Annotated in this window: 53 protein-coding genes and 2 pseudogenes (1 of these 55 only partly in view); 24 read left to right on the top strand and 31 right to left on the bottom strand. The window is 66.8% G+C overall.

Translation table 11 applies throughout. The features are described 5' to 3' along the window. Positions 1–677, bottom strand: partial view of a serine/threonine-protein kinase PknH/PknJ gene (locus tag A5745_RS25245; RefSeq protein ID WP_076116930.1) — the 5' portion only. It extends 1,051 nt beyond the left edge of the window; 677 of the gene's 1,728 nt are visible here — the first part of the coding sequence; the start codon lies at positions 675–677; its stop codon lies off the left edge, out of view. A 257-nt stretch (positions 678–934) separates the two neighbouring features. Between A5745_RS25245 and A5745_RS14860 the strand changes: the two genes are divergently transcribed. Genes A5745_RS14860 through A5745_RS14850 form a run of 3 tightly spaced genes read left to right on the top strand, consistent with a single transcriptional unit; the run spans position 935 to position 3,228 of the window. Beyond that, on the top strand, positions 935–1,384 hold the full coding sequence (locus A5745_RS14860; RefSeq protein WP_076064484.1) for an oxidoreductase: 450 nt from the start codon (positions 935–937) through the stop codon (positions 1,382–1,384). Between the two features lie 4 nt (positions 1,385–1,388). Next, positions 1,389–2,885, top strand: a complete 1,497-nt coding sequence (locus tag A5745_RS14855; RefSeq protein ID WP_076116928.1) for a molybdopterin-dependent oxidoreductase — start codon at positions 1,389–1,391, stop codon at positions 2,883–2,885. A gap of 1 nt (position 2,886) precedes the next feature. Then, a complete protein-coding gene (locus A5745_RS14850; protein ID WP_076116926.1) occupies positions 2,887–3,228 on the top strand; it encodes a hypothetical protein in 342 nt (113 codons plus the stop codon). Here A5745_RS14850 and A5745_RS14845 read toward each other — a convergent pair. Both A5745_RS14845 and A5745_RS14840 read right to left on the bottom strand, forming a co-directional pair. After that, on the bottom strand, positions 3,176–3,538 hold the full coding sequence (locus A5745_RS14845) for a hypothetical protein (protein WP_076116924.1): 363 nt from the start codon (positions 3,536–3,538) through the stop codon (positions 3,176–3,178). The genes A5745_RS14850 and A5745_RS14845 overlap by 53 nt on opposite strands. A 23-nt stretch (positions 3,539–3,561) precedes the next feature. Further along, on the bottom strand, positions 3,562–4,608 hold the full coding sequence (locus tag A5745_RS14840; protein WP_076116922.1) for a hypothetical protein: 1,047 nt from the start codon (positions 4,606–4,608) through the stop codon (positions 3,562–3,564). A gap of 145 nt (positions 4,609–4,753) precedes the next feature. Here A5745_RS14840 and A5745_RS14835 point away from each other — a divergent pair, with 145 nt between their 5' ends. Then, positions 4,754–5,314, top strand: a complete 561-nt coding sequence (locus A5745_RS14835) for a hemerythrin domain-containing protein (protein WP_076116920.1) — start codon at positions 4,754–4,756, stop codon at positions 5,312–5,314. Positions 5,315–5,429: 115 nt separating this feature from the next. Further along, positions 5,430–6,092: a UdgX family uracil-DNA binding protein gene (locus tag A5745_RS14830; protein WP_076064479.1), complete on the top strand. Its 663-nt coding sequence runs from the start codon at positions 5,430–5,432 to the stop codon at positions 6,090–6,092. On the opposite strand, the gene A5745_RS14825 is transcribed toward A5745_RS14830, so the two are convergent. The 6 genes from A5745_RS14825 to A5745_RS14800 form a co-directional block, all read right to left on the bottom strand. Beyond that, the gene (locus A5745_RS14825) at positions 6,042–8,969 is read right to left on the bottom strand and encodes an FAD-binding and (Fe-S)-binding domain-containing protein (RefSeq protein ID WP_076116918.1); all 2,928 of its coding nucleotides are present in this window, start codon (positions 8,967–8,969) and stop codon (positions 6,042–6,044) included. The genes A5745_RS14830 and A5745_RS14825 overlap by 51 nt on opposite strands. A gap of 3 nt (positions 8,970–8,972) precedes the next feature. Next, positions 8,973–10,766, bottom strand: a complete 1,794-nt coding sequence (locus A5745_RS14820) for a thiamine pyrophosphate-requiring protein (RefSeq protein WP_076116917.1) — start codon at positions 10,764–10,766, stop codon at positions 8,973–8,975. A gap of 40 nt (positions 10,767–10,806) precedes the next feature. Continuing rightward, on the bottom strand, positions 10,807–11,859 hold the full coding sequence (locus A5745_RS14815) for an SDR family oxidoreductase (RefSeq protein WP_076064476.1): 1,053 nt from the start codon (positions 11,857–11,859) through the stop codon (positions 10,807–10,809). A gap of 92 nt (positions 11,860–11,951) precedes the next feature. Next, positions 11,952–13,007 (bottom strand): DNA topoisomerase IB, encoded by a 1,056-nt coding sequence (locus A5745_RS14810; RefSeq protein WP_076064475.1) that lies wholly within the window; start codon positions 13,005–13,007, stop codon positions 11,952–11,954. 172 nt (positions 13,008–13,179) lie between these two features. Continuing rightward, on the bottom strand, positions 13,180–13,602 hold the full coding sequence (locus tag A5745_RS14805) for a heme-binding protein (protein ID WP_076116915.1): 423 nt from the start codon (positions 13,600–13,602) through the stop codon (positions 13,180–13,182). 295 nt (positions 13,603–13,897) lie between these two features. Beyond that, entirely contained in the window at positions 13,898–14,668 is a 771-nt protein-coding gene (locus A5745_RS14800; protein WP_076064545.1) for an SDR family oxidoreductase, read from the bottom strand. A 369-nt stretch (positions 14,669–15,037) separates the two neighbouring features. Between A5745_RS14800 and A5745_RS14795 the strand changes: the two genes are divergently transcribed. After that, positions 15,038–15,274 (top strand): CsbD family protein, encoded by a 237-nt coding sequence (locus A5745_RS14795; protein WP_076064473.1) that lies wholly within the window; start codon positions 15,038–15,040, stop codon positions 15,272–15,274. Between the two features lie 142 nt (positions 15,275–15,416). Then, the gene (locus tag A5745_RS14790) at positions 15,417–15,695 is read left to right on the top strand and encodes a DUF3349 domain-containing protein (RefSeq protein ID WP_076116994.1); all 279 of its coding nucleotides are present in this window, start codon (positions 15,417–15,419) and stop codon (positions 15,693–15,695) included. Between the two features lie 14 nt (positions 15,696–15,709). On the opposite strand, the gene A5745_RS14785 is transcribed toward A5745_RS14790, so the two are convergent. The 3 genes from A5745_RS14785 to A5745_RS14775 form a co-directional block, all read right to left on the bottom strand. Further along, on the bottom strand, positions 15,710–16,501 hold the full coding sequence (locus tag A5745_RS14785; protein ID WP_076116913.1) for an endonuclease/exonuclease/phosphatase family protein: 792 nt from the start codon (positions 16,499–16,501) through the stop codon (positions 15,710–15,712). A gap of 88 nt (positions 16,502–16,589) precedes the next feature. Beyond that, on the bottom strand, positions 16,590–17,363 hold the full coding sequence (locus A5745_RS14780; RefSeq protein ID WP_076116911.1) for a PIG-L deacetylase family protein: 774 nt from the start codon (positions 17,361–17,363) through the stop codon (positions 16,590–16,592). 31 nt (positions 17,364–17,394) lie between these two features. Then, on the bottom strand, positions 17,395–18,351 hold the full coding sequence (locus A5745_RS14775; protein WP_076116909.1) for an acyl-CoA dehydrogenase: 957 nt from the start codon (positions 18,349–18,351) through the stop codon (positions 17,395–17,397). A 142-nt stretch (positions 18,352–18,493) separates the two neighbouring features. Between A5745_RS14775 and A5745_RS14770 the strand changes: the two genes are divergently transcribed. After that, complete coding sequence (locus A5745_RS14770) at positions 18,494–19,069, top strand: nucleotidyltransferase (RefSeq protein WP_076064468.1); 576 nt, start codon at positions 18,494–18,496, stop codon at positions 19,067–19,069. Between the two features lie 13 nt (positions 19,070–19,082). On the opposite strand, the gene A5745_RS14765 is transcribed toward A5745_RS14770, so the two are convergent. Further along, a complete protein-coding gene (locus A5745_RS14765) occupies positions 19,083–19,340 on the bottom strand; it encodes a Rho termination factor N-terminal domain-containing protein (protein WP_076064467.1) in 258 nt (85 codons plus the stop codon). Positions 19,341–19,355: 15 nt separating this feature from the next. Continuing rightward, on the bottom strand, positions 19,356–21,488 hold the full coding sequence (locus tag A5745_RS14760) for a catalase (protein ID WP_076116907.1): 2,133 nt from the start codon (positions 21,486–21,488) through the stop codon (positions 19,356–19,358). 142 nt (positions 21,489–21,630) lie between these two features. Between A5745_RS14760 and A5745_RS14755 the strand changes: the two genes are divergently transcribed. From A5745_RS14755 to A5745_RS14745, 3 genes are read left to right on the top strand one after another with little or no spacing between them, the layout of a single operon-like run. Continuing rightward, positions 21,631–22,686, top strand: a complete 1,056-nt coding sequence (locus tag A5745_RS14755; RefSeq protein ID WP_139329622.1) for a chemotaxis protein CheB — start codon at positions 21,631–21,633, stop codon at positions 22,684–22,686. Then, a complete protein-coding gene (locus tag A5745_RS14750) occupies positions 22,670–23,437 on the top strand; it encodes an STAS domain-containing protein (protein WP_254848589.1) in 768 nt (255 codons plus the stop codon). The genes A5745_RS14755 and A5745_RS14750 overlap by 17 nt, the downstream gene beginning before the upstream one ends. Positions 23,438–23,487: 50 nt before the next feature. After that, the gene (locus tag A5745_RS14745; protein ID WP_076116901.1) at positions 23,488–25,329 is read left to right on the top strand and encodes a CheR family methyltransferase; all 1,842 of its coding nucleotides are present in this window, start codon (positions 23,488–23,490) and stop codon (positions 25,327–25,329) included. 51 nt (positions 25,330–25,380) lie between these two features. Here A5745_RS14745 and A5745_RS14740 read toward each other — a convergent pair whose 3' ends face one another. Continuing rightward, positions 25,381–26,247 (bottom strand): chemotaxis protein CheB, encoded by an 867-nt coding sequence (locus A5745_RS14740; RefSeq protein WP_254848588.1) that lies wholly within the window; start codon positions 26,245–26,247, stop codon positions 25,381–25,383. A 272-nt stretch (positions 26,248–26,519) separates the two neighbouring features. On the opposite strand from A5745_RS14740, the gene A5745_RS14735 reads away from it, so the two are divergent. From A5745_RS14735 to A5745_RS14720, 4 genes are all read left to right on the top strand, one after another. Then, positions 26,520–27,734 (top strand): glycosyltransferase, encoded by a 1,215-nt coding sequence (locus tag A5745_RS14735; RefSeq protein ID WP_076116897.1) that lies wholly within the window; start codon positions 26,520–26,522, stop codon positions 27,732–27,734. Between the two features lie 73 nt (positions 27,735–27,807). After that, entirely contained in the window at positions 27,808–28,893 is a 1,086-nt protein-coding gene (locus A5745_RS14730; protein WP_139329621.1) for a helix-turn-helix transcriptional regulator, read from the top strand. Positions 28,894–29,144: 251 nt separating this feature from the next. Beyond that, positions 29,145–29,549, top strand: coding sequence for an STAS domain-containing protein (locus A5745_RS14725; RefSeq protein WP_076116893.1), 405 nt, complete (start codon positions 29,145–29,147; stop codon positions 29,547–29,549). Positions 29,550–29,623: 74 nt separating this feature from the next. After that, positions 29,624–30,082 (top strand): SRPBCC family protein, encoded by a 459-nt coding sequence (locus tag A5745_RS14720; protein WP_076116992.1) that lies wholly within the window; start codon positions 29,624–29,626, stop codon positions 30,080–30,082. Positions 30,083–30,124: 42 nt separating this feature from the next. Here the strand turns inward: A5745_RS14720 and A5745_RS14715 are convergent, their stop codons facing one another. Then, positions 30,125–31,444 (bottom strand): NAD(P)/FAD-dependent oxidoreductase, encoded by a 1,320-nt coding sequence (locus tag A5745_RS14715; protein WP_256385479.1) that lies wholly within the window; start codon positions 31,442–31,444, stop codon positions 30,125–30,127. On the opposite strand from A5745_RS14715, the gene A5745_RS25070 reads away from it, so the two are divergent. Next, complete coding sequence (locus A5745_RS25070) at positions 31,377–31,532, top strand: hypothetical protein (RefSeq protein ID WP_254848586.1); 156 nt, start codon at positions 31,377–31,379, stop codon at positions 31,530–31,532. The two genes, A5745_RS14715 and A5745_RS25070, sit on opposite strands and share 68 nt — an antisense overlap. Before the next feature lie 142 nt (positions 31,533–31,674). Further along, positions 31,675–32,664: an alpha/beta fold hydrolase gene (locus A5745_RS14710; protein ID WP_076116890.1), complete on the top strand. Its 990-nt coding sequence runs from the start codon at positions 31,675–31,677 to the stop codon at positions 32,662–32,664. A 9-nt stretch (positions 32,665–32,673) separates the two neighbouring features. Here A5745_RS14710 and A5745_RS14705 read toward each other — a convergent pair whose 3' ends face one another. From A5745_RS14705 to A5745_RS14695, 3 genes are read right to left on the bottom strand one after another with little or no spacing between them, the layout of a single operon-like run. After that, entirely contained in the window at positions 32,674–34,023 is a 1,350-nt protein-coding gene (locus A5745_RS14705; protein WP_076116888.1) for a flavin monoamine oxidase family protein, read from the bottom strand. A 54-nt stretch (positions 34,024–34,077) separates the two neighbouring features. Further along, on the bottom strand, positions 34,078–35,193 hold the full coding sequence (locus tag A5745_RS14700) for a hypothetical protein (protein WP_076116887.1): 1,116 nt from the start codon (positions 35,191–35,193) through the stop codon (positions 34,078–34,080). Continuing rightward, complete coding sequence (locus tag A5745_RS14695; protein WP_371336955.1) at positions 35,193–36,380, bottom strand: phosphotransferase family protein; 1,188 nt, start codon at positions 36,378–36,380, stop codon at positions 35,193–35,195. The genes A5745_RS14700 and A5745_RS14695 overlap by 1 nt, the downstream gene beginning before the upstream one ends. Before the next feature lie 73 nt (positions 36,381–36,453). Here A5745_RS14695 and A5745_RS14690 point away from each other — a divergent pair, with 73 nt between their 5' ends. Together A5745_RS14690 and A5745_RS14685 are read left to right on the top strand one after the other, a co-directional pair. Continuing rightward, a complete protein-coding gene (locus A5745_RS14690; protein ID WP_076116884.1) occupies positions 36,454–37,056 on the top strand; it encodes a TetR/AcrR family transcriptional regulator in 603 nt (200 codons plus the stop codon). Then, a complete protein-coding gene (locus A5745_RS14685; RefSeq protein ID WP_076116882.1) occupies positions 37,053–37,931 on the top strand; it encodes an SDR family NAD(P)-dependent oxidoreductase in 879 nt (292 codons plus the stop codon). Before A5745_RS14690 ends, A5745_RS14685 begins: the two co-directional genes overlap by 4 nt. Here the strand turns inward: A5745_RS14685 and A5745_RS14680 are convergent. Next, a complete protein-coding gene (locus tag A5745_RS14680) occupies positions 37,928–39,340 on the bottom strand; it encodes a 13E12 repeat family protein (RefSeq protein ID WP_076116880.1) in 1,413 nt (470 codons plus the stop codon). The two genes, A5745_RS14685 and A5745_RS14680, sit on opposite strands and share 4 nt — an antisense overlap. Positions 39,341–39,527: 187 nt before the next feature. On the opposite strand from A5745_RS14680, the gene A5745_RS14675 reads away from it, so the two are divergent. From A5745_RS14675 to A5745_RS14655, 5 genes are read left to right on the top strand one after another with little or no spacing between them, the layout of a single operon-like run. Next, a complete protein-coding gene (locus A5745_RS14675) occupies positions 39,528–40,475 on the top strand; it encodes a DUF4129 domain-containing protein (protein ID WP_076116878.1) in 948 nt (315 codons plus the stop codon). Continuing rightward, positions 40,472–40,954 (top strand): hypothetical protein, encoded by a 483-nt coding sequence (locus A5745_RS14670; protein WP_076064450.1) that lies wholly within the window; start codon positions 40,472–40,474, stop codon positions 40,952–40,954. Before A5745_RS14675 ends, A5745_RS14670 begins: the two co-directional genes overlap by 4 nt. 56 nt (positions 40,955–41,010) lie before the next feature. After that, complete coding sequence (locus A5745_RS14665; RefSeq protein ID WP_076064449.1) at positions 41,011–41,982, top strand: MoxR family ATPase; 972 nt, start codon at positions 41,011–41,013, stop codon at positions 41,980–41,982. 19 nt (positions 41,983–42,001) lie between these two features. Then, positions 42,002–43,264 carry a DUF58 domain-containing protein gene (locus A5745_RS14660; RefSeq protein ID WP_076116876.1) on the top strand — a complete coding sequence of 421 codons (1,263 nt, stop codon included), beginning with the start codon at positions 42,002–42,004 and terminating at the stop codon, positions 43,262–43,264. 53 nt (positions 43,265–43,317) lie between these two features. Continuing rightward, the gene (locus A5745_RS14655; protein ID WP_076116874.1) at positions 43,318–43,722 is read left to right on the top strand and encodes a hypothetical protein; all 405 of its coding nucleotides are present in this window, start codon (positions 43,318–43,320) and stop codon (positions 43,720–43,722) included. Here the strand turns inward: A5745_RS14655 and nuoN are convergent. From nuoN to A5745_RS14600, 11 genes and pseudogenes are all read right to left on the bottom strand, one after another. Next, positions 43,719–45,353: an NADH-quinone oxidoreductase subunit NuoN gene (gene nuoN / locus A5745_RS14650; RefSeq protein WP_076116872.1), complete on the bottom strand. Its 1,635-nt coding sequence runs from the start codon at positions 45,351–45,353 to the stop codon at positions 43,719–43,721. The two genes, A5745_RS14655 and nuoN, sit on opposite strands and share 4 nt — an antisense overlap. Further along, the gene (locus tag A5745_RS14645) at positions 45,350–46,960 is read right to left on the bottom strand and encodes an NADH-quinone oxidoreductase subunit M (protein WP_076116988.1); all 1,611 of its coding nucleotides are present in this window, start codon (positions 46,958–46,960) and stop codon (positions 45,350–45,352) included. The genes nuoN and A5745_RS14645 overlap by 4 nt, the downstream gene beginning before the upstream one ends. Next, positions 46,957–48,858: an NADH-quinone oxidoreductase subunit L gene (gene nuoL, locus A5745_RS14640; protein ID WP_076116870.1), complete on the bottom strand. Its 1,902-nt coding sequence runs from the start codon at positions 48,856–48,858 to the stop codon at positions 46,957–46,959. The genes A5745_RS14645 and nuoL overlap by 4 nt, the downstream gene beginning before the upstream one ends. Positions 48,859–48,868: 10 nt before the next feature. Next, the gene (gene nuoK / locus A5745_RS14635; RefSeq protein WP_076064444.1) at positions 48,869–49,168 is read right to left on the bottom strand and encodes an NADH-quinone oxidoreductase subunit NuoK; all 300 of its coding nucleotides are present in this window, start codon (positions 49,166–49,168) and stop codon (positions 48,869–48,871) included. Then, a complete protein-coding gene (locus A5745_RS14630) occupies positions 49,165–49,917 on the bottom strand; it encodes an NADH-quinone oxidoreductase subunit J (RefSeq protein WP_076116986.1) in 753 nt (250 codons plus the stop codon). The genes nuoK and A5745_RS14630 overlap by 4 nt, the downstream gene beginning before the upstream one ends. Positions 49,918–49,985: 68 nt before the next feature. Further along, positions 49,986–50,555, bottom strand: a pseudogene (nuoI, locus tag A5745_RS14625) (NADH-quinone oxidoreductase subunit NuoI); the annotation flags it as partial. After that, positions 50,539–51,780, bottom strand: coding sequence for an NADH-quinone oxidoreductase subunit NuoH (gene nuoH, locus A5745_RS14620; protein WP_076116985.1), 1,242 nt, complete (start codon positions 51,778–51,780; stop codon positions 50,539–50,541). The gene nuoH and the pseudogene nuoI, both read right to left, overlap by 17 nt. A gap of 11 nt (positions 51,781–51,791) precedes the next feature. After that, complete coding sequence (locus A5745_RS14615) at positions 51,792–54,233, bottom strand: NADH-quinone oxidoreductase subunit G (RefSeq protein WP_076116868.1); 2,442 nt, start codon at positions 54,231–54,233, stop codon at positions 51,792–51,794. Further along, positions 54,230–55,567: an NADH-quinone oxidoreductase subunit NuoF gene (gene nuoF, locus A5745_RS14610; protein WP_076116866.1), complete on the bottom strand. Its 1,338-nt coding sequence runs from the start codon at positions 55,565–55,567 to the stop codon at positions 54,230–54,232. Before nuoF ends, A5745_RS14615 begins: the two co-directional genes overlap by 4 nt. Further along, a complete protein-coding gene (gene nuoE, locus A5745_RS14605) occupies positions 55,567–56,340 on the bottom strand; it encodes an NADH-quinone oxidoreductase subunit NuoE (protein WP_076064440.1) in 774 nt (257 codons plus the stop codon). Before nuoE ends, nuoF begins: the two co-directional genes overlap by 1 nt. Beyond that, positions 56,337–57,150, bottom strand: a pseudogene (locus A5745_RS14600) (NADH-quinone oxidoreductase subunit D); the annotation flags it as partial. The pseudogene A5745_RS14600 and the gene nuoE, both read right to left, overlap by 4 nt.

Here is a 57,150-nt window from a genome sequence, read left to right as displayed (position 1 = left end):
GCCGCCATCACGCCCGCCACCCCGTTGGTGTCCGGGAACGGCGTCTTGCCCGTCAGCAGCCGAAACATGGTGCAGCCCAGGGAGTAGATGTCGATCCGGCCGTCGATCGGCGAATTCGACAGTACTTCCGGGGCGGCGTAGGCGACGGTCGCCATCACCGAATTCGTCGCGGTCAGGCCGACGTCGTCGAGGGCGCGCGCCACGCCGAAATCGCCGAGCAGGACCCGTTCGCCGGGACCGATGGGCCCCGAAAGCAGAAAGTTCGCGGGCTTGACATCGCGGTGCACCACGTTGCGGGCATGCGCGAAGTCGAGCGCCTTGGCCACCTCAACGAGGATGTGCACGACGCGTTGCGGGCTCATGGTTCCCGCGTGCAGCGCGGCATCGGCGTCGGTGCCGTCGACGAACTGCATCGCAATCCACAGCTGGCCGTCCTCGGTCTGCCCGCGGTTGTACACCGACACGATCTGGGGGTGATCGAGGGCCGCCGCCATGTCGGCCTCCCGGATGAACCGCGCCCGGAAGTCGGGGTCGCGCGACAGCTGGGCCGAGAGCACCTTGAGCGCGATGTGGCGCGGAAGGCCGGGGTCGGCGGCCAGATAGACCGCACCCATCCCGCCCGTGCCCAGCACACGCTCAACGCGGTAGCCGCCCACCACGGATCCCACCGTCAGCATGCAAAACACCCTAAGGTCAACCCCGTTCCGCAGGGGCGTGTCCGGCAATGTTGCGGCAAAACCGGCAGATGGCCAAGTCACCCCGCCAACGCGCTCCCCTCGCCACCCGCCCTCGCCATCGGCCCGTCGGTGAAAAATCCACCGGCACAATGGCTCTCCGCGGCTGCTCAGCGCCGTTTGAGCCGGACGCGGCGGGGTACGCGCGAATCGTGGGCCTTCGTGTCGAGACATGGCCAGAAAGTTGGCATCAAAGCCGGATGTTTCGAGTGCTCAGCCTGGGCGGATATGTCGCTTTTGATTTGCCCAGGGCCGTAACGGGCTTGGGCGTCTTGTTGCTAGTCGGCATCGCCGCGATGCACATCTACGTGTGGACCAGCCAAGACGCGCTGCCGCCGTATTTTCAGGCTTACGCCGCTGTGGTGATCGCGCTGTGCCTGATGTTTGCCGGCAGCCTCGGATACGCACGGAATCCTCGTGTGGCACAGGCAGGTTGGTATTTCGGTAGCCTGCTCGCGTTCGCGGTTCTCGCCGTCGACGTCGGCACCCGGATGGCCAGCCTGCCCGGTCTGGTGGCCGTGACCGGAAGGTGGGACTTCGCGCCGGCGAGCCTGACGCTCGCCTTCGCGGGCGCCTTCATCGCGTTGCACGGATCGGTGCTGCTGGGCATCAACGTCGCCTATCCGCGTCGGCAGCACTGGGAGGACTGAGCGGATGACCGACACAGTGCTCGACTACCCGGCGTGGCTACGCATCGACCATTGGCTCAACGTCCTGTTTCTGACGTTGTTGCTGCGCAGCGGCATCGAGATCCTGTCCACCCATCCCAAGCTGTACTGGCGCGACGACAGCAAGCCCGGGACCGAATGGGCGCGCTTCACCACCAAGAAAATGCCGACCGACAAGCTCTACGACACCCTCGACGAGGAAGAGGACTACAGCTCACTGATCGCGCTGCCCGGCCACAAGAAGCTCGGCATGGGCCGCCATTGGCACTTCGTCTCGGTGATCGGGTGGATCTTGGTGGGGCTTTCCTACTACATCCTGCTGTTCGCCACCGGCCAATGGCACCGCTATTGGCCGTACTCGTGGTCGATTTTCGGGGAGGCGTGGAACGACGTCGTCGCCTATGTGACATTCAACCTGCCGTCGTTGCTGCCCGGCGAACCCCTGGACGCCATCCAGAAACTCACCTACGCCGGTGTCATCTTCCTGCTGGCGCCGTTCCAGATCCTCACGGGCGCGGCGCAATCCCCGGCCATCGAGGCTCGATTCCCCTGGTTCGTGCGGCTCCTCGGCGGACGGCAATGGGCGCGCAGTCTGCATTTCATCGGATTGGTCGCGTTCCTGATCTTCATCGCGGTACACCTGTCGATGATCTTTTTCTGGGGCTGGGGTCAACTCAACGCGGCGATGATCTTTGGTTCGGTACGCAATCTCATGCTGGCAGTCGTGTTGTCGTTCGTGATCATCGGCGTGATCGTCGCCATCCATGTCGCGGCGACGGTCTGGAGTCTGCGTAACCCCGTCCAGGTTCGTCGCATACTCGGCGGGGTGGTCACACGTGCCCGGCTCATCCTGCTGCGCCCGCTGGACTCGCGACAGAACTACCCGGAACGCATGCTGTCGCAGGAGCATCGAGTCAACGGCAAGCCGCCGTGTTCACCCGCCTACAAGGTGATGGCGGTGCACAACTTCGTGGACTGGCGGCTGCGGGTCGGCGGACTCGTCGAACGGCCGGTGACGTTGGACCTGGCCGCGCTGCGCGCCCTGGCCGAACCGGAACGTCAACGCGTGCTGCACAATTGCGTGCAGGGCTGGTCGAGCATCGGTGAGTGGACGGGGGTTTCGCTGGCCTCGGTCGCCGACTTGGTGCGGCCGCTTCCGCAGGCGCGGTACGTGTGTTGTCTGACGATGCAGGACACCGGCCGCGACGAGCCAAGCGCGGAGGGAGAGGGGCAGTTCTACGAGGTGATGGACCTCGAGCTGGCCTACAAGCCGCAAACCATCCTGGCGTATGAGATGAACGGAAAGCCGTTGCCCATCAAGCACGGTGCGCCCCTGCGGCTACGGGTGGAGACCCAGGTGGGCTTCAAGATGGCGAAATGGATCTACCAGATCGAGTTCATCGACGACCATCGCGGCATCGGCTACGGCTTGGGCGGCTGGCGCGAAGACAACGTCCATTACGACAAGGACGTGGAGATCTGACATGAGCACTCCTACGGAAAACGCGGGCGACGACGTTCCACCCGAGCACGTGCGCCCCGAGCTGTTTGCCCTGGACCGCGATTCCCGCGAGCGGGTGCTCGAACAGGTAGCGGCCAAGGGCGGTTATTGCGAATCCTGCGGCGAGAAGAAGTTCGACGTCGGCCACGCTTTGTATCTCGGCTTCCTGTTTCTCGATGAGGACTCCGATGCCTATATGGTTGCGCTGACCTGTCGGAACCCGGAGTGCGCCCAACCGCGAACCGGAATTGTCTTGCCCGAGAAGGGTTTTCTCAGCGAGACCGACGACCGAAGCGCTTGGCCGTTGCGGGCTCGGGCTCGGTGAAATTCGGGTGAGCGAGCCGGAATCGATCGATCAGATGCGATAGCGCGCGCAGCTCGTCGCACAACGCGCGGAATCTGCGCTCGTCGGCGTCGTCGAGCCGGCCCAGCGAACTGTAGTGCACCAGCCGGCGCAGCCGCCCCGCCAGCACCGTGCCCCACCTGATGCTGAAGTCGTAGCGCTGTCCTTCGCTTATCGCCTCTTCGTCGTCCTTTTTGCCGAGTTCCTTGAGCGCCTTGATCTGTCCGCTGATCAATTCGACGTCATCGTCGATCTCGACCGCCGTGCGAGTGGGATTTTGTGTTGCGCTCATCGGTATCTCCTCTACTCACCTACTCACAAATGCGGTTTGGCGATGCTGACCACATACGGCGCATCGGCCAGTGTGAGGTATACGCGGTGCGGCCCGATCGCCATGCCCGACAGGCGTGCCGACTGGACCGCGCCGCCGGGCAGGTGGGCCCGGTAGTCGATGACGCGGATCACGTGAATCTTTCCGTCAGGGAAGCCGGTGAAGCTCGCCGTCTCGAGCACCACCACCTCGTGGTCGGTAGCGGCATAGATCCGGCTGTCGTCGGTGCCGAGTTCTCGGATCGCCGACGGCAGCTTGGCGCTGGCGAGCACATCCAGCCCGTTCTCGCCGTGGCGCGCGTCGATCGCATAAAGCGTGCTGTCGTTGCGACCGGCGACATAGGTGCGTTCGGCGTTGGCGCCGTCGCCCGCCGAAACCGTGGCGTCCATCTGCAAGGAACCCTGTTCCTCGGGGGGTGACGAGGGGCCCTCGTAGTAACGGATTCCCGACGGACCATAGAGGTGGTAGTCGATCTCGCGCCCACGGTTGGCGCCGTCGATGGTGTCCGCGGGGTCGCCGGTGATGCCGGCGGTCGGTAGCTTGTGGTACCCATACTGGTCCACCGGCGTCACCGACTTCCCGTCTGCCGACAGGGCAAGCAAGACCCGCATGCCCGCGTCTTCGGCGAGGTAGGCCGGGGCCGGGCCGGCGTCGAAATCGTCGACTTGGCACAGACTTTCAAGATCGACCTCGGCGACCCGGCCGCGCTCCGGCTGAGGCACGAATACCATGCGGTCGTCTTTCTGACTGATCTGGAGATTGCGCCCCACCGTCATCGGCATGGACAACCGCGTCTTGGCGTCGTGGTCGTGGGCGCTCCCCGTGACCTCGGCCACCCGGTTGTCGTCCGTGAGCGCGACCATGGCGTGCGTCCGATACGACCACACCGGTTGGTGCAACATGGCGCCGACCGACCACAGCAGGACCTCGGGAGCGCTCTCCAGTGTCGTGCCCGGCGTCGAACAACCGGACGCGATCAGCGCCGCGCCGGCGACGGCCAAGCGTCGGAGCAGGCACCTGCGATCGCCCATGTCGATCAAATACCCCGCCTCCGCGCCGCTACACGCCATGACCTGGGACAAGTTTGGTGAATGTGTCGTGGGGTAGCCGCTGAAAGGCGCGCAAACAGCCCGCGCGCCCCAACACGATGATCGGGACGATCAAGGGGAGGACACTATGGCTCCGACTGCCATCACGTCGCCCACCGACGTGGTCGAATTTCTTACCAGCCAACACGAGCGGATCATGTCGCTCTTCGCCAAAACGCTTGCCGCGTCGGGCGAGGCGCGGGAGAAGGCGTTCGTCGAACTCCGTCAACTGCTCGCCGTACACGAAACCGCCGAGGAGGAAATCGTTCATCCCCGGGCGAAACGCAAGATGGCCGACGGGGAGTCGGTGGTCGGCGAGCGGCTGGAGGAAGAGCACGAAGCCAAGACGGTGCTGCAGAAGCTGGAGAAGCTCGACGTGGACAGCGAGGAATTCACCCGCGAGCTCACGGAGCTCCGCGACTCCGTCCTCGAGCACGCGAACCATGAGGAGAACGACGAGTTCGCCAAGCTGGGCGAGGAATTGAGCAGTCGCGAGCTCGAAGCCATGGGCCGTGCCGCCAAGCTCGCCGAGGCGATCGCACCCACCCGGCCGCACGCCGGGGTCGAGTCGCGGGTGGCCAACTTGGTCGCCGGTCCGTTCGCGGCGATGCTGGACCGGGCTCGCGACGCCATCGTCGGTAAGGGCTAGTCGGTAAGGGCTAGTCGGTAAGGGCTAGCCGGGAGTTTTCGGGCGGTCCCGCAGGGGTATGCCCAGGGGCATGACGTCCCTGGGCTACCTCCTGTCCTGCGGCGCTTGAGGCCCAATGAGTACCACGAAGACGACGAGCGCGGCGCGCTACCTGCCCGAGGACCGTCGCCTCGATTCGTTGAAGTCGGCGGCCGAACATTGCCGGGGTTGCACGCTTTTCCAGGACGCGACGCAAACCGTCTTCGGTCACGGGCCCCCCGGAGCGCCGATCATGTTGGTCGGTGAGCAACCGGGCGACCAGGAGGATCGTGCGGGTTTGCCGTTCGTCGGTCCGGCCGGGCGATTGCTCGCCCGGGCGCTCGACGAGGCCGACATCGATCCGGGGATGACATACCAGACCAATGCGGTGAAGCATTTCAAGTTCACCCGCAAGGACGGCAAGCGGCGGATACACCAGAAACCCAGTCGCACCGAGGTTGTCGCGTGCCGACCATGGCTCATCGCGGAGATAGAGGCGCTGGGTCCCCAGATAATCCTGTGTCTCGGGGCGACCGCCGCGCAGGCGCTGATGGGACCGTCGTTTCGGGTCTCCACCGAGCGCGGCCACGTGGTGGCACTTCCCTCGGAGGGTGACCTGGAGTTCGACCCCGAGCCGAGCGTGGTTGCGACCGTGCACCCGTCGGCGGTGCTGCGTGATCGCAGTGACCGGCGCGATGAGGCGTATCGACTATTCGTCGACGATTTGCGCAGCGCGCGGGCCGCTCTCGTGGGCGGCTAGCGCCGCGGCGATGACCTGCGCGAGGTGCATCGGCTTGCGGTCGCTGTCGAGTTCGCGAATCTGGGTGCGGCAACTGAACCCGTCGGCCAGCACCAGCGTTTCGGGATCGGCGTCGCGCAGCGCGGGCATCAGTTTGTCTTCGGCGCACGCGACCGACACGTCGTAGTGACCTTTTTCGAAGCCGAAATTGCCTGCCAGGCCACAACATCCGGCGTCGAGCACGTCGGTGTCCACTCCGGCATCGACGAGCAGCTGCTTGTCGTGGCTGTAACCCAGTATCGCGTGCTGATGGCAGTGCTGCTGAACCACCGCCTGGGCACCGATCTGGGGTGGCTCCCAGTCCGGCGCCTTGCGGGCCAAAAGCTCACCGAGAGTATAGGTTTGCTTAGCCAGCCGGTGCGCATCCTCGTCGCCGAAAAGGAGCTCCGGCAGGTCGGAGCGGAACACCGCGGCGCAGCTGGGTTCCAGCACCACCACCGGTGTGCTCGTCCGCAGCGCCGGCCGTAGTGCCGTAAGAGTCCGGCGCAGAACGCGTTTGGCGATCTTCAGCTGACCCGTGGAGATCCAGGTCAGGCCGCAGCACACGGTTCGCTGCGGAACGTCGACGGTGAAGCCCGCCGATTCCAGCACCGCGACGGCGGCCTGTCCCACCTCGGGTTCGAAGTTGTTGACGAAGCTGTCCGGCCAGAGCACCACCCGTCCGCGTGGCGGCTCACCGGCGCCCGACCGGCGGCGGGAGAACCAACGGGTGAACCTCTCGTCGGCGAAGCGCGGCAGCTCGCGATGCGGGTCGATGCCGCCGGCCTTCTTGACCAGTGTCGAGAGCCCGCGCGCGTGTGTCACGGCATTGAGCGGGCCGGGCGCGGTCGCGGCCAGCCGGGCCCACAGCGGGATCCAACCCATCGAGTAGTGCGCCATCGGCCGCAGCCGACGTCGATAGTGGTGGAACAGGAACTCCGCTTTGTAGGTGGCCATGTCGACGTCGACCGGGCAGTCGCTGCGACAACCCTTACAGGCCAGGCAGAGATCGAGCGCGTCGTGCACCGCGGTGGAGCGCCAGCCGTCGGTGATGATGTCACCCTGCACCATCTCGAACAGCAGCCGGGCCCGGCCGCGGGTGGAGTGCTCCTCCTCCTGGGTCGCACGGTAGCTCGGGCACATCACGCCCGATTCGTGGCCGCGGCACTTGCCGACGCCCACACAGCGCGCGGCGGCGCGGGAGAATCGGTGGTCGTCGTCCGGGTAGGCGAACATGACATCCGGCTCGGCGGGGCGGTAATCGACTCCGAAGCGCAGGTTTTCGTCGAGTTTGTAGGGGTGGACGACCTTGCCGGGGTTCATCCGGTTGTCCGGATCGAACAGCGCTTTGGTCTGCTCGAACGCCCGCACTACACGCTCGCCGAACATGATCGGTAGCAGCTCGCCGCGGGATTGTCCGTCACCGTGTTCGCCGGACAGCGAGCCGCCGTATTTCACGACCAGTCGCGCCGAATCTTCCACGAAGGAACGGTATTTGGCGATGCCCGCGGCGGTGCGTAACACGAACGGGATGCGGGTGTGCACGCAGCCCTGCCCGAAATGCCCGTACAGCGAGGCGGTCCCGTAGTCGTAGCGCTCGAGCAGCTCGCGGAAATCGCGTAGGTAATCGCCGAGCCGCTGCGGCGGCACCGCGGCGTCTTCCCATCCCTCGTGGGTCTCGGGCTCGTTGGGCGGATACGCGGTGGCACCGAGCCCGGCCTCCCGGGCGGCCCAGACTTCCTCCTTGCGGGTCGGGTCGTCCACGACGGTGACGCCGTTGTGCGACACCTTGTGCAACGCGTCGATCATCGACTTGGCCTTGCGGTCCGCGTCGTCCTGGTTGTCGCCGTCGATCTGCACCATCAGCCAGGCGTTGCCGTCGGGCAGCTGGCGCAGCGCCTGCTCGGCCAGCTTCTGTGAATGCTCGAGTTCCACCAGCCGGTGATCCAGACCCTCCAGCGCCGCGGGGTCATGTTCGAGCACGGCCGGCACCGCGTCGGCCGCCGAGGCCACGTCGTCGAAGCCCATGACCACCAGCGCTGTGGCGGCCGGTATGCGAACCAGCTGCAGCTCCGCCCGCAGCACGGTGACCAGGGTGCTCTCCGAACCAACCAGGGCCTTGGCGACGTGAAAGCCGTTCTCCGGCAACAACGAATCGAGGTTGTACCCGGAAACACGCCTCGGGATTTGGGGATAGCGCGACCGGATGTCGTCGGCATATCTTTCGGCGAGTGCCCTGAGGCCGCGGTAGATCTCGGCGCGCCGGCCACCTTCGTCGAGTATCCGGTTGTACTCGTCGTCGTCCGTCTGACCGACCCACATCCGAAGCCCGTCGTAGGTCACCACCTCGAGGCGGCGCACGGAGTCGACCATCTTGCCGTACGCCTGGGCCGAAGAACCGCAGGAGTTGTTGCCGATCATGCCGCCGATCGCGCAGCTGACATGGGTGGACGGTTTCGGGCCCACCATCCAACCCGAGGACTCCAGGTTGTCGTTGAGCACATCGAGCTTGATGCCGGGCTCCACCACCGCGATTCCCGCCTCGGTGTCCACCGAACCGATCCGGGTGCAGTACTTGCTCCAGTCGATGACCACCGCGGCGTTGCAGCTCTGCCCGGCCAGACTGGTGCCGCCGCCACAACCTGCCCGTGTTGTCCCGTGGCGGCGGCACACGTCGATGGTCTTGACCCCGGCCTCCAGGGTGCGCGGCACCACCACGCCGATGGGCACCTGCCGGTAGTTGGACGCATCGGTGGAGTAGGCCGCACGCGAGCCGGGATCGAACCTGATTTCCCCGTCAACCTCGGCGCGGAGGTCAGCGGCCACCGCTTCGAACAGCGTCGGTGTACGGCTCTTCACGGGTTAACTCTTCTTGTGCGGCAGGAACTCTTGTGCCTTGGCTTTGAGGCCCACCTTGACGAAGCCCCGCCGATCTTCGTCGCCACCGAGCACCGCGGCGCTGGCCGCCTTGAACTGTTCCCAGGTGGCGTGCGGCGGGATCGGCGGCATGTCGGGGTCGGTGAAGACGTCCATCACGGTCGGACGGTCGGCCGAGAGCGCGTCCCGCCAGGCGTCCCCGAGCTCCTCGGGATCCTTGACGGACAACGCGTTGAGACCGAGACTGGCCGCAAACGCCGCGAAATCGACATCGGGAAGCGCCTGGGACTCAACGAATTTCGGCGCACCGGCCATGGCGCGCATTTCCCACGTGACCTGGTTTAGGTCGTTGTTGTGCAGGACCGCGACGATCAGGCGCGGATCCTCCCACTCGTGCCAGTACCGTTTGATCGTGATCAGTTCGGCCATGCCGTTCATCTGCATGGCGCCGTCCCCGGCGAACGCGATGACCGGCCGTTGCGGGTGAGCGAATTTTGCGCCGATGGCGTACGGGACACCGGGGCCCATCGTGGCGAGGTTGCCCGAAAGCGAACCCCGCATGTTCCCGCGGAACTTCAGGTTTCGCGCATACCAGTTGGCCGCGGAACCGGAATCCGCCGTGACGATCACGTCGTCGGGCAGCTGGGGGGAAAGCTCCGAGAAAAGCCGCAGCGGGTTGATCGGGTGGGCGCTGACCTTGGCCTCCATGTCCATGGTTTCCCACCACCGGGCCACGTTCGCCTCGATGCCCTCACGCCAGGACCGGTCCTCCTTGCGGCGCAGCTTGGGAATCAGGGCCTGCAGCGCGGATTTCGCGTCGGCGACGATGTTGATCGAATACGGGTAGCGCATCCCGATCATCCGGCCGTCGACGTCGATCTGCACCGCTTTGCACTGCCCGAACTGGGGCATGAATTGGGTGTAGGGGAAGCTGGATCCCACGGTCAGCAAGGCGTCGCAGTCGCGCATGAGCTCATAGCTCGGGCGCGTGCCGAGCAGTCCGATAGCCCCTGTGACCCAGGGCAATTCGTCGGGCAGCACGTCCTTGCCCAGCAGCGCCTTCGCCGCGCCGGCGCCGAGTAGGTCGGCTACTTCGACGAGCTCGTCGCGAGCCTCACGCGCGCCCTGGCCCACCAGCATGGCGACCTTGGTGCCCTCGTTGAGCACCTCGGCCGCGCGTGTGATGGCCTCGTCGTCGGGGGAGATGGCCGGCCATTCGATGCCCAGACTCGAGGGCACCATCTTGAAGGCGTGGCTGGGCGGCGAGTATTCCAGTTCCTGCACATCGGCCGGGATGATCAGGGCGGTCGTCGTGCGCTCGGTCAGCGCGACCCGGATGGCGCGGTCCAGGACGTTGGGCAATTGCTCTGGCACGGTGACCATTTGGACGTAGTCGCTGGCGACGTCTTTGTACAGGCTGAGCAGGTCGACCTCCTGTTGGTAGGACCCGCCCATGGCGCTGCGGTTGGTCTGCCCGACGATGGCGACCACCGGCACGTGGTCGAGTTTGGCGTCGTAGAGGCCGTTGAGCAGATGAATCGCGCCGGGCCCCGACGTGGCCATGCACACCCCGACACGGCCGGTGAATTTCGCGTACCCGACCGCTTCGAAGGCGCTCATCTCCTCGTGGCGCGACTGGATGAACATCGGCTTGTTGTCGGCTCGGCCCCACGCGGCGAGGATTCCGTTGATGCCGTCCCCGGGATAGGCGAAGACGTGCTCAACATTCCACGCCCGCAACCGCTCCAACAGGTAGTCGCTGACCTCTTGCTTGGACATGAATTTCCCTCCTAGTTTCGCTCCTGGTTTCGCGCGCCGGTCAGCGACGCCATCGTCGTAACCTGCGCACCGCCGCCCCGGCCGCGGCGGCAAACGCCGCCGTCGCGGTACCCCCGAGGAGGCCGTGGTGTTGCGAACCCCATAGCTGGAAACTGCGGTTGGTGGATGTGTCGTCGAAAATGCCGTGTGCGCCGTAGTCCCGGCCATCGCTGCCGTCGGCGGGCTCCCACAAGTTGGCCGGCTGGTCGGCCGGGCGGGGATCGTCGGTCTGCTGCGAGTCGAAGCCGGTGCGGGCGAGGTAGCGATCCAGCAGACCCGGCGCTATCGCGTTGGCGGCCAGGGTTCCCACGGTGCTGCCGCCCACCCAATACTCGCGTCGCTGTGGATGATCCGCGGCGTAGAGCACGGCTTGCGCGGGGATCTCGGGCTGGTAGATCGGCGGAACCGGCTGGGCCTGCTTGGGTAAGCGCGACAGGACCCAGGAGAACTGCGGGGTGTTGACCGCCGGCATCTGGACCATGGTGACGCGGACGTTGCTGTGTTCGTGCAGCAGCTCGCATCGCAGCGCCTCGTTGAAGCCCTGCGTCGCGTGTTTGGCACCGCAGTAGGCGCTTTGCAGCGGGATGCCGCGGTAGGCAAGCGCGGAGCCGACCTGCACGATGGTGCCGGCGTCGCGGGGCCTCATCCGCTTCAACGCGGCCATGGTGCAGTACACGAAGCCCAGGTAGGTCACCTCGGTCACGCGCTTGAACTCCGCGGGCGTGATTTCCCAGAACGGGGCAAACACCGAAGTGAATGCGACGTTCACCCAGACGTCTATGGGCCCGAAGGTCCGCTCGACCTCCTCGGCGGCGGCCTCGCACTGCTCCGGGTCGGCGACGTCGGTCGGTATGACGCACGCTTTGCCGCCGGCGGCTTCGACGTCGCGGGCCGCGGCGTTCAGTCCCTTCTCGCCACGCGCGACCAGGCCGACATGCGCGCCCCGCGCTCCGAACGCGGTGGCGGTGGCGCGCCCGATGCCCCCGCTGGCGCCAGTCACCACCACGGTCTGATTCGCGGTCTGATTCGCGCGTGCGCCTTCAGCACTCCCCACGCATCACGTCATACCCGGATTCTTCGCCGTTATGCGTCGCCGATCCGATTTTTTACGATAACGATTGTGTAATTACGTGGCGGCCCGTCGGGTCACGCGCTCTTGGGCAGGGCGGTCAAGCCAGATGCGCTGTCGCCCTTGGCTACTCGGCGAATCAGCGCGCGGGTGGCCCGCTCCAGGATTTCCTGGACGGCCTCTGGTCGGCGGGCGCGAGCGGCGCGAGCGGTCGCCGCGGCGATGGTCTGCCCCTGCCGGTAGCCGGTGACGACGCGCGGATCTACATAGGAGCCGCGGGCAACCGCCGGCGTATTGCCCAGTTCCTCGGCGACCTCCCGCATGACCGCGGCCTCGACGCGCTTGGCCACCCGCTGCGAGACGGCGGGGTCAGCGTCGGCGAACGCCGCCGCGGCCAGTACTGTCCCATGCCAGGTCCGCAGATCCTTGACGGTGTATTCGTCGCCGACGAGCTCCTTGAACCGGGCGTTGAGGTCGTCGGCGCGCACGTCTATCCATCCGGATGCGGTACGGCACACCAGCAATCGCTCGGTTCGCTCGGTCCGGCGCGTCAGTGCCCGCACCGCGCGGACCACCGCGGGGTCCTCGATTTCCAGAGTTCGCCGCACCCCGCTTTTGGCGGGGTAGTCGAATTCGACCGCCTCGCGACGCACCGTGACGTGCTCGCACAGCAGGGTGGCGATTCCATAGGATTCGTTCTCCTCGGCGTACTGCTCACCGCCGGCGCGGAAGTAGCCACGATCAAGGAGGCGCAGCGCGAGCGCCAGCACCCGCTCACGCGTCAGCCCCCGACCCGCGAGGTCCGCGGCGACGCGGTCGCGCCAGGCCGGCAACTGTGTGGACAGTTCCAGGACGCGGTCGAACTTCTCCTCGGCACGTTCCTGCTGCCAGGCCGCGTGGTAGAGGTACTGGCGGCGACCGGCGGCGTCGGTGCCCACGGCCTGTATGTGGCCGTTGGGGTGCGGTGAGATCCACACTTTCTTCCACGCCGGCGGGATCACGAGATCCTTGATCCGCTGCAGGGTGCGCTCGTCGTCCAGCGGCTCGCCATCCGTCCCGAAATAGGCGAAACCCTTGCCGCGGCGCTTGCGCGTGATCCCCGGCTTGCTGAGCTCGCTGCGACGCAGCCGCATTGTGCCTTCCAGTCCTGTTGTCTGGCAGTCCCGTTGTCTGGCAGTCCCGTTGTCTCGCTGGACAATTACCCATCCGGCGAGCGGTTCACACGGGGCTGGTTTTTGGGGCTGGTAACACCCCCCGCGCAGAACGACCCGCCACAGCGGTGGTGGCGGGTCGTTTCTGGGAGCGTCAGCCGGCCATGAACTCCTGGTAGGCAGACTCCAGATTCGGCGGTAGTGCCGTCACGCTGCACTGGCGCTCGGTGTCGCCGATCGGTGCCAGGATCCCGCGCAGGTCGTAGTACTCCTGCGGGTGCGCGGTGAAGTAGTTCCGCAAGTTGGATGCGGCCTGCGCGCGCGGCTGCCCGTAAGCGGCCATGACCACCTGGTTGGCACCCGGATGCCCGGCAAGGTATTGCTGGGCCGAGTCCGTGGCCGAGGAGACGGTGGCGTTGACGCCGGCGGGGCTGCAGTCGGGTGCTGCGGCCGCCGACGGTGCGGCGACGGTGCCCACGACCATGCCCACGGCCATGCCCCCGAGCAGGAAGCCGGCGCTGACACCGGCCACTCTCCGGCGCGTGACCCGGCGCGTGAGGTTGTTGCTGATTTTCATGATCGGTGATTGTCCTTCGAATTCTCGCAGTGATTTCTCGTCGCTTCGATTTTTCGTTGCTTCGCGCGGGCTCCCGAGGCCCGAAATCCAAAGTAGCCGGGGCGACTAGGGCCGGTGCCGAAGCAAAATCAACGCGAATCACTGCGTGCGGCCGGGTGCGTGACTAGACGGACAGATTGATGCTGATGTGCTAAGCGAATGGCCAAACTCTCAGAGAATCCGAGGTCTTCTTAGCGGATCGTGATCTCGATCGTAATAAAGCCGTGACCCGAAATGGCTGTTCTGCTCTGCTTTGCTAGGCGTTGGCCGAACCGTTCGTCACTCCGTCGGTCGCCACGGTGTCCAGCCACGTTTCGATGTCGGGGCCGAGGACCATGGCGTTGTTCGGTGCCAGCAGTGCGCCGCCGGCGAGCGCCGTCAGGGCCGGTGGCACGGTGCGCACGCGACGGCCATCGCCCTGGGATTCGAGCAATTTCGACGTGAGTTCGGGCAGTCGGATGTCTTGCGGTCCGGTGATGGTTCGCGGCGTGCGGGTCTGACCCAGAGCGGCCTCGACCAGCACATCGGCGACGGTGTCGGCGGCGATGGGTTGTATCAGCCAATCCTCGACCAGCACTTCGTCGTCATCGCAGCTCACGGCCGCTGGGTGGGTGGCGAACTCGTGGTACTGCGTGGACTTGACGATCGTCGTCGGCACCGGACCGTTGAGCACGATCTCCTTGGCCGCGCGTTTGGCCACGTAGTAGGGGGATGCATCGAGCGTGGGGTCGTCGATGCCGGCAATCGTCAACGCCACCAGCCGCTGGACTCCCTGCGAGGCGCACGCACCGACCAGGTTGTGCGACGCGGTGGCCAGGGTGTCGATGATGTCGCCGTGATCGCCGTCCGGCACCGGATCGGACACGTCGATCACGACGTCCACTCCCTCCAGCGCCTCGGCCAGACCGCGCCCTGAGATCAGGTCAACTCCGCGGGAACGGGCGAGCTCGACCACCGCGACACCCCGGCCTTTCAGCCTGGCGGTGACGCGGGATCCGGCCGTGCCGGTCGCCCCAACGACAGCAATGTTGGTCGTCTTGTACCCACTCTCGTCAGCTTCCGGGACCCCGCTATACCCGCGATCAGAGCGTTCAAACAACGCTCGGTAGATAAATTTTCGGCCGCTATCCGCCGGAGTGCCAAGCCACGCAACTTGATTCGGTTCGCGCCCGGGTGATTCAGGACACGCATAGGTCGACCAGGCGAAATTGGTTGCGATGCGGGGGGCGCGTTTGGCGGGCCGCGGCGCGGGAAGCCGATATACGCGGACGCGTTGATTAGCCCGGCAGCTAACGCACCGAGGAACCAAAGAACGCCGCGGCGCGTGCCAGCTGATCAGGCCGATCCGCATCCAGATGGGCGAAAGCTCAGCAACCACCGAAAGGGAGGTCGAACCATGGGCGATCACAAGAGCGGAGCACAAGAAGCCGTCAAGGGCGCCGTTGAAGGCGTTAAGGGTAAGGCGAAAGAGGTTGGTGGAACCTTGACCGGCCGCGACGACATCGTCGAAGAGGGTCAGGCGCAGCAAGACAAGGCCGATGCCCAGCGTGATGCCGGCAAGAAGGAAGCCGAAGCCGAATCCGCCCGCGCCGGCGCAAAGGCCGCCGAGGAACGGCAAAAGGAAAATCAATAGTCCGAACGAACGAGAGGCCCGGTTCCGTTGGGGGACCGGGCCTCTTCGTTTTGTGGACCTTCGTTTCGTCAACGGCTGCGTTCAAACGGCTGCGTTTCAAACGGCTGCGTTTCAAACGGTGTTCCCAGGCTATCCCGGCAAAATGAGCATGGGCGACCGGGTGGCGGGCATCGTCGCTTTTCTGCGTGCCGGTTACCCGAGCGGGACGCCCGCCGTGGGTTATGTGCCGCTGCTGGCGCTGCTGCCGCGTCGGGCGTCGGACGACGAGATCCGCTCGGTCATAAGCAAATTCGGGCCCGGACGCCGACCCGTCGAGGCCGATTTCCGGGTCGATGTCGGGGTGGAGATCGCCAGGGTCACCCACGAGATGCCGTTACCGGACGACATCGAGCGCGTCCAACGCGGGCTCACCGCGATCTGAACCGGCGCGGCTGCTCAGGCGTGTTGGCCGTCGACCACTTCGCCGTCGACCACCAAGTCGACCACCAGCGGGCGATGGTCAGAGATCGGCATCAGTTCCGCCTGGGCGGCACCGCCGCGCAAGCGATCGTCGTCGGTAAGGATGTGGTCTAGTTGGCGGCCGGGCGCATCCGCGGGAAATGTGGGGGCCACCGCCAGCGTCCGCATTCCCGACCAACGCCGAACCGCCTGGGGCGTCATGTTCAGGTCTCCCATCAGCAGCCGCGGGCCGGCAAAGCCGCGCAGGTCGTGGATCAGTCGGCGCAGCTGGCGCCGATTCCAGCCGGGTACGAAAGACAAGTGCGTGTTGGCCACCGTCAGAGCGCCGTGCGGGGTGTGCAGCCGTGCGATCACCGCCGCCCGCGGTTCTTCGTCGACGATCATCACCCGCCTGGGGCCCGGCAGGTACATGGGAAAGCGCATTGGAATCCGCGGTAGGCGCAGCACCTGCCAACTGGCGACCGGATACCTTGACAAGAGGGCAATTCCATATGCCGCGGTCCCGGGTTGTTCGCGGCCCGTGGCGGCCATCCAAGTCGCCCCAGGGGTGCCTGAGATAGCGGCGACAAACCGGTGCTCCACCGCTCCCATCGCTTGGGCCGCCGCCGCGGTGAGGTCGGCTCGCTCCGAGCGCGGCTGCTCAAAGTCGACCTCCTGCAACGCCAAGACGTCGGGATCGAGTCGCCGCACGCAGTCGCGTAGCCGCTGCGGATCCACGCCATCGCCGACCGTGCGACCATGCAGGATGTTGAAGGTCGCTACGCGCATAGGTCCTTAGTGCCGTCACCGGCACGGCGGTCCTTGGTGCCGTCACCGGCACGTTGGTCCTTGGTGCCGTCACCGGCACACCGCGCGTTCACCGGAACACCAGTTCCCCGACCGCCAGGAGCCGCGCGAGAACGAATGCCGGCAACACCGGTGCCGAGCCGGCGTTTCCCGCCTCGAGCTGGCTGCGAAAGCAGTGCGCCGCAAGGCGTTTACGACTAAGAGCCCACGCGGGCAGCGGCGCCGCGTACGCCCGATCCCAGGGCACCGCTGAATCGGCCGGGCTGGCCCAGTGCCACATCCAGACCGGATACTCCAGCAGCGGGGTACCCGTGCGCGCACACGCCGCCGCGGCCGCGCGACCTGCCGCCTCGTGGTCGGGGTGCCCGTCGCCGCGCCAGGTGGCGGCACACCACGTTCCGGGCGCGGCGTCGTCGAGGATGTCGACCAGCGTGTCGGTGAGTGCGCCCTCGTGGTCGGCGATACGGCCATCGGGAAGGCCGAGCGATAGCGGCGGAGAGATCCCTAAAACACCGGTCGCCCTGCGCAATTCGTATTTCTGTATCTCTGCCAGGCGAAGCCGTTCGGACCGCGAGGCGTCGGGCCGGACGGCGCCGCCGTCGCTGACCGACACCACCTGGACATTGGTGCCCGAGGCGACCAATTGCGCGATCGTCGCGCCCAGGCCGAGCGTCTCATCGTCGGGATGGGGTGCGACGACGACGAGACCGGGACATCCGGTCAGATCCAGTGGCGGCGGGGCGCCCCGGTCGAGGGCAGCGAGCCAGATTGGCACGGGGGTGCCGCCGCGGGTCAGCGGCCTGGCCGCAAACCGGGTGCAATTGCTTGTCGCAGCGGTCCTCACCGTCGTCCTCACGCTCGTCGTCACTTTGTCCTCACACCGTCCCCCAGCGGTGGTCGCCGGCGAGGCGTCCGAGCTCGGCCAGATCGCGCTCGGCGTGACTCTGTCGGATGTAGATGCTCAAATCGGCCACCCGTTGGGCATGCCGGCCGTCCTGACACAGCGGGCCCGGTCCCAGCGCGCGCCCGGTGCGGGTGATGGCTTCGTCGGCCGCGTGTTCGATGACGCTGCGGACGCGACGGGCGAGCAGTTGCGCGGTGTCGGCCCGGTCGAATGGGTCGTCGTCGATCTGGGCCGCAGCGGCGGCCAGCATTGCGTCGCCGGCCGCCAGTGCGGCGTCCACCGCGCCCAGATGGGCTAATGAGTAAGCATCAGCCGATTTGCTTCCGGCGCAACGGTATAGCGGCTCGGCAACCCGGCGTGCGCCGCCGAGCCAGCACGCCGCCACGCCGATCGCGGCGTGCCAGAACCCGGGGCGGTTCGGGTAGTCACCCGGGTCGCCCACCGCGACGGCGTGCGCGTTGGTGAACTGGACCGGCCGCGTGTCGCTGCCGGCCATCCCGGCGTTCCACCACGTGCTCGGCAGCGCTTTGACGGCATGGTCGGCAACGGCCACCGCGAACAGTCCCCGTCTTCCGTCGTCCAGCCGCGCGGTCACGAGCGCATTGGTGCAGAACCCGGCACCCTGGCACCACACCTTGGTGCCGTTCAGCGCGAATGCGCCGCCGCGGATATTGGTCGCCGTCAGCACCGCATCGGGGGATTCGGCCGCCCAGACGGCCCACAGCTGGCCCGATTCCGGTGGCTTGCCGCCCAATTCGTCCAAAATTGCGACGGCGTCGACGTGGGTCTCGGCGATCCGGGCCGCCGCGATGTCCTCTTCGGCGAGACGCGCCAGGCCTTGCCAGCGCTCAGCGGTACGGCCCGACGCCGGCAGCGGTAACTCAAGTCGTCCCGACTCAAGCCAATGCTGCACCAGGCCCGCAGTCACGCGCGGTCACCCGACGCCGATCTTTGCGCTGACATACCTGGTCGATTGCCCATTCGGCCGACGCTTAAACGACGCTTAAACGACACTTAAACGACGCTCAAAGGGGTTGCGCACGTCAGCCGCCGGGTATCACCTATCCACGATGAAACCCGTTCAGACGGACGCACACGTGTCCGCCGAGTGTGCGCGGTTGCGTGAGGCGCTGCGTGGCGCGGCGTCGGCTCTCAAAGAGAATGGGCCGCGTTTCGCGCTGGCGGGCAGCTACGCGCTGTGGGCATACGGCGCACCTGAACCCAGCCACGATGTGGATCTGGTGGTCACCGAGGACGATGCGGCGACCGCCGCCGCGACCCTCAAAGACGCCGGATTCGCCGTCGAACACCCGCCGGAGGACTGGCTATTCAAGGCCCGCACCGGAAACACGGTCGTGGACGTGTTGCACCGGCTGAACGGCGTTCCGGTGGATCGGGCCACCCTAGACTGCGCCGAGCAGCGCGACGTGTTGGCGATATCGATGCCGGTGCTGCCGCCGACCCTGGTGGTTATCCAGAAATTGCGCGCGCTCAACGAGCACCACTGCGATTTCGCGAAGCTGCTGCCGGCCGTGCGGGCGATCCGCGAACGGTTGGACTGGGATCGCATCAGATCACGGACCGCCGACAACGACTACGCGGTCGCATTCTTGGTGCTGGCCGAGCGGCTGGGGCTGATCGACTGATCTGGCGCCAGGCTCAGTGGTTACGCAGTTTGGCGACCAGCTTGTCTTTCGTCAGGCCCGAATACCCCGAGATGCCAAGCTCTTTGGCTCTCTTCTTCAATTCCGGGACCGTCCAGTCGGCGTAGGATCCGGACTTGCCGCCCTTGCGGCCTACCGAAGACTTACCCCTACTGGCGGCCGCGTTGGAGATCCGCGCGGCCTTCTCCTTGGAGTCACCCTGCTTACGCAGTTCCTGGTACATCTCTTCGTTCTTGATCGACGATCTGGGCACGATAAACCTCCTGTGCTAGGCGGGGACGGGATCCGTCTGCCGTTGCCAGCAGCGGTGTTGGGCGAGGGCTGCGGCGAATTCGTCGACGAACCCCTCGGGAAATTCGTCGGCGGCCGCCGTGGTGGTCACGACGGCCTGGTCGCTGACGACGTTGGTGTCATCGACGTCGGTGTCATCGGCCAGCCGGTTCTCGATGTTGGCGGCGCGGAGTAGGTCGATCCCGGCCCCGAACGCACCCACCGGCTTGAGGTGCTTGTAGGCCTCGACCACGAAGTGCACGGCGTAGCCGTCATTGGCAAGGGTCGACACCGAGCGGGGTCCGCAGGCCACCACGACGGCGTCGTAAAGGACCGACGCCATGGTGGTGAAGGCGCGGTCGACGGGCAACTGGCCGCCGGATCCGCCCTCCAGAGTTCCGCCGGCGATCGGGGCGAGGACTTCAACCATCGCACCGCGCTGCTGCATGAGCTCGATGAAGCGCTGCGTTCCGACGACGTCGACGCCGTCGGCGGCCAGCACCGCGATCTTGCGCGAGGCGATCGTGTCGGGGACGTCGGTCAGTTGGGAAAGTGCCGGCGACTCCGGCACCTCGTCGACCTGCTGGCGCTCCGGCTCGGGAAGCCCGAGCTTCGCCGCCACCTGACCCGCCAGCTCGTGGTCGATGTGGGCGAGTTGGCCCACCACCGCCGAGCGGATGTCGGGCACCTCGACCTTGCCTAGTTCGAAGGCGAACGCCGCCACGATGTGTTCGGCCTCGACCGCAGACATGCTCTTCCAGAACATCCGCGCCTGGCTGTAGTGATTCTCAAAAGACTTGGCGCGCTTGCGCATCGCAGCACCGTCGACCCGCTGGGTGTAGTGGCGGAAGACGTCGTCTTCTACTCTCGAGGCCAGCGCCGGACATCCGCTGCCCAAGGTGTTCTTGTAATAGCTGGACCGCCCCTGTGGGATCGCGTGCTGACCGTAGCCGTCCTGCTGGTTATTGAGCACCTCGGCCACCGGCCGATTGACCGGCAACTGAGCGAAGTTCGGACCGCCGAGACGGATCAGCTGGGTGTCGAGGTAGGAGAAGTTGCGGAACTGCAGCAACGGATCGTTGGTGAAGTCGATCCCCGGTACCACGTTCGCCGTGTGAAACGCCACCTGTTCGGTCTCGGCGAAAAAGTTGTCCGGGTTGCGGTTCAGCACCATCTTGCCCACGGGCCGCACCGGAACCTGTTCCTCGGGAATGATTTTCGTGGCGTCGAGAAGGTCGAAGTCGAACTTGAACTCGTCGGCCTCGGCCACTAGCTGGACACCGAGTTCCCATTCCGGGTACTGGCCCGACTCGATAGCCTCCCAAAGGTCGCGCCGGTTGTAATCGGGGTCCTTGCCTGCCACCTTCTGGCATTCGTCCCAGATCAGCGAGTGCACGCCGAGCCGCGGCTTCCAATGGAACTTCACGAAAGTGCCTTCACCGCTGTCGTTTACCAGTCGGAACGTGTGCACACCGAAGCCCTGCATCATCCGGTAGCTGCGCGGTAGCGCGCGGTCCGACATCAGCCACATGATCGCGTGCAGCGTTTCGGGCTGCAGCGAGACGAAGTCCCACAGCGTGTCGTGCGCCGATTGCGCCTGCGGAATCTCGTTGTGCGGCTCGGGTTTGACGGCGTGCACAAAGTCGGGAAACTTGATGCCGTCCTGGATGAAGAAGACCGGAAAGTTGTTGCCCACCAGGTCGTAATTGCCTTGTGCCGTATAGAATTTGGTGGCGAAGCCGCGCACGTCGCGGACGGTGTCGGCAGATCCCCGCGATCCGGCCACGGTGGAGAAGCGGACGAACACCGGGGTCCTGGTTCCGGGTGTGGTCAGAAATTTCGCCGCGGTGTACTCGGCCAGCCAGTCGTCGTACGGTTCGAAGAAGCCGTACGCGCCGGCACCGCGCGCGTGCACCACCCGCTCCGGTATGCGCTCATGGTCGAAGTGGGTGATCTTCTCCCGGGCGTGGAAATCCTCCAGCAGCGTGGGGCCTCGCTCGCCGACTGTCAGCGAATCATCGGTGCTGTCGACGCGGACGCCCTGCTGAGTGGTCAGGTATCCGGTGTCGCGGCGAACCCGGGACGGTTCCAGATCGCGCTGCTTCGGATCGGGCGTGCCGTCGGTCCCCATAGGTTCCCTCCTGTGTTGCGTCGGCTTGGTCTCGGCTGCTTGGTCTCGGGGTACCACTGATAAACCGGCGCAAACTCCGCACGTCGCGCACCTATCAACCTCCCGCAGGGTTGCCTACCCTGGAGGCGGGTAGTCGAGAGTGGTGATTCAGGCGACCGGCAACAACGGCGACCTTCGTGGGGGCGACCTTCGTGGGGGCGACCTTCGTGGGGTAGTGGCGATCGGTGCATCGGCGGGAGGAGTCGAAGCGCTGTCGAATCTGGCCGCCGGATTGCCGACCGATCTGCCCTACGCGTACTTGATGGCTTTGCACATTCCAGCCGGTGCACCGAGCATCCTGGCGCGCATCGTCGACCGCAGCGGGCCGCTGCCCGCGGCCGCAGCCGAAGATGGGGCGAGTCTGCAGCCGGGACACATCTATGTCGCACAGCCCGACCGGCATCTGCTCGTCGCGGATCACCGCGTGGTGTTGTCGCAGGGCCCGACCGAGAACGGACATCGGCCGGCGATCAATGCTCTATTCCGCTCGGTGGCGGTGGCTTTCGGTCCCCGCGCCGTCGGGATCCTGATGTCTGGTGTGCTCGACGACGGTGTGCTGGGGCTGGCAGCGATCCGCTCGCGCGGCGGTATCACGATCGGCCAGTCACTCGACGACGCACTTTTTCCGGCGCTGCCGACCAAGGCGCGCGAAGCCGGCGTATTGGACGATGAGGCGGCCGCGGCCGACATGGGCGAAATGCTGAAGAAGCTTTCGCAGCGTGAGATCAAGGAGCCGAACATGGAACCCGACGCTCGGATGGAGCTCGAGAACCGCATCGCGATGACGCGCCGATTCTCCACCAACTTCGATACCCAGGAACTGGGCCCGGCATCGGGGTACACGTGCCCGGACTGCAACGGGTCGTTGGTTTCGATCGGCGAGGGTCATTTCCGCTGCCGCGTGGGTCACGCATGGACCCCCGACTCGCTGCTGACCGCCCGCGACAACGAAGTCGAGAACGCGCTGTGGGTCGCGCTGCGCAGCCTCCAGGAAAAGGCGAGGCTGGCCAGGCAACTCGCCGACAGCGTCGGCCATGGACCGCTCCATTCGCGCTATACCGCGCTGGCTGAGGAAACCGAAGGTGCCCTGACGGTGCTCGGCGAGCGGTTATCGGCCAGCGCCCCCCGGCCGGGTGATGTCGGTGACGCCGCGGGCTGAATTCACCGAGCCCATCCGGGTCGACGTGGAACGGCGCGACGACGTGGCGTTCGTGGCGGTCACCGGTTTGCTGGACGGCGCTACGTACCGTGGCTTGCGCGACGCCATCATTAAGGCCGCGCTCGACGAGCCGCGCGCTGTGATCGTCGACGTCGACAACCTGTGGGTGCCGTCCGACTCCGCATGGTCGGCATTCACCAGCGCTCGCTGGCACGTCAGCGTCTGGCCGGACGTGCCGATCCTGTTGGTGTGCGAACCGGAGCGGTCGGTGCGGGCGATCACCGCCACTGGCGTGTCGCGGTATGTTCCCGTGCACCCGACCCGGCAGTCGGCGCTGGACGCCGTCCGCGATCGGTCACTACCCCTGCGGCGGCGGGCGCGCACCCAGCTCCCCGCCACCAGGATCAGCGTCGGCCTTGCCCGCGCGATGGTTACCGATTGGCTCACCAGGTGGAACATGCGTGAGCTGATTCCGACGGCGGCGACGGTAGCGACGGTCTTCGTCGAAAACGTCCTCGCCCACACCGACAGCGCGCCGGTCCTGATCGTCGAGTCCTACAAGGACAGCGTCACGGTTGCGGTCGAGGACGGCAGTGACGAGCAGCCGGCCCGGCACGAGGATCGCGATCGAGGCGCCGACATCGTGTCCGGGCTGGCGATCGTTTCCGCGCTTTGTCGTGCGTGGCGAAGCACCCCGACGGCTTCGGGCAAGACGGTATGGGCCGTCGTCGGTCCCGAAAACAAGTTCTGACGTCGCGAGTAGTGTTCTAGCGGCAGACGCTTTCTTCGAAACGGGACCGAATGGACGGCACCACCGACGAAGCCTTCGAGGCCTTGTTGCGCTACATGCGGGATTCCCGCGGCTTCGACTTCACCGGCTACAAGCGGACGTCGCTGATGCGGCGCGTCCGTCACCGGATGGATCAGGCCGGATACACCTCGTTCGAGGAATACCTCGACGTCCTGCAGGCCAGCTCGGACGAATTCGCGTCGCTGTTCAACACCATCCTCATCAACGTCACCGCGTTCTTCCGGGATCCCGAAGCGTGGGAATTCATCAGCGCCGAGGTCATCCCGCGGATGCTGGCCGAGCGCGGTCCCGACGACCCGATTCGGGTCTGGAGCGCGGGATGCGCGTCCGGGCAGGAGGCCTACACGTTGGCCATGCTGCTGGCCGAGGCGCTGGGTCCCGACGCGTTCCGGCAGCGGGTCAAGATCTACGCCACGGACATCGACGAGGATGCGCTCGCCGAGGCGCGCACCGCCTCCTATGACGCCAGGGCAGTCGAGTCGGTGCCGCAGGATCTGTTGGCGCGCTATTTCGAACAGGTCAATGGCCGCTACATATTTCACAAGGATTTGCGCCGTGCGGTGATATTCGGTCGCAACGACCTCGTCAAGGATGCGCCGATCTCCCGCGTCGACTTGCTGGTATGTCGTAATACATTGATGTACCTCAATGCCGAGACTCAGCGAAACGTCTTGGGGCGCCTGCATTTTGCGCTGGGTCCGCAGGGCACGCTGTTCCTCGGTCACGCCGAGATGCTGCTGAGCCACGGTGACCGGTTCACCCCGCTGAACCTGAAGAACCGGATCTTCCGCAAGGCCGCGGGGACCCACAACGGGATAGAACGCTACGATCCGGCCGCGGCGTTCTACGATCGGCACGGCGAGATGCCGGGCCTGACGACCGTGCGCGACTTGGCCTTTCGGGCCAGCCCGGTTGCGCAGATCGTGGTCACTGGCGAAGACACCGTAGCGATGATCAACCAGCAGGCGGAGAGCGTCTTCGGCCTGTCGGCTCGCGACATCGGCCGGCTGCTGCGTGACCTGGAAGTGTCGTATCGTCCGGTCGAACTGCGGGCCTACGTGGAGCAGGCCAAGGTGGAGCGGCGTTCGGCGCGGATTCCCGACGTCAAATGGCAACGGCCGGGCGCCGAGACGGTGTGGTTCGAGATCCATGTCAACCCGCTCGTCGACGCCGAAAACGGCCTGCTCGGCGTGTCGATCGTGTTCTTCGACGTCACCGCGACGCGCGCGCTGCTGGACAAGGTCGTGCAGACCAACCGCCAGCTCGAGGCGGCCTACGAAGAGCTGCAGTCCACCAACGAGGAGCTGGAGACGACCAACGAGGAATTGCAGTCCACGGTTGAGGAGCTCGAGACGACTAACGAGGAATTGCAGTCCACCAACGAAGAACTCGAGACCATGAACGAGGAGTTGCAGTCCACGAACGACGAACTGCACACCATCAACGAAACGCTGCGCGAACGCAGCGGGGAACTCGACGACGCCAAGAACTTCCTGGATTCGCTGATCAATTCCGTCCAGCTGGGAATGGTCGTGGTGGACCGGGAAATGCGCGTGGTGGTGTGGAACCGCGGCTGCGAGGATCTGTGGGGCCTGCGGGCCGACGAGACGACGGGCTCGAAATTGACCGGGCTGGACATCGGCTTGCCCATCGAAACGGTGCGTCCGCTGATCGGCAACGCGTTTGTCGATTCGGATACCTCGAGTCAGACGGTGGTGGACGCGATCAACCGGCGCGGCCGGCCCGCGCAAGTGAGGGTCACCTGCACACCGTTCCGCTCGCCGGGGGGAGACGTCGGCGGGGCGCTGCTACTGATGGAGGTTGTGGGCTAGCCGCGCCGCTGCGTCAGTGCCCGTATCAGTGCCCGGGTCAGGGCCCCCGTCTCAATGTCCCCATTCCGCGGCCGCGCGTGAGGCGGCTTGGTGCGCCAGTTGTGCACGGCGCAAGGACTCTTGGGCCCTGCGCCGCGCGATGGCCACCGTCTCCGCGCTGGGGCCGAGGCCCGCGGACAGCTCCTCGCGTCTGCGCCGGAGTTCCATCGCACGCAGCCGGGCGGTTTCGGCGCGGGCGGCCGCGCTGTTGGGGGCCTGGATTTCCTGAATTGTTTCGGCAGCGTCGGCGGTCCGGCCGGCAGTGCCGGAACCGCTGAGGCTGCCGCTAGTGGAGCCGCCCGGCAGTGGCGCGCCTCCGACGACGTCGGCCAGGACCCCGCCGATCTCGTGGATCGGCAGCACCAGGTCAGCGCCGGCCTCGGCGGCGGCCATCGGCATCGAGGGGTAGTCGGCGGTGTCGGGGCTCTGCGCGATCACGATGCCGCCGGCTCGCTTCATCGCAGCGGTGCCCACGGCCCCGTCGCGGCCGGAGCCCGACAACACCACCGCTAATCCCCGGGGCCCATACGAGCGCGCCACCGAGGTCAGCAGCACGTCGAAGGGCCGGTCGACCCGCTCCCGCACTTTGTGCAGACAGCAGGAACCGTCGCGCCCCAGCTCCATGTGCATTTCCGGCGGGCACACGACCACCTGCCCCGGTTCGAGCGCCTGCCCGTCGGACGCCCAGCCCACCCGATGCTCCGTTGACCTGGCCAGGATCGTGGGCAGCACGCTCGACGACCCGCCGAGATGCTGCTGCACGACGACGGCCGCGGGAAACTCGGGCGGCAGATCGTGCAGGACTACCGACAACGCGTCCAAGCCACCCGCTGAGGCGAGCAACACCACCAGCTCAACAGCCGTGGCTCGCGTTGTCACCAATCCAGTGTCCACCCGGCGGCGGCCTACGGCAGTCCCCGCGGCGAAGCGCCCCTTTCCGGCCCCTTTCCGGCCCTTTTCCGGCCTCTTTCCGGCCTCTTCCTGCCTGCGGTGTATCCACCATCCGAAGCGCTCGGGCCCGCAGACGAAGTACCGGGCAGGCCGAGTTTCGCCGATACCGCGCGCTGGGTACGGATTTATTGCGTTCATTGCGCGCGTGCTGGCGGGACAGAGCGACCGAAGGGATCCCCGAACCCCGAAGGGAATCTGCGGTGAAGATTGCAATCGTCGGCGGTGACGACTTCGTCGGTGACGACGCCGGGCGGCTGTGCGCGGCGCTTGCGGCCCAGGGGCAGCACGCCTGCACATACGTGCGGCGATCGGATCGGGCATCGGATCGACGCCCTGGAGAGGTCGGCGCCGACCGGCGCTATCGGGCCGTCGGGCTACCGGTCGGCCCCGCGAGCGTGGCCAAAGACGCCGACCTGTTGCCGTTCGTCGGCGAGTGGGCGGCCGAACTCGAGCGGCTATGGTCCGCGGATCGACCAGACATCGTGCACGCATATGGGTGGCTGGGCGGGCTGGCGGCTCAGCTCGCCGCGAGACGACAAGACCTACCGACCGTTCAGACCTTCGGGCCACTGGTGTCGTTTCCGCAATCCGCGCGGTCCGGCGGCGGCAAGCGCAAAGTCACTCGGGTCACTGAGCGCGAACGCATCGAGCCGCTCTTGGCGCGCAATGCGAACTGGGTGACCGTCGAGAGCAGCGCCGACGTCTCCGCGCTGGCCAGGCTACGCCGCAGTCGCGCGCGAGTCTCCGTCCTGGCGAGCGGGGTCGACGTCGAGCAGTACACCTCGGTGGGTCCGGTGCTCGGCCGTACCAATCTGCATCGCGTTCTATGTATGGCGTCGAACCCGTTGCCGGACAACGGATTCGACATCGTGATTGGCGTGATGCCAAGAGTTCCGGGCACCGAGCTTGTGGTCGCGGAGACAGATGCCACCGACCGTGCCGCCGACCGCAACCACACCAAGGCGCGCAACCGTCTCAAACGCCTTGCCGCAGAATTGGGGGTGGCCGATCGCGTGCACTTCGTCGGCACCGTCTCCGGCGACGAGCTACCGATGATGGTGCGATCCGCCGATGTTCTCGTGTGCACACCTCGGCAGCCACCGCGTGCGACCTCGGCTTTAGCGGCCATGGCCAGCGGGGTGGCGGTGGTTGCCTTGCCGGTCGGCGCGTTGATCGACGTGGTTGTGGATTCGGTAACCGGGTTGATGTTGGATCACCCCAACGAATTGGCTGCGGTTTTGAGAAACCTTCTGGCACATGACTTTCAGTGCCGGAGCATGGGTGCCGCGGGTCGCAGCCGGGTAGAGTCGCGCTTCACCTGGGACCGGGTCGCGCTCGACGCGCTGAACATATACCGGCAGCTCGGTGCCGACTACGCGCCGATGCGATCTTTGCAGCCGACGGGTACACCGTGACTACGCCCTGACTTTGTGGGCGGCGGGCGAGGTGCGTTGTAGTCTGGGATAGGCCGCGATGCCGAGTCCTACAATGACGAGCATCACCGAAAACATAGCCTCCGGCCCCGTCCTGGGCCCAGCCGGTGAGTTCAGCGCGGTCCACGTTGACCTGCACAACGCAGATCATGCCGGTCCAGCCCGCGCCCATGACGTCGATCCCGGCGCCATGCACGCCCCGGCTGCCGTCCGGTACGAGCAATTCCGCACCGGCGATCCCGTTGCGGCGACTCGATTCTTCGCGGACGCCTACACACCGGGCTGGCTGATCACCGGCCTGGCTGGGGGCTCGACCGTCGCCCATCGGCGGAGTGAAGCGGCTGCGCTGAGTTTCGACGAGGTGACGATTCAGGGTCGGATGGCGTGCAAGATTCCACCCGGCGACTCCGTGCTGGTGATCCAGCCCCGGGCCGGATCGTTGTCGGTGACCGGTGGTCCGCTGCCGATCGGGGACTCACCGCTGCTGATAGCCCACGGCATGTCCTGCGTGCTGCACGTGAACGGCGCGCGCTTCGACGTCGTCACCGTCGGGGCCGATGCGCTGCGCAAGGTCGCCGCTGACCGCCTTACTCCGGTACCGCAGCACATTCGGTTCCTCAGCTGGCGCCCACGCTCGGGCGCCGCCGTGCGCGCGTGGCATCGAGCGCTGGATTACGTGACCGCCACCCTTGCTTCGCCGGATACCGTCCACCAACCGTTAATCGCCGCGGCGGCGGCGCCCCTGCTGGCCACGGCGCTGCTCGAGTGCTACCCGTCGAACGTCACCCTGCAGCAGGACCTGCTGAGCGACCCGGCGGTGCCGGGCACGCTGAAAGACGCGGTGAAATTCATCCATCGCCACGCCGCCGGTGACGTCGGCGTGACCGACGTCGCGGCCGCGGTCCATCTGACGCCCCGCGCGGTGCAATACCTCTTCCGACAGCGGCTCGACACCACCCCGACGGAGTATCTGCGTCGCGTTCGGCTGCACCGCGCGCACCAAGACTTGATGAATCGCGACCGTTCCGAGACCACCGTCACCGAGGTTGCGCAGCGTTGGGGCTTTGCCCACACGGGCCGGTTCGCGGTGCTCTATCGGCAGACCTATGGCCAGAGCCCACACACGACGCTCAATCAATGAGCTGACTGCAAGCCGAAAAACGAAGCGGATCAGGGGTTCCGAGCCAGGAAACGAAGGCTCCGCGGCTGCTCGGGCAGGCCGAACAAACCCGGAATAGCCTGTGCGGCAGGGTGTTCGCCCCTGGCCGGCGAATTGCGCGGCCTCGTTGCGGCATCGTTCGGTGCGGTCGCCGGCGTACGCTGTACCTCAGGTTGAGTCCACAGCTCCCCGTTCACCCGGGTTATCGTCACCACGCTTGATGGGCGCATCACATGGCTGCCTTCGCCTTCTCCGCACCGGATCTCCACAGACCAGACCTGATCGATTGTGCCGGGGCGCAACTGTGGGTACACACGCGGGGCCTAGCCACCGTCGTACGCGTCGGCGGCGAAATCGACGCGTCGAACGCCGACTTGGTATCCCGGGCGATCCGCCGCATCGAGCGGCCGGACGTTCCACTGATTCTCGATCTGCGTCACCTCGACTTTCTCGATGTAGCCGGCCTTCGCGCGCTGATCACCCTCAATCGCGAAAACCAAGAAGCCAGGTTGCGGTGCGACATGGTCAGCGGTCCGACGCTGCGTCGGCTCACCCGAGTCGTGGCCGACCACGGCTTGCCTCTCGTCGATTCGGTTCCCGAAGCCCTGCAGCTCGTTGAAGAATCGCAGCACACTTGAACGAAAAACCCTCGTAAGCAAAGCTTTACGACGGACCCTGCCGGCATGGGTCGAATGGCGTCTAGCATGTGGTCATGGTCGAGATTCATTTGGAGCGGACGATCGCGGCGCCGGTGGACCAGGTCTTCGACTGGCTGGCCGACCCGGCCAACCTGGCGGCCGCGCCGCTCGTCCTCAAGGCCGGTTACGCGAAGGACTCTGCGGCGCGCGGCGCGGGTGCGATGCGCGAGGTGGTCGGGCTTGGCACGTGGTTTCGTGAAGAGATCACGGCCTACGATCGGCCGCACAGCTATTCGTACCTCATCGTCCGGTCGTTCCCGCCGTTCGACCACGAGGGCGGCACGCTGACGTTCACGTCTTCGGGCACGTCTTCGGGCACGTCTTTGGGTGGTGGCACTCACGTCGACTGGCTGACCAACTACACCCATCCGGCGGTGGCCGGCGGCAAAGTGCTGGAGGCGATCAGCTATCGGCTGCTGCGTTCCAGCTTCCTCGCGATCCTCAACGCCTGCGCCGTGGCGCTGGAGCGGTAGCCACGAATTGTGGTGCGGGACTGCCTAATTCAACAATAACCGTCATGTCCCGATCTTCACCCGCTGCATCAACTGGCCGGCGGCGTAGCGGCCGCTGAACACGGCGCCGGTGACGGTGGACGGATTGTTGACGCCGACGGCCTCGCCCGCGAGATATACCCGGTCGCCGATCGGCTCCTGCAGCTGCCGCCGGTCGTCGAGGCCGGAGCCGGGTGCGTGAAATGAGTAGGCGCCGCGGGCGTACGGGTCGGCGGACCACGCCGAGGTCGCGACGTCGACCGGCGAGACGTCGTCGCCGAACAGTTGGCGGGCGACGGGCAGCGCGCCGGCCATGAGATCGGTCGGTGAGGACGACTCCACCGCGCGGCCACGATCACCGGCATTGAACGCCAACACAATCGGCCCCGAGGAGCTCGGCAGGGTGAACCATTGCGCCCACGCGCCGGGGTCGGTCCCCAGGTACAGGTAGAAGGCGTTCTCCGCGTCCCAGGTGCGCCGGCTGAACCGGAAGTAGCTCTTGGACAGCACGCCGAACCCGAGCGCGTCGATCGCGTGGGCGTGTCCGTCGGGAAGGCGCGGATCGAAGGTGATCGCACCGGATTTCAGCACGCCGAGGGGAACCGTGACTATCGCGGCGGGTCCCTCGAAGGAGCGGTCTTTCGTGCGCACGACGACGGAGCGGTCTCGTCGCACGATCGCGGTGACCGGGCTATTCAGCCGGATCTGCAGCCCGTCGGCCAGTAGCCGAGGCAGGGCGTCATAGCCGGTTGTGACCACGTCCTGGTCGCCGCTGCAGTAGTCGCCCTTGTCAAATGTCTTGGCGGACAGCTGATCAGCGCCGGCCGCGTACTCGTCCTCGATCTCGGTGGCGACGAAAAATGCCAACTGGGCGCGCTCGGACTCGGAAAGGTCCGCGGCAGCGGCGTGGACGGCGGTGCCGAGACTTCCGCCGTCGACATCGTCGCGGGCCTGGTCGACGAACGCGCGCCAGTGCCGTGGGTGGTAGTCCAGCGGCGGCAGCCGCGGATCAACCGCGAGCTTCGCCCATCCGTGATAGTCGGTCGGAACATGTTGTGCCTGCGCCCGCCGTGCCAGCTCCGTCAGCGGGTTGTTCGTGGTGCCGTGGATCCACGACGCGCCCATCTCGAGCGGTGCGCCCCAATTGCGGTTCGTGTACACCCTGCCGCCGATGCGATCGCGGGCTTCGATCACGCGCACCGGCCACCCCGCGTCGGCGAGGCTGCGTGCGGCGGACAAACCCGCCATCCCCGCACCGACGATGAGGACGGAGTTGGTGTCCGATCTGGTGTCCGATCTGGTGTCCGGTGGCGACGGGGCATCCGACGCGCAGGCGGCCGCCAGCGTCCCCCCGACCACGCTCGTCGTGGCCGCCAAGAACTCCCGACGCGACATCGGGGACACGTTGGTCAGCGTCTCATACCCTGCGTGATTTGATCCCGGGATTTGTTGGACGGGCGTCCGAAATTTTCGGCATATATTTGGCCGATTCCGGCAAGTCCGTCGTTGATTCCACGTAAACTCGGTCACATCCAGGGTGCGGCAACGGGGCCGTGTTCGAGGGGGGAGCAGCGATGAGTGCTCGACAAGCGACTAGCGCGATTCACCGGTTGCCGGATGCACTGCCCCCGAGCCGTACTCTGACCGTCTGTGCGGCGGACGGCACCCCGCTGCACTCGGAGGTCTTCGGGCCGCCCGACGGCTATCCGATTGTTCTGACGCACGGCATCACCTGCGCGATACGCGCGTGGACGTATCAGATCGCCGACCTCGCCTCCGACTATCGGGTGATCGCCTTCGACCATCGCGGCCACGGCCGCAGCGGTGTGCCCAAGGGCAAGGGGCGCGGCGGCTACAGCCTCGAACACCTTGCGTCCGACCTGAATTCGGTGCTGGAGGCGACGTTGGCGCCGCACGAGCGTGCGGTGCTGGCGGGGCACTCGATGGGTGGCATCACCATCGCCGCCTGGTCGGCGCACTACCGCGACAGGGTTCGCCAGCGCGCCGACGCGGTCGCGCTGATCAACACCACCACCGGGGACTTGGTGCGCGAAGTGAAGCTGATGTCGGTCCCCAGGGAACTGCGCGGATTTTCGGAGGCCCGCGTCATGGCCGCGCGCGGACTGATCGGCGCGTTCGGCGGGTTTCCGGTACCCACGGCGGCCCGGATCGCGAGTCGCTACCTGGTTGCGATGCTGGCGGTCGGCAGGGACGCCGACCCGAGCGCCGCGCGGCTCATCTACGAGCTGTTCGCTCGCACATCACCGGCGGGGCGCGGCGGCTGCGCGAAGATGCTCGTGGATGCCCTGGGTTCGCGTTACCTCGAGTTGGATGGATTGACCGTGCCCACGTTGGTCATCGGCAGCGAACGCGATCGCCTGACGCCGATCGGTCAGTCCCGCAGGATCGCGCGCACCGCGCCCAACGTCGTCGGCCTTGTCGAGTTGCCGGGTGGGCACTGCTCGATGCTGGAACACCCCCGCGAGGTGAACGGTCAGCTGCGAACGCTGGCCGAATCGGTAGCCCGCGAGGTGCCCGCCCGCGAGGTACAGCTGAGTTCATAGCAGGTCGGCTCATAGCAGCTGGGCGGTGATCTCCGCGGCCGCCCGCTGGCCCGACCGGACGGCGCCGTCGAGAAATCCGGTCCACTCGTCCGCGGTCTCGGTGCCAGCCCAGTGAATCGGGCCGACGGGCTCGCGCAACCACGGACCGTATCGCGTCCACGACCCGGGTGGCACGGCCGCAGTCGGGCCGCCGGGCGCGAAATACTCTGCGCCCCAACGGTGATCGACATAGTCGAGCGGTTTGAGCGCCTCGTCGCCGAACAGGCTGGCGAAGCAGCGCAACGCATCGCGGCGGCGTTGGTCGGTGGGTAGCGAGTCGAATGCGCGGGCGTCGACGAACCCCATCAAGATGCCGGGGCCGTCGGCATGCGGGCTGACGTCGAAAGTGATGAACACGGGGCCCTTGTCGGACAGCGCCTGGCCGGAGAAGCCGTTGTCCCGCCAGAACGGCGTGGAGTAGGCGGCGTAGGCCTTGCTGAGCCGGCCCTGCGGCCAATTCTTGGCCAGCTCGGTGTACTCGGGCGGCAGCGGGGGAGCGAATTCGATGGATGCGCGATGGGCCGGGGGGATGGCGACGATGACGAACCCGGCCTCGGTCTGGCCGCGCTCGGAGGACACCGTCACGCCGGCACCGTGTCTTTCGATCCGGCGCACCGGCGCGTTGAGCATCACCCGGTCGCCCAGTTCGGCGGCCGCCGCCTCGGCGATCTGCTGGGTGCCGCCCGGGAAACGATCCTGCTGGGCACCGTTTTCGACGTCGAGCAGCCGGTCCAGGCCGCCGGCGGCGTGCGTGTAGCGGGCGGCGTGCAACATCGATACGTCGTCGGGTTCGCAGCCCCAGGTCACCCGCGCCATGATGGCGAGCAGGTCACGGGACGAGGCGGTGGCGCGCATCGCGCGCAGCCACTCGCCGAGCGAGAGGTCGTCGAGCTCGCGGGCGCGGCGCGCGTCCCAGGGGGCTGCCAGCGGGATGCTGCGCGCAATTCTGTCGAATTGCCAACGCAGCCTGGCGATGTCGATCAGCCCGGTCAGTGAGAGCTTGGGGATGGTGCCGCGGTAGGAACGCGCCCAGCCGCGCCAGTGGATCACGTTCTTGCCGTCGTGGTGCGTCGGCGCGGTCGAGACGTCGAGCTCGGCCGCCAGCGCAAGGACCGCGTCCTGGGTTGGGCCGACGAAGGTGCCGCCTAGATCGGCGGGCAATCCCGCAACGCTGCCGGTGAACGAGCGCCCGCCGACCCGGTCGCGGCCCTCGAAGACCAGCACATCATGACCCTGTCGCGCCAGCTCGCGCGCTGCGGTCAACCCGGCAAAGCCAGCCCCTACCACGACGACGTCGACAATCCGGGGAGGGTCGGTCACGGGCTCTAGTCAACCGCATTTTGACGCGTTCGTAGCATAATTCTGGATTCGCGGTTAGGGCGCCACCGTTAACCAGTCCTTGAAACCCGACGGGTCGTGGCGGCCCAGCGCGCCGTGCTCGTAGAGGCCCCAGCCCTCGACCGGTTCCCCGTCGCCGTCGCGGCACAGCGCACGCCCGACATGGTCGATCACGCCGAAGCCGGAGCGCCCGATGATCGCCGGGTCGGTCATGTCGTATGTCAGGCGTTCGACGAACTTTTCGCCTTTCCACATGCCGTGCAGCCAGTCCGAATCGCCGCCGTATCCGCCGCCCACGTGGATTGGCACCGGCAGCTTGGATTCCACGTCGAAGTGGACCGGGGTGCCGTCCGGGGCGGCCGCGTCGATGGTGGCGCCGGTCGGTATGCGGGTACCGGAGCGGTAGTGAATCTTGACCCGCGGCCAGCCCAGCTGTTCGACCCTGCCGTCGCGCCACACCCTGGTGCAGTCGTTGAGCGAACGGAAGCCGTCGGGCGCCTCCTGGATGATCAGCACGATCGCGAACTCGTCGAAGGCCATCGGCACGTAGAGCCACCACATGCCCTCGAATGGCGGGTCGGCGGGCCGGCCGGCCGGCTCGGGTTCGCCGATCGGCCGGATGCCCCAGGACCGGTCGCGGCTGCCGAGCCAGGTCGCGGGGTCGACGGCGATCTCCTGCCCGTCGATGGCGATGCGGCCGCTCCAGGAGCCGAGCTGGGCGAAGCGCTGCGCGTCCAGGGTCACCCGGTTGCCTGACCGCATCAGGTGCGGCTGTTCCTGGACGACGTCGAACAGGCCTTCCCAGGTGAGATCGGCTGCGATGCCTTCGGTTTCGTCGAGGACCAGCCGGAGTTTGTGCAGCGGCTCGATCACCTCGATCCGGTAGCCGTTGACGTTCTGATTGAGCCTGTCCTGGTCGATGGCGTCGGACAGGTGCACCGCGGTCTGCGTGTCGCCGCGCCGGACGAGAAAAAACGCATCCTTGACCCCGAGGTTGGGGTAGTAGCCGATGCCGCTGATCACGAAGATGTCCCCGGTGCGGTCGTGGGCGTTGAAGTAGGAGCGGTCGTAGAAGTTGCGGTCCGAGGAACCCGGCCACGCGATCGGCTGGGGAATTTGATGTACCGGGAACTCGTCAAGCGGGCCAAGCATTACTGATCCTCTCCGATTGAACCCTCACCGATTAGACCCTCGCCGATTAGACCTTCGTCGATTAAACGTCTCATCAATCCGGCGTGGTAGAACAGCGATTCGACGTCGTCGGGTTTTTCGGTTTCGCCGAAGTGCACTCGTCGCGCACCGGTGCGCATGAACACAACGGCCCACATCACCCCGGAGTAGACGTAGAACCAATGCAGGTCGCCCACGTGGATGCCGGTGAGTCGCTCATAGGTGGCACGGACGTCTTCCTCACGCATCACCTCGGGCAGGCCCGGCAGCGTCGCCAGCCCGGCGAGCTCTTGAAACACCATGTGCGCGAATATCATCCAGGCGACGTCGAGCTCCCGTGGGCCCAGCGTCACCATCTCCCAGTCCAGCACCGCCACCGGGGCAAAGTCGCGGTACAGCACGTTGCCCACTCGCGCGTCGCCCCACAGCAGCACGGGCTCTCGGGCGTCCACCTCGTGCGGCCAGTTGCGCTCGAGCCACTCGAAAGTCCGCTCCAGCAGCGGCGATGCGCCGATGTCGGGCACCGCGAAGTCGTACCACGCCCGCACCCAATTGAAGTGGCCGCGCAGCGCGGTATCGCCACCTTGAGAGAGAAAACCAAATGTCTTCTGGGCGTTCGGGATTGCGTGCAACTTGGCCAGCACGCCGACGGTGGCGTCCTGCAGCTCGCGCTGCCGCTCGGCGGGCGCATCGGCGAACCAATTGCCGCCGAAGGTGTAGGGCATGACGTCCGGTGGGACCTCGCCGTCGACGTAGTCCATGAGGAAGAAGGGTGTGCCCAGAACCTCTCCGGTGGGCTCGAGCCAGCGCACGCGGGGGACCGGGACATCGGTGAGTTCGCCGACCTTGCGGATGACTTCGAATTGGTGGTCCAGGCGATAGGTCGGAAAGACCTGCACGTCCTCGGCGCTCGGCGCCACCCGCGCCACGAGTTTCTGCTCGATCGGCTGCCCGTCCTGCTGCCAGCGGGCAGAGAGGATGATCGTTTCCGACGACATGCCGGTGGCGTCGACGCCGCTCTCGACCGTCACCTCGGGTTTCGCCCCGTCGGGCAGCACGGTCGACAGCCACTGCGCCATCACCGCGGGCAGCGTGGTGACGTCGCGGCTGGATCGCTGAAGTCGATCGACTTTGTCCAGCACGGGTTCATTCGACACGGGTGCTTCCATTCTTCTGCTGATACTTCTGCTGAGTCTTCTGCTGATACTTCTGCGCGGCAATTACGATACGGTAGGTAGCGTTATGAAAGCAGACCCGTCCTACCTTGACAAGGCCCCGGGCGCCGGCCGGCCCCGGGACCCGCGCATCGACTCGGCGATCCTGTCGGCGACCGCGGAACTGCTTGTGGAGATCGGCTATTCGAATCTCAGCCTGGCCGCGGTGGCCGAGCGCGCGGGCACCACGAAATCGGCGCTGTACCGCCGGTGGTCGAGCAAGGCCGAGCTGGTGCACGAGGCGGCCTTTCCGACGGCGCCGACCGCGCTGGAGTCCCCGGCCGGTGACATCGCCGCCGACGTCCGGATGATGATCGCGGCCACCCGCGATGTGTTCACCACGCCGGTGGTGCGGGCCGCGCTGCCCGGGTTGGTGGCCGACATGACGGCCGATCCCGATCTCAACGCGAGGGTGATGTCGCGATTCACCGACCTGTTCATCGCGGTCCGGGTGCGATTGCGCGAGGCCGTCGACCGCGGTGAGGCGCACTCCGAGGTGGATCCGGACCGGTTGATCGAGCTGATCGGGGGAGCGACGATGCTGCGGATGCTGTTGCGCCCGGACGAAAAGCTGGACGATGCGTGGGTGGATCAAACCACCGCAATCGTCGTGCATGGGGTAACGGGATGACGGGGCGGCTTGCGGGCCGGGCCGCAATCGTCACCGGCGCCAGCCGCGGCCTGGGCAGGGCGATCGCGCTGGCGCTCGCGGCCGAAGGCGCGGCCGTGGCCGTCGCCGGGCGCACCGAAAAGGTGTGGGACGACCGATTGCCGGGAACCATCGGTGAGACGGTCGCCGAGGTCGAGGCGGCCGGCGGACGCGCGGTGGCCGTGCGTGCCGATCTGACCGACCGCGACGACATCGCCCGGTTGGTGGATGCGGCCCGAGAAGCGTTGGGCCCCATCACAGTTCTGGTCAACAACGCCGCATTCACCGCGCCCGGCCGTCCGCCGGGGGGACAAGGGCGCCCCAAGCCGCCGGCCCAGGCCGCAAAGCCCGCATCTGCCGGCGCAAAACCCGACTGGCCGGGTTTCGTCAGCACACCCCTGCACGCGTTTCGGCGGCACTTCGAGATCGCGGTCTTTGCCGCCTACGAGCTGATGCAGTTGGTGTGCCCGGACGTGATCGACGCGGGTGGCGGCTCGATCGTCAACATCACGTCGGTCGCGTCCCGGATGCCCGGCGACGGGCCCTACGCCGACCGCAGCGGCGGAGTCCTGCCGGGTTACGGCGGATCCAAGGCGGCGCTCGAGCACCTCACCCAGTGCGCGGCGTTCGATCTCGCCGACCACAACATCGCGGTCAACGCGCTAGCGCCGTCGAAGCCGATACTTACGCCGGGCCTGGCGTACTACGCTCGCGAGTTTGTTGATACCGCCCCGGCGGATGAATTCGCCCGGGCCGCAGTGCAGTTGGCGCTGGTGGACCCGCGCGATGTTACCGGGCGCACGATCGGCCATCGCGAGGTCCTGGACGGCAGCTTCCGTCCGTTCACATTCGGCTAGCCACCGTCCTCCTCGGGTGGGTCAGGATCGCCGCGGAGAAGTTCGTCGGGGTGATGAGCGTGGTTGATTTCGGGCGGGCCGCTGCCGTCCGTCCAGCCGAGTCGCCCGTTTTCGGTGACGGCGGTGTGCCATTCGCCCCGACTTGCCCCGCCGTGGTCGCAACCGCAAGCGAAAAACAGCTTGTCCGCATCCGTGCGGCCATCCGCCATCCAGTCCGGCGCGTGGTGCACCTCGCAGTGATAGCCCGATTCCAGGCAGTTGGGGCGGGTGCAGCCACGGTCGCGCGCATAGCAGATGAGTCTCTGATCGGCTGTGGCGATGCGCTTTTGGCGGCCCAGATACAGCGGCCGGCCGGTGTGCTCGTCGAACACGGCCAGATAGTGAATTGCTTTGGCGGCCAGGCGGATCAGGTCCGGCATGGGCAGCCTGGAACCGCCGCCGGTTCGCGCCGGCGCGGGCATCGGGACCGATGCGTTGGACGCCGCGTGTGCAGCCCGGTCGAGTTCGGCCAGGGTGGTGGTGGCGATCACCGTGACGGGATGGCCACGGTGCTGGCCGAGCCCACCGGACGAGATCGCCGTCTCCATACCTAACTTGAATGCGTCGTGGCGGCGCTGGGCGGGCGTGCGCTCGTCGCGCGCTTCGGCAGCGGCATCGGCACCGTTTTCGGGGTCGGCCGAGCCGTCCGGTTGATGGCGGCCGGGCCGCACCGCCGCGTCGACGGCTTCGAAGTACGCACGGGCCTCGGGGTCGAGCCAGCCCTGCAGCCGGGACATGCCGTCGGCTCCCTGCGCGCCCAGCTGCAGCCCGCGGCGGCGGGCGCGGTCGGCGTCGGTGAAAAGGCCGTCGGGATTGAGGTAGTCCGCGATGCGCTGCCCCAGCTTCGTGATCACGCCGGAATCGAGCTTGTTCGCGTGTTGGACCAACGTGCGTTCGGCATCTGCCGCGTCGCTGGGCGAAACGCAGGCCGGCAGCACGTCGATCGCGCGGCATACCGCGCGGATGTGGTCCTCGCCGACCGCGCCCGCTTGCACCGCGTCTGCCAATTCCGGCAACTCGGGCGCCAGCGGCGGCCCGGTCAGCGAGCGCCGCGGTCGAATCCTCGCCGCCAGCCTGAAGCGGCGCGTGATCTCTTGCGGGGTGATGCGCAGCCGTGCCCAGAGCGCGTCGCGTACCGCGGGCATGAACCCGGTCCCGTCCGGCGGGTCGGCGATTTCTCCGAAGAAGCGATACATCAGCCCGCGGTTGACGCGGTCCTGGGTTTCCAGCCGTTCGGCGACGTCGACGCGGAAGTCGTTGCCGACCACATCCGAGGGGATCTCGCGCAGCACCAGGTGGGCGGCATCGATCGCGTCCAGGGCGGCGCCGATCCGCTCGCGTGCCTGCTCGTCGCTGATCCGGATACCCATGGGCACCATCCTATCGAACAGACATTCGAATCCAACCGAGTTCACGCAGCTAGCTAGCGCTTTGTGGATGAAATGCTGACTGTGGATAACCTGGCGTCACGCCTGCCGGGCATGCAAGTATCGACATGCAAACTAGGAAAGCCTGTGCCGCAGAGGGCGGCAGGCAAACCGGTCGAGTGGTGTGCCAATGCCGGACAAGCCGACGGGGCGCGTTGTTGCGCTGATCGTGCTGCTGATCGTTGTCGCCGCTGCCCTGCGCGGATATCTTCCGGCCAGCGCAAGAGCGGCGCACGCCGAATCGGGCCCCAACCGGGTGGCGTTCGTCTTCGTCGTTGCGGCTCTGAGCGTGACGCTCGCGCTGGTCGCGTTCGCGGTCATCGCGCGATTGCGGGATCCACGCGCGATTGCGCCCTACAACCGGGACCTGTCCGAAATGCTCGGCACCGGCAGGGGTCGGCCGAACTGGCGCGTGTTGCTGATCGGACTCGCCGTGATCGTGGCCTGGTTGCTCATCGCGATGCTGGTGTCCCGAGCGCTTCCGCACGGCGTGGCTCCGCCCCCACAGACCCCGGCACCCAGCGCACCCCCGACGGCGCAAGTCAATCCGCAGCCGCCCCCGCCGCAGCGCCCGCAACACGACAACGGCGACATGTACGGAATCCTCCTGGCCACCACCGTCCCGATGCTGTTGATCATCGTCGCGGGGTCGGCCGTCATGTCCCGGCGGCGGTGGAGGGCCTCCGCACCGGGCACGGTCGTCAATGACTACACCGACGATGACATCGAGCCCGCGGCACCCAAACCCTCGGAATCGCTTGTGCGAGCGGCCGAACTCGGGCTCGCCGAGATCGGTGACCTCAATCGCGAACCGCGCGAGGCCATCATCGCGTGCTACGCCGCGATGGAAAGCGAGCTCGCGAATGTTCCGGGGGCCGCCCCTCAGGATTTCGACACTCCGACCGAGGTACTGGGCCGAGCCGTCGAACACCATGCGCTGCACGTGGATAACGCGGTGCAGCTGGTGAACCTGTTCGAAGAGGCGCGCTTCAGTCCGCATGTGATGAACGAGGGACATCGTGACGTAGCCGTACAGGTGCTGCGGCTGGTCCTTGCCGAGTTGCGGAGTCCGGCATGAAAAGGCTTATTTCCCTGGGCGTTTGCCTTATCGTCGGTGTTGAGCTGCTGGCGCTGATCGTGCACGATCGCCGCTTCGTGTTGGTGGCCTCCGGAGTCGCTTTGGCGTTGATCCTGCTCAGCGTCCGGCGTGTCCTGGCGCACGGGACGCGATCCATGGCCGAGCCGGATGCCGACGATCTGGGCGATTCGTTGCGCCGGTGGCTCGCCACCACCGAGACCACCATCCGCTGGTCGGAGTCCACCCGATCCGACTGGGACAGGCATCTGCGCCCGATACTTGCGCGGCGGTATGAAATGGCTACGGGCCAAAGGCAAGCCAAAGATCCGGCGGGTTTTCACTCGACGGGCCAAATGCTGTTCGGCGACGAATTGTGGGAATGGGTGAATCCCAACAACGTCGTGCGCGGCGGTGACCACCGGCCCGGTCCGGGCCGCGCGACGTTCGAAGAGATTCTCCGGAGGCTGGAAGAGGTATGAGAGGAAGAGGTATGACCCGGAAATGACAGCGGATAAAACACTGATATGACACTGATATGACGACCATGCCGGCCGCGACGACCACCGCGCACTGCGAGGCGGTGCTCGACGAAATCGAACGCGTGGTGGTGGGAAAGCGCGCCGCGCTCACGCTGATCCTCACCGCGGTGCTCGCGCGCGGCCACGTGCTCATCGAAGACCTGCCGGGCCTCGGCAAGACGCTGATCGCCAGGTCCTTTGCCGCGGCGCTGGGGCTGCGATTCACCCGGGTGCAGTTCACGCCGGATCTGCTGCCCGCGGACCTGCTGGGCTCGACGATCTACGACATGCAGTCCGGGCGCTTCGCGTTCCGCGCCGGGCCCATCTTCACCAACCTCTTGCTCGCCGACGAGATCAACCGCACGCCGCCGAAGACCCAGGCAGCCCTGCTGGAGGCGATGGCCGAAGGCCAGGTAAGCATCGACGGCGAAACCCATAAGCTGCCAACGCCGTTCATCGTTCTGGCAACCGACAATCCGATCGAGTACGAGGGCACCTATCCGTTGCCGGAGGCGCAGCTGGATCGCTTCGCGATCCGGCTGGAACTGCGATACCTCTCCGAGCGTGACGAGACCTCGATGCTGCGCCGACGGCTGGAGCGCGGTTCGGCCGAGCCGACCGTCAGTCAGGTTGTGGACGCGCCCGATCTGCTGGCGATGCGCGAATCGGTCGAGCAGGTGACGGTGCACGAGGACGTCTTGCATTACGTGGTGTCCCTGGCCAACGCCACCCGGCACCACCCGCAGGTCGCCGTCGGCGCCAGCCCCCGCGCGGAACTCGACCTGGTTCAACTCGCCCGTGCCCGTGCACTATTGCTCGGCCGGGACTACGTGATCCCCGAGGACGTCAAGGCGCTGGCCACCGCGGCGGTCGCGCACCGCATCACGCTGCGGCCGGAGATGTGGGTGCGGAAAGTGCAGGGCGTCGACATCATCGAAGAACTGCTGCGGCGATTGCCGGTGCCCCGGGCACGAGGGGGCACCGGATGAGTCCGACTGGATAAGAGAAGTGACCGAAGGCCATGAAGTCCAGTTTCGCTGGCGTCCATCGCAATTGACGCGTGCGATCGCGACGTGCGCCTTGGTTGCGCTCGCGGCCGCCGTGATCGGGGCGCGTTGGCAGCTGATTGCATTCGCGGCGCCGCTGCTGGGTGTGCTGTGCTCGATCAGCTGGCAGCGCCCGGTGCCGACGCTCCAGGTACACGGCGAACCCGACGTCCAGCGGTGTTTCGAAAACGAGCAGGCACGAGTGACCGTTTGGGCAACACAGGGAGCCGACGGTGCATCTGCGGTCGAGCTCACGGTGGTCGGCGTCGAAGGCATGCAGCTCGACGTTCTCGACACGGATTCCCGCGACGCGAAAACGGTTGCGGCTACCGCGCAACGCTGGGGGCGCTACCCCGTCCGGGCGCGCGTCGACGTGATCGCGCGCGGCGGGCTGCTCACGGGGACGGCCACCGTCGACGCCGCCGACGTCCTGGTGTTTCCGCTGACGCCACCGCAGTCGACGCCGATCCCGCAGACCGAGCTGCTCGACCGCCTGGGCGCCCACCTCACCCGGCATATCGGACCGGGCGTCGAATACGCCGACATTCGTGCCTACGTGCCCGGCGATCAGCTGCGGGCGGTGAACTGGCCGGTGAGCGCGCGCCGCGGGCAGTTGCATGTCACCGAGCGGTTGACCGACCGCGCCGCCGACGTGGTGGTGCTGATAGACACCTACCGGCAGCCGGCGGGCCCGGCAACCGACGCCACCGAGCGGACGGTCCGGGGGGCGGCGCAGGTGGTGCAGACGGCGTTGCGCCACGGCGATCGCGCGGGAATCGTCGCGCTGGGCGGCAACCGGCCGCGCTGGCTCGGCGCCGACATCGGGCAGCGCCAGTTCTATCGGGTGCTCGATACCGTGCTGGGCGCCGGTGAGCGATTCGAAAACACCACTGGCACACTGGCGCCGCGCGCCGCCGTTCCCGCGGGAGCGATCGTCATCGCCTTCTCCACGCTGCTGGACACCGAATTCGCGCTGGCGCTGATCGACCTGCGCAGACGAGGCCATGTCGTCGTCGCCGTCGACATCCTCGATAGCTCCCCGTTTCAGGACGAACAGGACGCCCTGGTGGATCGGATCTGGGCGCTGCAGCGATCCGCCATGTATCGCGACATGGCCACCCTCGGCGTCGACATTGTCTCCTGGCGAGGCGATCGCAGCTTGGATCAGTCGATGGGTGTACTGCCGGACCGGCGCCGCCGGGTGCGGGGACGGCTGCGGGTGTAGCCGTGACACGCCCAGCCTTAACACTCACCGCCTCAACGGTTTTCGGCCTGCTGATGGTGGGCCTGGTCGCGGTTGGATCCCACGGACCGGCGGCTGTGGCCGGGGTGCTGGCACTGGTTGCCGTGGCCGTGGGAGTGCTCGCTCGACCCGCCGCCACTGTCGCGGTGCTGCTGGCGGTCGCCGTGATCGTGCTGTCCGACCCGCAGGAGGTGCTCACCGCGCTGTCGGGGCTCTGCGCGGCGGCCTATCTGGTAAGCCGCCACGCGGGCGGCAGGTCCACCCGTGTCGTGTTGGGCAGCTGGCCGACAGTTGTTGCCGCCGTGGGGTTTACCCTCGCCGGGATCGTCGCGACGTCGTTCCCGCTGCAGTTGCCGTGGTTGCCGCTGGCCGCGCCGTTGGGGGCACTGGCGATCTACGTGTTGGCCACCCGGCCATTTCTGGGTATAACTCGCGACTAACCGGCGCCCGCGGCGAAGTGCAGCAGCTGCGCCGCGTGATCGGCCAGATCGAGCAGCGGCTGCGGGAAGATCCCCAAGACCACTGTGACCGCCGCACATACCGCGATCGCGGCCTTGCTCAGGATGCCCGGGGTTACCACTCGCGGCGTGTCGTCGGTCGGTTCGGTGAAGAACATCGACACGATCACCCGCACATAGAAGTAGGCGGCGATCCCGCTCGCGATCACACCGATCACCACCAGGGGCACCGCGCCGCCCTGCGCGGCGGCCTTGAACACCGCGAGCTTGCTGACGAAGCCACTGGTCAGCGGAATGCCCGCGAAGGCCAACAGAAACATCGAAAGCATCACTCCCACAATGGGTGAGCGCTGTCCGAGCCCGGCCCAGTGCGAGAGGTCGGCATCCTCGACGCCGTCCGCGTTGCGGATCAGGCCGACGATGGCGAACGCACCGACGGTGCTGAAGCTGTACGCGACGAGGTAGAACAACGTGGCGGAGAGACCCGCGTGGTTGTCGGCGATAACGCCGGTGAGGATGAAGCCGACGTGTGCGACCGACGAATAGGCCAGCATCCGCTTGACGTCCGTCTGGTTCACCGCGGTGATCGTGCCGACCGCCATGGTCAGGATCGAGATCGTCCACAGCACCGGCCGCCACTGATCGTGCAGCGGGGGCAACGCGACGTAGACCACCCGGAGCAGCGCGCCGAACGCCGCGACCTTGGTGGCCGCGGCCATGAAGCCGGTGATCGGTGTGGGCGCGCCCTGGTAGACGTCGGGAATCCAGGAGTGGAACGGGACCGCGCCGACCTTGAACAGCAACCCGACCGACAACAGGGCGACGCCGACCAACGCCATCGAGCTATCGCCATGAGCCGCAAGAGCTTCGCGGATGCCGGGCAGCGTGAGTGTGCCCGTCGCGCCGTAGAGCAGCGCAACACCGTAGAGGAAGAATGCCGAGGAGAAGGCGCCCAGCAGGAAGTACTTCATCGACGCTTCCTGGGACAGCAGCCGACGATGCCGGGCCAGCCCGCACATCAGGTACAGCGGCAGCGATAGCACCTCGAGCGCGACGAACATCGTCAGTAGGTCGTTGGAGGCGGGGAAGACCATCATGCCGCCGACGGAGAGCATCAGCAGCGGGAAGAGTTCCGTCTGGGTGGCGCCCGCCCGCTCGGCCTCGCGCTCGGTTTCGCTTCCGGGCACCGCGGACGCCTGCGGGGCAAAAGAATCCAGGCCCCCCGAATCCAGGCCCCCCGAATTCAAGCCCCCCGCAACGGCCACCTTGCTATCCGACGCAACACTTTTCGACGTGACCGCGCTGCGTTCGGCGATGAAGATCACCGCCATCACCGCGACCAGCGCGATGGTGCCCTGCAGGTACAGGGTCGGCCGATCGATGGCCATCGCGCCCAGCACAGCGGCGTGGCCGGATGGCGCGACGGCGCGGCCGACGACGATGACCGCGACGAACGCCGCGACCAAACCGCCCAGGGCCAACATCACCTGGGCGCCGTAGCGAATCCGCCTGGGCAAGAACGCCTCCGCCAGCACGCCGGCCACCGCGACGCCGAAAACGATGAACATCGGGCACAGCAGGAAGTACTCGACACTGGGGGCGGGGAGGGTCATCGCTGCGGTCCTTCGGCTGTCCTGGACGCGGTACGTGCCGGGGTACCGGGTGGCACCTTCGGTGCGGGATCATGCTGTCCGATGGTGGTCATGGTGTTCTCGACCGCGGGATTGATGACGTCGAGGACCGGCTTGGGGTAGACGCCGAGAACGATCAGCAGCGCGATCAACGGTGCCACGACGATCATTTCGCGTGGCGCCAGATCGCGGATCCGTTCGTTGTCGCGCGCCACCGGCCCGGTCATCATGCGCTGATAGAGCCAGAGCATGTAGATGGCCGAGAGGACCAGCGCGGTGACCCCGAACGCCGCCGCCAGCCAGTACCGGTTGAAAGTTCCCAGCAGGACCAGGAATTCGCTGATGAACGGGGCCAGCCCGGGCAGCGACAGGGTGGCCATGGCCGACACCAGGAACGTGCCGGCCAGGATCGGGGCCACCTTCTGCACGCCGCCGTAGTCGGCGATGGCCCGGCTGCCGTGCCGCGCTATCAGGAAGCCCGCGATCAAGAAGACCGCGGCGGTGGACAATCCGTGGTTGAGCATGTACAGCGTCGAGCCGCTCTGGCCCTGGCTGGTCATCACGAAGATGCCCAGGATGATGAAGCCGAAGTGCGAGATGGAGGTGTAGGCGATCAGGCGCATGATGTCGGCCTGACCGATCGCCACCACCGCACCGTAGATCACGCCGATGACGGCCAGCACGATGATCAGCGGGCGGAAGTACGTTGAGGCGCTGGGGAACAGCTGCAGGCAGTAGCGCAGCATGCCGAAGGTGCCGACCTTGTCCATCACCGCCATCATCAGCACCGCGGTCGCGGGTGTGGCCTCGACCGCGGCGTCGGGAAGCCAACGGTGGAACGGCCACAGGGGGGCCTTGATCGCGAACGCGAACATGAAGCCCAGGAACAGCGCCTTGATCACCGCGGGGTCCGCGCTGTAACGGCCGGACGCGAAGCCGGCCACGATGTCGCGGAAGTCGAACGAGCCCGAACCGTGCTGCGCGGTCACCACGTACAGCCCGATGACGGCCGCGAGCATGATCAGTCCGCCGAACAGGTTGTACAGCAAGAACTTCACCGCGGCGCGGGACCGTCCAGTGCCTTGACCGAAGCCGCCGATGAGGAAGTACATCGGGACGAGCATGGCCTCGAAGAACACGTAGAACAGCAGGACGTCCAGCGCTATGACCGAGATCAACACCATCGACTCGATGGCAAGCGTCAGTGCGACGTAGGCGTGCACGCCGCGGGTGCGCTCGCCGCCGTCGTTCCAGCCGGCCACCAGCAGCAGCGGAATCAGCACCGTGGTCAGCAGCACCAGCACCACCGCGATGCCGTCCACGCCGAGGGTGTACCCGGCGCCGAAGGCCGGTATCCAGCGGTGGCTTTCGACGAATTGGTAAGGCGCGCCACCCGCGTGTGAGCCGGACTTGAAGCCGAGCGCAATGACGACCGACACCGCCAGCGTCGCGACGCTGACCACCAGGCCGCTCCACTTGGCGAGCCGTCGCAGTCCCGGTGGCATCAGGATGATCAGCACCGCACCCGCCAGCGGCACCAGCCACAGCACGCTCAGCCACGGCACGTTGGATAGGAAAGGTCCGCTCACCACAGCCGCACCGCCAGGATCAGGGCCGCCACCAGCACGGCGCCCGTCAGCATCGACAACGCGTAGTTGCGGGCGAACCCGGTTTGCAGTCCCCGCAGGCGATTCGAGGTCGCGCTGACGAGGGCCGCCAGCGCGTTGACCGAGCCGTCGACGCCCGCGTTGTCGACCTCGACCAGCGCCGAAGTCAGTTGCGCGCCTGGGCGCATGAACACCTCCTCGTTGAAGGCATCGCCGTAGAGGTCGGCGCGCGCGGCGGCGGTGAGGCCCGAGACACGGACGGGAGCCACGCGCGGGATCGGTGCCCGGGCGTACATGCGGTAGGCCACCGCGATACCGACGGCGACCACACCCAACGCCAGGGCGGTACTGACCCAGACCGGGATGGCGTGGGTCACTTCCTCGTGCGCCCCGACCACCGGTTGTAGCCAGTGCTGCAGGGTGCCGCCGATGGCGAACAGCCCGCCCGAGAACACCGACCCGACGGCGAGCAGGATCATTGGCCACGTCATCACGGCCGGTGCCTCGTGCGGATGAGCACCCGGCGCCCAACGCTTTTCACCGAAAAAGGTCATCAGCATGACCCGCGTCATATAGAACGCGGTAATCCCGGCGCCAAGCAGCGCGGCCCCGCCCAGCAGGTACCCCCGGGCGCCGCCGGCGCCCAGGGCCGCCTCGATGATGGCGTCCTTGGAGAAGAAGCCCGCAAACGGCGGAACGCCGATGATCGCCAGATATCCCAGCCCGAACGTGGCGAACGTGATCGGCAGCGCGGCGCGCAGGCCGCCGTAGCGGCGCATGTCTTGCTCTTCGTGCATCGCATGGATCACCGCGCCGGAGCCGAGGAACAGCCCGGCCTTGAAGAAACCGTGGGTGAGCAGGTGCATGATCGCGAACGCGTAGCCGGCCGGGCCCAAGCCGGCGGCCAGGACCATGTAGCCGATCTGGCTGATCGTCGATGCGGCCAGCGCACGTTTGATGTCGTCCTTGGCGCAGCCGATGATCGCACCGAACAACAGCGTCACCGCGCCGACGATGACGACCGCCTGCTGCGCGTCGGGCGCCAGGTTGTACAGCGGATTGGACCGCACGATCAGGTACACCCCGGCGGTCACCATGGTCGCCGCGTGGATCAGCGCGGACACCGGTGTGGGACCCTCCATCGCGTCCCCCAGCCAGGCCTGCAGCGGAACCTGCGCGGACTTGGCGCACGCGCCGAGAAGCAGCAGCAGGCCCATCGCGGTCAGTGCGCCACGCCCTGCGGCTGGTGCGCCGGCGAATACTCCCGCGTACGACAGCTTGCCGAAGGTGCTGAACATCAAGAACATTCCCAATGCCAGACCGGCATCACCGACCCGGTTCATGACGAACGCCTTCTTGGCCGCGGTGGCAGCCGACGGCTTGTGATACCAGAACCCGATCAACAGGTAGGACGCCAGGCCGACGCCTTCCCATCCGACGTAGAGCACAACGTAGTTGTCCGCGACCACCAGCAGCAGCATCGAAGCCAGAAACAGGTTGAGGTAGCCGAAGAACCGGCGGCGATCCGGGTCCTCGGCCATATAGCCGACCGAATAGATGTGGATCAGTGACCCGACGCCGGAGATCAGCAGCACGAAACACATGGACAGCTGGTCGATCTGCAGCCCGAAGTCGATTGAGAGTTGCCCGACCGGAATCCAGCTGAACACCTTCTGATGGATGACGCGGTCGGCTTCGCTTCGTCCGACCATTTCGGCGAGCAGCGTCACGCCCACCCCGAACGCGGCGAGCGCGGCGACGCAGCCCAGCAGGTGGCCCCACGCGTCGGTGCGCCTGCCGCCGAACAGCAAGATCGCGGCGCCGGCCAGTGGCAGGGCCACGATCAGCCAGGCGAAGTGTGTCCCCAAAGAATTAATCACGGTGGCGTTCTTAGCCTTTGAGTAGGTTCGCGTCGTCGACCGACGCCGATTTGCGGGCACGGAAAATGGTCATGATGATGGCCAGGCCGATGACGACTTCGCAGGCGGCCACCACCATCGTGAAGAACGCGATCATCTGGCCGTCCAGGTGGCCGTGCATCCGCGCGAAGGTGACGAACGCCAGGTTGACGGCGTTGAGCATCAGCTCGACGCACATGAACATCACGATGGCGTTGCGACGCATCAGCACGCCGGCTGCCCCGATGGTGAACAGCAACGCCGAAAGATAAAGGTAGTTGGCCGGATTCACGACTTACCGCCTGAGATCGGAGTCTTCTTGCCGTCGGCTCCGCGGCTTTCCAGCATGCGCGACACCGACAATGGCGAATACGAGCCGTCCGGCAGCATCGCGGCCACGTCGACCGCGTTGTGACGTGCGTACACGCCCGGGTTGGGCATCGGGGTGGGATGCCCACCGGCGCGGAAGCGCTCCTGCGAGAGCTCCCGCTGCGTTTTGCGCCGCTCGAAACGCTCGCGGTGGGCCAGCACCATCGCCCCGACGGCGGCGGTGATCAGCAGGGCGCTGGTCAACTCGAAGGCCCACAGGTATCGCGAAAAGATCAGCGCCGCCAGGCCTTCGACGTTTCCGTTGGCGTTGGCGGTAGTCAGCCCGGTGAATCCGCCGACGGCGACGTTGCCGATGGCGGCGATCAGCAAGACGCCGAACCCGACACCCGTTATCACCGCCGCGACGCGCTGCCCGCGCAGCGTCTCCTTCAGGGATTCCGCGGAGTCGACGCCGATCAGCATCAGCACGAATAGGAACAGCATCATCACCGCGCCGGTGTAGACCACGACTTGAACGACACCCAAGAACAGCGCGTCCTGGACCATGTAGAACACCGCAAGGATGATCATCGTCATCGCCAGGAACATCGCCGAGTACACGGCGTTGACGGACAGCACCACCCCCAGCGCGCCCAGCACCGCCAGCGCACCCAATACCCAGAACGTCACCGCTTCACCCGTGGAGGTGCGGGTGATGGTGTCTTGCGCCAAATTCTGCGCAACATTCTGCGCAACATTCTGCGCAACATTAGAAGCCAGATTCGTGGCCAGCACCGCGTTCACCGGCTGTCCCCGCCGTTGTCGTTGTGGCCATTGTGGTTCTGGCGCAACCCATTCGGGCCCACATTGCCCTGGTAGTAGTCCTTGTCGGTGGCACCGTCGGCTCTGGGGTGCGGCGGCGCGGTCATTTCCGGCAGCAGCGGCGCGAGGAGCCGGTCCTTTTCGTAGATCAGGTCGGCGCGGTTGTCGTCGGCCATCTCGTAGTCGTTAGTCATGGTCAGCGCGCGCGTCGGGCAGGCCTCGATGCACAGGCCGCAGCCGATGCAGCGCAGATAGTTGATCTGATACACCCGGCCGTAGCGTTCCCCCGGCGAAAAGCGGGCCTCGTCGGTGTTGTCCGCGCCCTCGACGTAGATCGCGTCGGCCGGGCAGGCCCAGGCGCACAACTCGCAGCCGATGCACTTCTCCAGGCCGTCCGGATACCGGTTGAGTTGATGACGGCCGTGGTAGCGCGGTGCAACCGGGCCCGGCTTCTCCGGGTACTCCTCGGTGACCCGCTTTTTGAACATCGAGCCAAACGTCACGCCGAACCCGGCGACGGCATCCAAGAATTTAGCCACGTACTTTCTCCTTGCCCGGCAGCGGTGGTGTCGGGAATGCCGGTGCTGTGCCGTTGCTTTCCGAGCTTTCCGGACGCCGCTTGCGGAGCTGGCGTGCCAGCGCGCGCGAACCCGGGGCGCTGAACGGCCTTTGCAGCGACAGCACCAGCAGCGCGGCGACGACAGTGCTGCTGACCACCAACACCGGCGTCCAGTGCTGGAAGCCCTGGTTGCTCGCCGACCGGATCACGGCGGCGATCATCACCCACACCAACGAGACGGGAATGAGCAACTTCCAGCCCAGCCCCATGAACTGGTCGTAGCGCAGCCGGGGCAGCGAAGCCCGCAGCCACATGTAGATGAACATGAAGGTCCACAACTTGGCGACGTACCACAGCACAGGCCACCAACCGGTGTTCGCGCCCGGCCACATGTTGAACGGCCAGGGAGCATGCCAGCCGCCGAGGAACATAACCGTGGCGAGCGACGAAACCGTCATCATGTTGACGTACTCGGCCAGCATGAACATCGCGAACTTCAGCGACGAGTATTCGGTGTGAAAGCCTGCGACGAGTTCACCCTCGGCCTCGGGCAAATCGAATGGGGCGCGGTTGGTTTCGCCCACCATGGAGATCAGGTAGATCACGAACGACGGCAGCAGCAGGAAGATGTACCAGACCCGATCCTGGGCGGCCACGATCTCCGAGGTCGACATCGACCCGGCGTAAAGGAACACAGCCGCGAACGACAGGCCCATCGCGACCTCGTATGAGATGACCTGGGCCGTGGACCGTACCCCGCCGAGTAGCGGGTAGGTGGAGCCCGACGCCCAGCCGCCCAGCACGATGCCGTACACACCGATCGCCGAGAGGCCCAGGATGAACAGCACCGCGACGGGCAGGTCGGTGAGCTGCAACGGTGTGCGGTGGCCGAACACCGACACCTCCGGCCCGAACGGGATGAACGCGAAGGCGGTGAACGCGGGGATCACCGAAAAGACCGGCGCCGCAAAGTAGACGAACTTGTCTGTGCCGCCGGGGGTGATGCTTTCCTTGAGCGCCAGCTTGATTCCGTCGGCCAGGCTCTGCAGGGCGCCCCACGGCCCTGCCCGGTTGGGGCCGGGCCGCAGCTGCATCCAGCCGAGAATCTTGCGTTCGAGCAGGATCGCAACGAGCACGTTCAGCATCAGGAAGACGAAGATGGCCAGCGCCTTGCCCAGCACGAGCCACCATGGGTCGTGCCCGAAGGCCGTCATCGCCGTGGTCGTCATGCGTCCGCTCCGGTCTTCGCGCCGATTTTCGCGCCGATTTTCACAACAGCGCCGAGGGTTACGCCCAACTGCTGGTGCACGGCCGAACCGGGGGAGTTCAGCGGGAGCCACACCACCCGATCGGGCATGTCGGTGACGTTGAGCGGCAACGTGATTGACCCGCGCGGCGTGCTGACGGTGACGGCGTCACCTTCGGCGGCGCCGATCTCGGCGGCGGTATCGGCCGAAAGCCGCACCACGGGTGCGCGCGCCGTCCCCGCCAGATGCGGCTCCCCGTCCTGCAGCCGACCGCTGTCCAGCAGCATCCGCCAGCCGGTCAGCACGGCCTCGCCCTGGCCCGGTTGGGCCGGATGCGGGCTCGCGACCTGCGGGCCCGCGGCGTGCTTGCCGCCCCACGCGCCCAGCCCGGACATCTCCTCGCGCGCCGCTTCGACGGTCGTCACATTCAGGTAGACGCCCATTTCGTCGGCCAGCGCGTCCAGTACCCGGTGGTCCGATTGGCGGGCTTGCTGCGTGGTGCCGTGCAGCGCGGGGCCGAATTCCCGGTGGCGGCCCTCCCAGTTGACGAACGCGCCGGCCTTCTGCGTCGTCGATGCGACCGGAAAGACGACGTCGGCGCGTTCGGTGACGGCGCTGTGCCGCAACTCGAGGCTGACCACGAAGCCGGCGGCGTCCAGCGCGGCCAGCACCGCGTCCGGATCGGCGAAGTCGGCCGCTTCGACACCGCCGACCAGCAGCGCGCCCAGCGTCCCATCCGCGGCCGCAGCCACGATGCCCTCGGCGTCACGCCCAGGGGCAGAAGGCAATTCGTCGACGTGCCACGCCGCGGCAACCTGCTCGCGGGCGGTGTCGTCGGCAACAGGGCGGCCACCGGGCAGCAGCGTGGGCAGCGCGCCCGCGTCCAGCGCACCACGTTCCCCGGCCCGCCGCGGCACCCACACCAGCCGCGCTCCCGTGGCCTCGGCGAGCCGGGCCGCCGCCGAGAATCCGCCGGGCACACAGGCCAAGCGTTCCCCGACCATGATGACCGCGCCCGGACTGGACAGCAGGTCCCCGACCTCACCGGCGGCCAGGCCGTCCAGCGTCGAAGCCTCGCCGCCCGGAACGGTTTTGAGCAACCGGCCGGACATCTTGGTCAGTGCGCGGGTGGCGAACGGGGCGACGGCGTATATCGGAACACCGTTCTTGCGGGCCGCCTTGCGCAGCCGCAGGAACACGATGGGAGACTCGTCTTCCGGCTCGAAGCCGACCAGCAGCACCGCCGGCGCCGACTCCAGATCGGAATAGCTGACGGTCACCGGCCGCCCCGCGACGCGGGCGGCGAGGAAGTCGGCTTCCTCGGCCGAATGCGGGCGGGCCCGGAAGTCGATGTCGTTGGTGTCCAACACCATTCGCGCGAACTTCGAATACGCGTAGGCGTCTTCCCAGGTCGCACGGCCGCCGACCAGCACGCCGGTGCGTCCCCGGGCGGCCTCGAGGCCCTGGGCCGCGGCCACCATCGCATGTGACCAGGACGCCGGTTGCAGCGTGCCGTCGGCGTCCCGGATCAGGGGTGTGGCGATCACGTCGGGCTGGGTGGCGTAGGTGAAGGCCCACCGGCCCTTGTCGCAGTTCCACTCCTCGTTGACTTCGGGGTCGTCGCCGGCCAGCCGACGCAGCACCTTGCCGCGGCGGTGGTCGGTGCGCTGTGCGCACCCCGACGCGCAGTGCTCACACACGCTGGGGCTGGAGACCAGGTCGAACGGGCGGGCCCGGAATCGGTAGGCCATCCCGGTCAGCGCGCCCACCGGGCAGATCTGCACCGTGTTGCCCGAGAAGTACGAGTCGAACGGCTCGTTGGCGTAGATGCCGACCTGCTGCAGGGCGCCCCGCTCCTGCATGTCGATGAACGGATCCCCGGCGATCTGCTCGGAGAACCGGGTGCAGCGGGCGCACAGGATGCAGCGCTCGCGGTCCAGCAGCACCTGCGAGGAGATGTTGATCGGCTTGGCGAAGGTGCGCTTGACGTCGGTGTAGCGAGAATCGGCGCGGCCGTTGGACATTGCCTGGTTCTGCAGCGGGCATTCGCCGCCCTTGTCGCACATCGGGCAGTCCAGCGGATGGTTGATCAGCAGCAATTCCATCACGCCGTGCTGGGCCTTGTCGGCGGCCTCGGAGGTCAGCTGCGTCCGCACCACCATGTCGTCTGTGGCCACGGTGGTGCACGACGCCATCGGCTTGCGCTGCCCCTCCACCTCGACGAGGCACTGCCGGCACGCGCCGACGGGATCCAGCAGCGGGTGATCACAGAACCGGGGGATCTGGATGCCCATCAATTCGGCGGCGCGGATCACCAGAGTTCCCTTGGGAACACTGATTTCGACGCCGTCGATGGTCAGCGTCACCATCTCGGGCTGACTCACCCCGTCGCCGGTCTGAGGTTTGGCCGCCTGAGTCACGCGTTACCTCCGTCTGGCGTAAGCATCGAGTCCCGGGGGTCGAAGGGGCAGCCGCCGCCTTCGACGTGCGCGACGTACTCGTCGCGGAAATGCTGGATCGACGACATCACCGGGCTGGCGGCGCCATCGCCCAACGCGCAGAAGGACTTTCCCAGGATGGTGTCGGAAATGTCGGACAGCTTGTCGATGTCCTCGTGGGTGCCCTTGCCGGTTTCCAGTCGCTCGTAGATCTTGTCCAGCCAGAAGGTGCCCTCCCGGCACGGCGTGCATTTCCCGCACGACTCGTGCTTGTAGAACTCGGTCCAGCGGCGCACCGCACGCACCACGCAGGTGGTCTCGTCGAAGATCTCCAGCGCCTTGGTGCCCAGCATCGAGCCGGCCCCGCCCACGCCCTCGTAGTCCAGCGGCACGTCGAGGTGCTCGTCGGTGAGCAGCGGAGTCGAGGACCCACCGGGCGTCCAGAACTTGAGCCGGTGCCCGGCGCGCACCCCGCCGGCGTAGGCGAGCAACTCGCGCAACGTGATTCCCAGCGGCGCCTCGTACTGGCCCGGTCGGGTGACATGCCCGGACAGCGAATACAGCGTGAAGCCAGGCGATTTCTCGCTGCCCATCGACCGGAACCATTCGACCCCGTTGAGGATGATCGACGGCACGCTGGCGATCGTCTCGACGTTATTGATCACCGTGGGGCAGCCGTACAGCCCGGCCACCGCGGGAAACGGCGGCCGCAACCGGGGCTGGCCGCGCCGGCCCTCCAGCGAGTCGAGCAGCGCGGTTTCCTCGCCGCAGATGTAGGCGCCGGCGCCGGCGTGCACGACCAACTCCAGGTCGTAGCCGGACCCGGCGATGTCGCGACCCAGATAACCGGCGGCGTAGGCTTCGGCGACCGCGTTCTGCAGGCGGCGCAGCACCGGTAGCACCTCGCCGCGCACGTAGATGAACGCATGGCTGGCCCGGATCGCGTAGGCGGCGATGATGACGCCCTCGACGAGCACATGCGGCGTTGCGAGCATCAGCGGAATGTCTTTGCACGTACCGGGTTCCGACTCGTCGGCATTGACCACCAGGTAGTGCGGCTTGGCGGCAGCCCCGGTGTCGCCCTGCGGGATGAACGACCATTTCGTGCCGGTGGAGAAGCCCGCGCCGCCCCGTCCGCGCAGCCCGGAGTCCTTGACGGTGCCCATCACCGCGTCGGGCTCCATGGCCAGGGCCTTCTTCATCGCCTGGTAGCCGTCATGGCGGTGATAGGTGTCCAACGTCCAGGACTCGCGGTCGTCCCAGTAGCGGCTGATCACGGGGGTGAGCGGCGTTGCCTGCACCGTAGGACCGGCCATCAGCGCTCCTCCCCGGGCGCCGGCGGCGCCTGCATGTCGAGTTCCTTCGCCACCTTCAGGCCGGCCAGCGTCGCGGCGCCGGCGCCGCCCTGACCTTGGTCGGGGCGCTCGTCGGGCAGGCCCGCCAGGATGCGTGAGGTTTCGCGGAAGGGACACAGCGGGGCGCCGCGGGTGGGCGGCGCGGGGTTACCCTCGCGCAGCGAGTCGACGAGTTCGCGCGCCGACTCCGGCGTCTGGTTGTCGAAGAACTCCCAGTTGACCATCACCACCGGCGCGAAATCGCAAGCGGCATTGCACTCGATGTGTTGCAGCGTGACCTTGCCGTCCGGGGTGGTCTGGTCGTTGCGGACGCCGAGGTGGTTCACCAACGCCTCGAAAATGGCGTCGCCACCCATCACCGCGCACAGCGTGTTGGTGCAGACGCCGACGAGGTAGTCGCCGGTGGGGCCGCGGCGGTACATCGTGTAGAAGCTCGCGACCGCCGACACCTCGGCTCCCGTCAATCCCAGTTGCTCGCCGCAGAACTCGAGTCCCGCGGGCGTCAGGTACGAGTCCTCGGACTGCACCAGGTGCAGCAGCGGCAGCAGCGCCGAGCGCTTGTTCGGATAGCGACCGATGATCTCCTTGGCGTCGACCTCAAGCCGCGCGCGCACCTCCGCTGAATACGATTGCGGCGCACCCTCAACGACGAATTGGCTGGGTTCTTCGGGGGGTGGTCCGAGCCGGATGAAGACGCGCTCCCCGCCGCTGCTACCGACTTCGGGCACCGTCATCGGTCGACCCCGCCCATCACGGGGTCGATGCTCGCGACCGCGGTGATCAGATCGGCGACCATCCCGCCCTCGCACATCGCGGCGACCGACTGCAGGTTGGTGAAGGACGGGTCCCGGTAATGCACGCGGTAGGGGCGGGTGCCGCCGTCGCTGACCATGTGCACGCCCAGCTCGCCGCGCGGCGATTCCACCGAGACGTAAACCTGGCCCGCCGGAACGCGAATGCCCTCCGTGACCAGTTTGAAGTGATGTATCAACGCCTCCATCGAGCTGCCCATGATCTTTGCGATGTGCTCTTCGGAGTTGCCCATGCCGTCGGGCCCGACCTTCAGGTCGGCCGGCCAGGCGATCTTGCGGTCGTCGACCATGATCGGCCCGGGCCGCAGCTTGTCCAAACACTGTTCGACGATCTTGATCGACTCCCACATCTCCTTGACGCGAATCATGTAGCGCCCGTAAGCATCACACGTGTCGTCGGTGATCACGTCGAATTCGTAATTTTCGTATCCGCAGTAGGGTTCGCTCTTGCGCAGGTCGTGCGGTAGGCCGGTCGCGCGCAGGATGGGGCCGGTGATGCCCAGCGCCATGCAGCCGGCCAGGTCCAGGTAGCCAACGCCCTGGGTGCGCGCTTTCCAGATGGCGTTCTCGTTGAGCAGATCGCCCATGTCGCGCAGGGGCTTCTTGAGTTCCTCGAGGGCTGCGGCGATTTCGGTTTCCGCGTTGGGGGGCAGGTCCTGCGCGACACCGCCGGGCCGGATGTAGGCGCTGTTCATCCGCAGCCCGCTGATCGATTCGAACAAGTTCAGGACG

It is taken from the genome of Mycobacterium sp. IS-2888 (assembly GCF_001954215.1).
Classification (GTDB): Bacteria; Actinomycetota; Actinomycetes; order Mycobacteriales; family Mycobacteriaceae; genus Mycobacterium.
This window is presented reverse-complemented; position numbering and strand designations above follow the sequence as displayed.

Excerpts from the sequence above, each read along its gene's own strand:
- A5745_RS14685 (WP_076116882.1), top strand. The coding sequence starts at position 37,053 with ATGACGGGGCGGCTTGCGGGCCGGGCCGCAATCGTCACCGGCGCCAGC.
- A5745_RS14805 (WP_076116915.1), bottom strand. The coding sequence starts at position 13,602 with ATGAAAATCAGCAACAACCTCACGCGCCGGGTCACGCGCCGGAGAGTG.
- A5745_RS14855 (WP_076116928.1), top strand. The coding sequence starts at position 1,389 with ATGACCGACACAGTGCTCGACTACCCGGCGTGGCTACGCATCGACCAT.
- A5745_RS14680 (WP_076116880.1), bottom strand. The coding sequence starts at position 39,340 with ATGGGTATCCGGATCAGCGACGAGCAGGCACGCGAGCGGATCGGCGCC.
- A5745_RS14835 (WP_076116920.1), top strand. The coding sequence starts at position 4,754 with ATGGCTCCGACTGCCATCACGTCGCCCACCGACGTGGTCGAATTTCTT.
- A5745_RS14745 (WP_076116901.1), top strand. The coding sequence starts at position 23,488 with ATGGACGGCACCACCGACGAAGCCTTCGAGGCCTTGTTGCGCTACATG.
- A5745_RS14845 (WP_076116924.1), bottom strand. The coding sequence starts at position 3,538 with ATGAGCGCAACACAAAATCCCACTCGCACGGCGGTCGAGATCGACGAT.
- A5745_RS14820 (WP_076116917.1), bottom strand. The coding sequence starts at position 10,766 with ATGTCCAAGCAAGAGGTCAGCGACTACCTGTTGGAGCGGTTGCGGGCG.
- A5745_RS14810 (WP_076064475.1), bottom strand. The coding sequence starts at position 13,007 with ATGCGGCTGCGTCGCAGCGAGCTCAGCAAGCCGGGGATCACGCGCAAG.
- nuoF (WP_076116866.1), bottom strand. The coding sequence starts at position 55,567 with ATGGCCGGTCCTACGGTGCAGGCAACGCCGCTCACCCCCGTGATCAGC.
- A5745_RS14770 (WP_076064468.1), top strand. The coding sequence starts at position 18,494 with ATGAAACCCGTTCAGACGGACGCACACGTGTCCGCCGAGTGTGCGCGG.
- A5745_RS14675 (WP_076116878.1), top strand. The coding sequence starts at position 39,528 with ATGCCGGACAAGCCGACGGGGCGCGTTGTTGCGCTGATCGTGCTGCTG.
- A5745_RS14725 (WP_076116893.1), top strand. The coding sequence starts at position 29,145 with ATGGCTGCCTTCGCCTTCTCCGCACCGGATCTCCACAGACCAGACCTG.
- A5745_RS14690 (WP_076116884.1), top strand. The coding sequence starts at position 36,454 with ATGAAAGCAGACCCGTCCTACCTTGACAAGGCCCCGGGCGCCGGCCGG.
- A5745_RS14830 (WP_076064479.1), top strand. The coding sequence starts at position 5,430 with ATGAGTACCACGAAGACGACGAGCGCGGCGCGCTACCTGCCCGAGGAC.
- A5745_RS14790 (WP_076116994.1), top strand. The coding sequence starts at position 15,417 with ATGAGCATGGGCGACCGGGTGGCGGGCATCGTCGCTTTTCTGCGTGCC.
- A5745_RS14840 (WP_076116922.1), bottom strand. The coding sequence starts at position 4,608 with ATGGGCGATCGCAGGTGCCTGCTCCGACGCTTGGCCGTCGCCGGCGCG.
- A5745_RS14795 (WP_076064473.1), top strand. The coding sequence starts at position 15,038 with ATGGGCGATCACAAGAGCGGAGCACAAGAAGCCGTCAAGGGCGCCGTT.
- A5745_RS14670 (WP_076064450.1), top strand. The coding sequence starts at position 40,472 with ATGAAAAGGCTTATTTCCCTGGGCGTTTGCCTTATCGTCGGTGTTGAG.
- A5745_RS14860 (WP_076064484.1), top strand. The coding sequence starts at position 935 with ATGTTTCGAGTGCTCAGCCTGGGCGGATATGTCGCTTTTGATTTGCCC.
- A5745_RS14760 (WP_076116907.1), bottom strand. The coding sequence starts at position 21,488 with ATGGGGACCGACGGCACGCCCGATCCGAAGCAGCGCGATCTGGAACCG.
- A5745_RS14730 (WP_139329621.1), top strand. The coding sequence starts at position 27,808 with ATGACGAGCATCACCGAAAACATAGCCTCCGGCCCCGTCCTGGGCCCA.
- A5745_RS14850 (WP_076116926.1), top strand. The coding sequence starts at position 2,887 with ATGAGCACTCCTACGGAAAACGCGGGCGACGACGTTCCACCCGAGCAC.
- A5745_RS14700 (WP_076116887.1), bottom strand. The coding sequence starts at position 35,193 with ATGCTTGGCCCGCTTGACGAGTTCCCGGTACATCAAATTCCCCAGCCG.
- nuoH (WP_076116985.1), bottom strand. The coding sequence starts at position 51,780 with ATGACGGCCTTCGGGCACGACCCATGGTGGCTCGTGCTGGGCAAGGCG.
- A5745_RS14695 (WP_371336955.1), bottom strand. The coding sequence starts at position 36,380 with ATGGAAGCACCCGTGTCGAATGAACCCGTGCTGGACAAAGTCGATCGA.
- A5745_RS14665 (WP_076064449.1), top strand. The coding sequence starts at position 41,011 with ATGACGACCATGCCGGCCGCGACGACCACCGCGCACTGCGAGGCGGTG.
- A5745_RS14785 (WP_076116913.1), bottom strand. The coding sequence starts at position 16,501 with ATGCGCGTAGCGACCTTCAACATCCTGCATGGTCGCACGGTCGGCGAT.
- A5745_RS14655 (WP_076116874.1), top strand. The coding sequence starts at position 43,318 with ATGGTGGGCCTGGTCGCGGTTGGATCCCACGGACCGGCGGCTGTGGCC.
- A5745_RS14720 (WP_076116992.1), top strand. The coding sequence starts at position 29,624 with ATGGTCGAGATTCATTTGGAGCGGACGATCGCGGCGCCGGTGGACCAG.
- nuoE (WP_076064440.1), bottom strand. The coding sequence starts at position 56,340 with ATGACGGTGCCCGAAGTCGGTAGCAGCGGCGGGGAGCGCGTCTTCATC.
- A5745_RS14710 (WP_076116890.1), top strand. The coding sequence starts at position 31,675 with ATGAGTGCTCGACAAGCGACTAGCGCGATTCACCGGTTGCCGGATGCA.
- nuoN (WP_076116872.1), bottom strand. The coding sequence starts at position 45,353 with ATGACCCTCCCCGCCCCCAGTGTCGAGTACTTCCTGCTGTGCCCGATG.